Annotated in this window: 54 protein-coding genes, 1 tRNA gene and 6 pseudogenes (1 of these 61 only partly in view); 19 read left to right on the top strand and 42 right to left on the bottom strand. The window is 54.8% G+C overall.

What is annotated here, in order from left to right:
- The 7 genes and pseudogenes from DXA70_RS05220 to DXA70_RS05190 all read left to right on the top strand — a co-directional run.
- A pseudogene (locus DXA70_RS05220) lies at positions 1 to 293 on the top strand (ribonucleoside-diphosphate reductase subunit alpha) (it extends 2223 nt beyond the left edge of the window).
- Between the two features lie 10 nt (positions 294 to 303).
- Positions 304 to 1347, top strand: coding sequence for a ribonucleotide-diphosphate reductase subunit beta (locus tag DXA70_RS05215; protein ID WP_005946381.1), 1044 nt, complete (start codon positions 304 to 306; stop codon positions 1345 to 1347).
- A gap of 34 nt (positions 1348 to 1381) precedes the next feature.
- A complete protein-coding gene (locus tag DXA70_RS05210; protein WP_128117807.1) occupies positions 1382 to 2245 on the top strand; it encodes a nitroreductase family protein in 864 nt (287 codons plus the stop codon).
- Between the two features lie 127 nt (positions 2246 to 2372).
- The gene (locus tag DXA70_RS05205; RefSeq protein WP_128117806.1) at positions 2373 to 3554 is read left to right on the top strand and encodes an MBL fold metallo-hydrolase; all 1182 of its coding nucleotides are present in this window, start codon (positions 2373 to 2375) and stop codon (positions 3552 to 3554) included.
- Between the two features lie 151 nt (positions 3555 to 3705).
- Positions 3706 to 4029 carry a thioredoxin domain-containing protein gene (locus DXA70_RS05200; protein WP_117949769.1) on the top strand — a complete coding sequence of 108 codons (324 nt, stop codon included), beginning with the start codon at positions 3706 to 3708 and terminating at the stop codon, positions 4027 to 4029.
- Positions 4030 to 4043: 14 nt separating this feature from the next.
- Positions 4044 to 4973 carry a thioredoxin-disulfide reductase gene (trxB, locus tag DXA70_RS05195; RefSeq protein ID WP_118658172.1) on the top strand — a complete coding sequence of 310 codons (930 nt, stop codon included), beginning with the start codon at positions 4044 to 4046 and terminating at the stop codon, positions 4971 to 4973.
- 564 nt (positions 4974 to 5537) lie between these two features.
- Positions 5538 to 6050 carry a ferritin gene (locus DXA70_RS05190; RefSeq protein ID WP_097839602.1) on the top strand — a complete coding sequence of 171 codons (513 nt, stop codon included), beginning with the start codon at positions 5538 to 5540 and terminating at the stop codon, positions 6048 to 6050.
- Positions 6051 to 6328: 278 nt separating this feature from the next.
- Here DXA70_RS05190 and DXA70_RS05185 read toward each other — a convergent pair whose 3' ends face one another.
- From DXA70_RS05185 to DXA70_RS14190, 10 genes and pseudogenes are all read right to left on the bottom strand, one after another.
- Positions 6329 to 7666: an FMN-binding protein gene (locus DXA70_RS05185; RefSeq protein WP_128117805.1), complete on the bottom strand. Its 1338-nt coding sequence runs from the start codon at positions 7664 to 7666 to the stop codon at positions 6329 to 6331.
- 234 nt (positions 7667 to 7900) lie between these two features.
- Positions 7901 to 8107 (bottom strand): annotated as a pseudogene (locus DXA70_RS05180) (PfkB family carbohydrate kinase); the annotation flags it as partial.
- 206 nt (positions 8108 to 8313) lie between these two features.
- Entirely contained in the window at positions 8314 to 8841 is a 528-nt protein-coding gene (locus tag DXA70_RS05175; protein ID WP_128117804.1) for a hypothetical protein, read from the bottom strand.
- 117 nt (positions 8842 to 8958) lie between these two features.
- Positions 8959 to 9297, bottom strand: a complete 339-nt coding sequence (locus DXA70_RS05170) for a helix-turn-helix transcriptional regulator (RefSeq protein ID WP_055186009.1) — start codon at positions 9295 to 9297, stop codon at positions 8959 to 8961.
- Positions 9298 to 9453: 156 nt separating this feature from the next.
- A complete protein-coding gene (locus DXA70_RS05165) occupies positions 9454 to 10839 on the bottom strand; it encodes a relaxase/mobilization nuclease domain-containing protein (protein ID WP_128117843.1) in 1386 nt (461 codons plus the stop codon).
- Positions 10840 to 10883: 44 nt separating this feature from the next.
- Complete coding sequence (locus tag DXA70_RS05160) at positions 10884 to 11141, bottom strand: hypothetical protein (RefSeq protein WP_117950575.1); 258 nt, start codon at positions 11139 to 11141, stop codon at positions 10884 to 10886.
- Positions 11134 to 11370, bottom strand: coding sequence for a hypothetical protein (locus tag DXA70_RS05155; protein ID WP_347553492.1), 237 nt, complete (start codon positions 11368 to 11370; stop codon positions 11134 to 11136). Before DXA70_RS05155 ends, DXA70_RS05160 begins: the two co-directional genes overlap by 8 nt.
- Positions 11371 to 11530: 160 nt before the next feature.
- Positions 11531 to 11863, bottom strand: coding sequence for a mobilization protein (locus DXA70_RS05150; RefSeq protein ID WP_117950573.1), 333 nt, complete (start codon positions 11861 to 11863; stop codon positions 11531 to 11533).
- A pseudogene (locus DXA70_RS05145) lies at positions 11860 to 17598 on the bottom strand (DEAD/DEAH box helicase family protein). Before DXA70_RS05145 ends, DXA70_RS05150 begins: the two are co-directional and overlap by 4 nt.
- Positions 17599 to 17972: 374 nt before the next feature.
- A complete protein-coding gene (locus tag DXA70_RS14190; protein ID WP_243001113.1) occupies positions 17973 to 18329 on the bottom strand; it encodes a TnpV protein in 357 nt (118 codons plus the stop codon).
- 160 nt (positions 18330 to 18489) lie between these two features.
- Here DXA70_RS14190 and DXA70_RS14185 point away from each other — a divergent pair, with 160 nt between their 5' ends.
- The gene (locus DXA70_RS14185) at positions 18490 to 18735 is read left to right on the top strand and encodes a hypothetical protein (protein ID WP_182398665.1); all 246 of its coding nucleotides are present in this window, start codon (positions 18490 to 18492) and stop codon (positions 18733 to 18735) included.
- A gap of 445 nt (positions 18736 to 19180) precedes the next feature.
- Here the strand turns inward: DXA70_RS14185 and DXA70_RS05140 are convergent, their stop codons facing one another.
- From DXA70_RS05140 to DXA70_RS05025, 23 genes and pseudogenes are all read right to left on the bottom strand, one after another.
- Entirely contained in the window at positions 19181 to 19573 is a 393-nt protein-coding gene (locus tag DXA70_RS05140; protein ID WP_128117803.1) for a hypothetical protein, read from the bottom strand.
- Between the two features lie 135 nt (positions 19574 to 19708).
- Positions 19709 to 20479: a PIN domain-containing protein gene (locus DXA70_RS05135; RefSeq protein ID WP_128117802.1), complete on the bottom strand. Its 771-nt coding sequence runs from the start codon at positions 20477 to 20479 to the stop codon at positions 19709 to 19711.
- Between the two features lie 121 nt (positions 20480 to 20600).
- Positions 20601 to 20804, bottom strand: coding sequence for a transposon-transfer assisting family protein (locus DXA70_RS05130; RefSeq protein ID WP_128117801.1), 204 nt, complete (start codon positions 20802 to 20804; stop codon positions 20601 to 20603).
- Positions 20794 to 21708: an LPD16 domain-containing protein gene (locus tag DXA70_RS05125; protein ID WP_158565133.1), complete on the bottom strand. Its 915-nt coding sequence runs from the start codon at positions 21706 to 21708 to the stop codon at positions 20794 to 20796. The genes DXA70_RS05130 and DXA70_RS05125 overlap by 11 nt, the downstream gene beginning before the upstream one ends.
- Positions 21708 to 23780, bottom strand: coding sequence for a DNA topoisomerase 3 (locus DXA70_RS05120; protein ID WP_128117842.1), 2073 nt, complete (start codon positions 23778 to 23780; stop codon positions 21708 to 21710). Before DXA70_RS05120 ends, DXA70_RS05125 begins: the two co-directional genes overlap by 1 nt.
- A gap of 60 nt (positions 23781 to 23840) precedes the next feature.
- Positions 23841 to 24578: a DUF4366 domain-containing protein gene (locus DXA70_RS05115; protein WP_128117800.1), complete on the bottom strand. Its 738-nt coding sequence runs from the start codon at positions 24576 to 24578 to the stop codon at positions 23841 to 23843.
- Positions 24565 to 24852: a DUF4315 family protein gene (locus DXA70_RS05110; protein ID WP_128117799.1), complete on the bottom strand. Its 288-nt coding sequence runs from the start codon at positions 24850 to 24852 to the stop codon at positions 24565 to 24567. Before DXA70_RS05110 ends, DXA70_RS05115 begins: the two co-directional genes overlap by 14 nt.
- Positions 24849 to 26582: a C40 family peptidase gene (locus DXA70_RS05105; RefSeq protein ID WP_128117798.1), complete on the bottom strand. Its 1734-nt coding sequence runs from the start codon at positions 26580 to 26582 to the stop codon at positions 24849 to 24851. Before DXA70_RS05105 ends, DXA70_RS05110 begins: the two co-directional genes overlap by 4 nt.
- On the bottom strand, positions 26579 to 28948 hold the full coding sequence (locus DXA70_RS05100) for a VirB4-like conjugal transfer ATPase, CD1110 family (RefSeq protein WP_128117797.1): 2370 nt from the start codon (positions 28946 to 28948) through the stop codon (positions 26579 to 26581). Before DXA70_RS05100 ends, DXA70_RS05105 begins: the two co-directional genes overlap by 4 nt.
- Positions 28923 to 29285, bottom strand: a complete 363-nt coding sequence (locus tag DXA70_RS05095; RefSeq protein ID WP_128117796.1) for a PrgI family protein — start codon at positions 29283 to 29285, stop codon at positions 28923 to 28925. Before DXA70_RS05095 ends, DXA70_RS05100 begins: the two co-directional genes overlap by 26 nt.
- A gap of 12 nt (positions 29286 to 29297) precedes the next feature.
- Positions 29298 to 30164, bottom strand: a complete 867-nt coding sequence (locus DXA70_RS05090; RefSeq protein ID WP_128117795.1) for a VirB6/TrbL-like conjugal transfer protein, CD1112 family — start codon at positions 30162 to 30164, stop codon at positions 29298 to 29300.
- Positions 30165 to 30382: 218 nt separating this feature from the next.
- On the bottom strand, positions 30383 to 30598 hold the full coding sequence (locus DXA70_RS05085) for a Maff2 family mobile element protein (RefSeq protein ID WP_055186938.1): 216 nt from the start codon (positions 30596 to 30598) through the stop codon (positions 30383 to 30385).
- Between the two features lie 140 nt (positions 30599 to 30738).
- A complete protein-coding gene (locus DXA70_RS05080; protein ID WP_128117794.1) occupies positions 30739 to 32505 on the bottom strand; it encodes a VirD4-like conjugal transfer protein, CD1115 family in 1767 nt (588 codons plus the stop codon).
- Positions 32502 to 32960, bottom strand: a complete 459-nt coding sequence (locus DXA70_RS05075; RefSeq protein WP_128117793.1) for a PcfB family protein — start codon at positions 32958 to 32960, stop codon at positions 32502 to 32504. The genes DXA70_RS05080 and DXA70_RS05075 overlap by 4 nt, the downstream gene beginning before the upstream one ends.
- 29 nt (positions 32961 to 32989) lie before the next feature.
- On the bottom strand, positions 32990 to 33607 hold the full coding sequence (locus tag DXA70_RS05070) for a DUF3846 domain-containing protein (protein ID WP_128117792.1): 618 nt from the start codon (positions 33605 to 33607) through the stop codon (positions 32990 to 32992).
- Between the two features lie 7 nt (positions 33608 to 33614).
- The gene (locus DXA70_RS05065) at positions 33615 to 34085 is read right to left on the bottom strand and encodes a hypothetical protein (protein WP_117948966.1); all 471 of its coding nucleotides are present in this window, start codon (positions 34083 to 34085) and stop codon (positions 33615 to 33617) included.
- A gap of 66 nt (positions 34086 to 34151) precedes the next feature.
- Positions 34152 to 35081 (bottom strand): ParB/RepB/Spo0J family partition protein, encoded by a 930-nt coding sequence (locus tag DXA70_RS05060; protein ID WP_128117791.1) that lies wholly within the window; start codon positions 35079 to 35081, stop codon positions 34152 to 34154.
- A pseudogene (locus DXA70_RS05055) lies at positions 35038 to 35864 on the bottom strand (ParA family protein). The gene DXA70_RS05060 and the pseudogene DXA70_RS05055 overlap by 44 nt, the downstream one beginning before the upstream one ends.
- Positions 35865 to 35868: 4 nt before the next feature.
- On the bottom strand, positions 35869 to 36741 hold the full coding sequence (locus tag DXA70_RS05045) for a DUF6017 domain-containing protein (protein WP_128117789.1): 873 nt from the start codon (positions 36739 to 36741) through the stop codon (positions 35869 to 35871).
- Between the two features lie 132 nt (positions 36742 to 36873).
- Complete coding sequence (locus DXA70_RS05040) at positions 36874 to 37098, bottom strand: DUF6462 family protein (RefSeq protein WP_117948960.1); 225 nt, start codon at positions 37096 to 37098, stop codon at positions 36874 to 36876.
- Between the two features lie 293 nt (positions 37099 to 37391).
- Positions 37392 to 38903 carry a lysine--tRNA ligase gene (lysS, locus tag DXA70_RS05035; protein WP_128117788.1) on the bottom strand — a complete coding sequence of 504 codons (1512 nt, stop codon included), beginning with the start codon at positions 38901 to 38903 and terminating at the stop codon, positions 37392 to 37394.
- Between the two features lie 11 nt (positions 38904 to 38914).
- On the bottom strand, positions 38915 to 39400 hold the full coding sequence (gene greA, locus DXA70_RS05030) for a transcription elongation factor GreA (RefSeq protein ID WP_112115790.1): 486 nt from the start codon (positions 39398 to 39400) through the stop codon (positions 38915 to 38917).
- 283 nt (positions 39401 to 39683) lie between these two features.
- Complete coding sequence (locus tag DXA70_RS05025; RefSeq protein WP_128117787.1) at positions 39684 to 41768, bottom strand: elongation factor G; 2085 nt, start codon at positions 41766 to 41768, stop codon at positions 39684 to 39686.
- 660 nt (positions 41769 to 42428) lie between these two features.
- On the opposite strand from DXA70_RS05025, the gene DXA70_RS05020 reads away from it, so the two are divergent.
- The 6 genes from DXA70_RS05020 (at position 42429) to DXA70_RS04995 (ending at position 46654) form a co-directional block, all read left to right on the top strand.
- Entirely contained in the window at positions 42429 to 42908 is a 480-nt protein-coding gene (locus DXA70_RS05020) for a dCMP deaminase family protein (protein WP_128117786.1), read from the top strand.
- A gap of 105 nt (positions 42909 to 43013) precedes the next feature.
- Complete coding sequence (gene argF, locus DXA70_RS05015) at positions 43014 to 44009, top strand: ornithine carbamoyltransferase (protein WP_128117785.1); 996 nt, start codon at positions 43014 to 43016, stop codon at positions 44007 to 44009.
- Positions 44009 to 44584, top strand: coding sequence for a hypothetical protein (locus tag DXA70_RS05010; protein WP_128117784.1), 576 nt, complete (start codon positions 44009 to 44011; stop codon positions 44582 to 44584). The genes argF and DXA70_RS05010 overlap by 1 nt, the downstream gene beginning before the upstream one ends.
- A gap of 262 nt (positions 44585 to 44846) precedes the next feature.
- Positions 44847 to 45338 (top strand): sigma-70 family RNA polymerase sigma factor, encoded by a 492-nt coding sequence (locus DXA70_RS05005; RefSeq protein ID WP_128117783.1) that lies wholly within the window; start codon positions 44847 to 44849, stop codon positions 45336 to 45338.
- A complete protein-coding gene (locus DXA70_RS05000) occupies positions 45325 to 46485 on the top strand; it encodes a DUF4349 domain-containing protein (RefSeq protein ID WP_128117782.1) in 1161 nt (386 codons plus the stop codon). Before DXA70_RS05005 ends, DXA70_RS05000 begins: the two co-directional genes overlap by 14 nt.
- Positions 46486 to 46577: 92 nt before the next feature.
- A tRNA-Met gene (locus tag DXA70_RS04995) sits at positions 46578 to 46654 on the top strand.
- A 111-nt stretch (positions 46655 to 46765) separates the two neighbouring features.
- On the opposite strand, the gene DXA70_RS14180 is transcribed toward DXA70_RS04995, so the two are convergent.
- The 7 genes and pseudogenes from DXA70_RS14180 to DXA70_RS04975 form a co-directional block, all read right to left on the bottom strand.
- The gene (locus tag DXA70_RS14180) at positions 46766 to 47239 is read right to left on the bottom strand and encodes a lysylphosphatidylglycerol synthase domain-containing protein (protein WP_347553499.1); all 474 of its coding nucleotides are present in this window, start codon (positions 47237 to 47239) and stop codon (positions 46766 to 46768) included.
- Complete coding sequence (locus DXA70_RS15320) at positions 47140 to 47799, bottom strand: hypothetical protein (RefSeq protein WP_347553491.1); 660 nt, start codon at positions 47797 to 47799, stop codon at positions 47140 to 47142. The genes DXA70_RS14180 and DXA70_RS15320 overlap by 100 nt, the downstream gene beginning before the upstream one ends.
- A 138-nt stretch (positions 47800 to 47937) precedes the next feature.
- On the bottom strand, positions 47938 to 48615 hold the full coding sequence (locus DXA70_RS14175) for a glycosyltransferase family 4 protein (RefSeq protein WP_243001130.1): 678 nt from the start codon (positions 48613 to 48615) through the stop codon (positions 47938 to 47940).
- Positions 48616 to 48735: 120 nt separating this feature from the next.
- A pseudogene (locus DXA70_RS15315) lies at positions 48736 to 48965 on the bottom strand (glycosyl transferase family 1); the annotation flags it as partial.
- A gap of 626 nt (positions 48966 to 49591) precedes the next feature.
- Positions 49592 to 50413: a hypothetical protein gene (locus DXA70_RS04980; RefSeq protein WP_128117781.1), complete on the bottom strand. Its 822-nt coding sequence runs from the start codon at positions 50411 to 50413 to the stop codon at positions 49592 to 49594.
- Positions 50414 to 50462: 49 nt separating this feature from the next.
- Positions 50463 to 50642 carry a hypothetical protein gene (locus DXA70_RS14165; RefSeq protein ID WP_243001109.1) on the bottom strand — a complete coding sequence of 60 codons (180 nt, stop codon included), beginning with the start codon at positions 50640 to 50642 and terminating at the stop codon, positions 50463 to 50465.
- Positions 50642 to 51586: an acyltransferase gene (locus tag DXA70_RS04975; RefSeq protein WP_243001107.1), complete on the bottom strand. Its 945-nt coding sequence runs from the start codon at positions 51584 to 51586 to the stop codon at positions 50642 to 50644. The genes DXA70_RS14165 and DXA70_RS04975 overlap by 1 nt, the downstream gene beginning before the upstream one ends.
- A gap of 377 nt (positions 51587 to 51963) precedes the next feature.
- On the opposite strand from DXA70_RS04975, the gene DXA70_RS04970 reads away from it, so the two are divergent.
- The 5 genes from DXA70_RS04970 to DXA70_RS04955 all read left to right on the top strand — a co-directional run bounded on the left by DXA70_RS04970 (position 51964) and on the right by DXA70_RS04955 (position 56628).
- Positions 51964 to 53484, top strand: coding sequence for a class I adenylate-forming enzyme family protein (locus DXA70_RS04970; protein WP_128117780.1), 1521 nt, complete (start codon positions 51964 to 51966; stop codon positions 53482 to 53484).
- Positions 53485 to 53600: 116 nt separating this feature from the next.
- Complete coding sequence (locus DXA70_RS15310; RefSeq protein WP_347553490.1) at positions 53601 to 54356, top strand: AMP-binding protein; 756 nt, start codon at positions 53601 to 53603, stop codon at positions 54354 to 54356.
- Positions 54239 to 55075: an AMP-binding protein gene (locus DXA70_RS15305; RefSeq protein ID WP_347553498.1), complete on the top strand. Its 837-nt coding sequence runs from the start codon at positions 54239 to 54241 to the stop codon at positions 55073 to 55075. The genes DXA70_RS15310 and DXA70_RS15305 overlap by 118 nt, the downstream gene beginning before the upstream one ends.
- A 77-nt stretch (positions 55076 to 55152) precedes the next feature.
- Positions 55153 to 55395, top strand: a complete 243-nt coding sequence (locus DXA70_RS04960; protein ID WP_112115801.1) for a phosphopantetheine-binding protein — start codon at positions 55153 to 55155, stop codon at positions 55393 to 55395.
- 6 nt (positions 55396 to 55401) lie between these two features.
- Positions 55402 to 56628, top strand: a complete 1227-nt coding sequence (locus DXA70_RS04955) for a hypothetical protein (protein WP_128117779.1) — start codon at positions 55402 to 55404, stop codon at positions 56626 to 56628.
- Between the two features lie 129 nt (positions 56629 to 56757).
- Here DXA70_RS04955 and DXA70_RS14160 read toward each other — a convergent pair whose 3' ends face one another.
- Positions 56758 to 57120, bottom strand: a complete 363-nt coding sequence (locus DXA70_RS14160; RefSeq protein WP_243001129.1) for a hypothetical protein — start codon at positions 57118 to 57120, stop codon at positions 56758 to 56760.
- Between the two features lie 32 nt (positions 57121 to 57152).
- Positions 57153 to 57302, bottom strand: a pseudogene (locus DXA70_RS14155) (biotin--[acetyl-CoA-carboxylase] ligase); the annotation flags it as partial.
- Positions 57303 to 57348: the final 46 nt, after the last annotated feature.

The raw sequence follows: 57348 nt of genomic DNA, 5'->3' as shown, positions 1-57348 counted from the left end.
AGGAAAAAAAGGGCAGCATGCTGCCCCGCGTTGCTCCGGAGCTTTCTATGGACACATGGTGGTACTATAAGGCAGCGCATCTAATTGACCAAAGCTGGTCGGTACGCGCCGCGGGCCTTCGCCAGAGACATATTGACCAGGCGCAGAGCATGAATCTCTATATCACCAACGACTATTCCATGCGTCAGGTGCTCAGACTGTATTTGGAGGCGTGGAGGGCCGGCGTCAAGACCATTTACTATGTCCGCAGCAAGGCCCTTGAGGTCGAGACCTGCGAAAGCTGCTCGTCATAAGGAGGATAGCATGACGGAACTGAAGAAAAAGCCCCTCTTTAACCCGGAGGGCGACCCCGATGTGCGCCTGCGGCGCATGATCGGCGGCAATACCACAAACCTCAACGACTTCAACAATATGAAGTACGCTTGGGTCAGCGACTGGTACCGGCAGGCCATGAACAACTTTTGGATCCCTGAGGAGATCAATCTCTCACAGGATGTGAAGGACTATCCCCGCCTGCTGTCAGCCGAGCGCAGCGCCTACGATAAAATTCTGAGTTTTCTTGTCTTTTTGGATTCCATTCAGACAGCGAACCTGCCTAATATCGGCGCCTACATTACCGCCAACGAGGTCAATCTCTGCCTGTCCATTCAGGCGTTTCAGGAGTGTGTCCACTCACAGAGCTACAGCTATATGCTCGACACCATCTGTTCCCCCGTGGAGCGCAATGACATCCTCTACCAATGGAAAACGGACGAGCATCTGCTGCGCCGCAACACCTTCATTGGGGACTGCTACAACGAGTTTCAGGAGCGGAAGGACGCTCCCACGCTGCTGCGCGTGATGATGGCAAACTATATTTTGGAGGGCATCTATTTTTACAGCGGCTTTATGTTCTTCTACAATCTCTCCCGAAACGGGAAGATGCCCGGCTCGGCGCAGGAGATTCGCTACATAAACCGCGATGAGAACACGCACTTGTGGCTGTTCCGCAATATCATCACGGAGCTGCAAAAGGAGCAGCCGGAGTTGTTCACCGCCGAGAGCGTACAAGCGCTGCGCGAGATGATGCGTGAGGGCGTGGAGCAGGAGATTGCATGGGGGCATTATGTGATCGGCGACGACATCCCGGGGCTGAACCGGCAGATGATCAGCGATTACATCCGCTATCTCGGCAACCTCCGCTGGACGAGCCTTGGCTATCCCGCATTGTATCCAGGCTTTGAGAGCGAACCGGAGAGCATGGAATGGGTCAGCCAGTACGCCGACGCCAACATGGTCAAGACCGATTTCTTTGAGGCACGCAGTACCGCCTACGCCAAGAGCACCGCACTGATAGACGATTTATAAAAAAACCAAAGACATCAGAATAGGAGATATTACTATGAATTACAGCGCTATGATTCAAAATCGCAGATCCGTTCACGCATTCCGCGAAAAGGAAGTTCCGAGCGAGGCTATCGGCCAGCTCAGATCCTACTATGAAAAGACCTGCCCCCGTCTTGTCCCGGAGATTGCAACGGAGTTGATCGTCTTGGACAAGGATGCACAGCCGGCGCTGGAGAACTCAGCGGGCTATAATCAATTTCTCATCGGAGCACCGCATTACCTGCTCCTTATGTCTGCCCCGCATTCCTATGCGGCCATCAACGCCGGCTACATGATGGAAGATCTCGTCCTCAAGCTGACTGAGTTGGACATCGACACCTGCTGGATGACCTTCACCGACAGCGACAAAATCAAAAAGGCACTGTCTCTCGCCACCCCGTTAGAGGTGGCGGCAATCGTTGCCTTTGGCTACGGGGAAAAGACCGCAAAAAAGCTGCGGCTGAATATCCTAAGTATGTCTCAGATCGATGTGCGGGCCGAGCAGCAGTACTACGCGCCCAAAAAGGGCGTGAACGATTTGGTTCACATGGGGAGCTGGAGCAACAAGTCTGGGCTTGACGAGATGATGGACTTCTACGACGATATGCTCTGGCAGTCCTTCTACGCCGCTTCGCTCTCCCCCAGCTATCTCAACCGTCAGCCCTATGGCTTCCTTGTGCAGGATCACAGCATCTATTTGGTGCAGCAGGAGGATGCCTACACCGATAATTTGGATGCCGCATTGGATCTCGGTATTGTCATGCTCCACTTCTCCGCCGTCGCCTCCAAGTGGGCGGGGCAGGTACGCTGGGAACTTTCACCTGCTGCGCCCGACGGCCTGCCGGAAGGACTTCGCTCCGCTGCGGTGTACCACATGTAACGACTCTGGGGGAAGCAAGGCAACGGTAAAATGCGCGACCGTCGATCCGCGGTTGAGCGTATGTTTCGTTAGAAAGAAGAACCTATCAGTCAGAGTCTGAGTAAGGAAAATAGGAGGTATATTTTATATGTCTATCCAAACGGTAACAGATGCCATCCGCTATGTAGGGGTGGATGATAACACATTGGCACTCTTTGAAAACCAGTACCCCGTCCAGCCTATGGGAGTGAGCTACAACTCCTATGTCATTCTGGATGAGAAGATTGCCGTGATGGATAGCGTGGACGCACGGGCAACGGAAGAATGGCTTTCCAATGTGGCGCGGGTGTTGGAGGGGCGCAGGCCCGACTATCTTGTGGTCACACACATGGAGCCGGATCATTCCGGCAGTCTCATGCGGCTGGCACAAAAGTACCCGGAGATGAAGATCGTGGGAAACGCGAAAACATTTACCCTGATCAAGCAGTTCTTCGGCACAGGTGCATTGTCGGAAGACCGTATGCTGGAGGTTGGCGAAAGAGATACGCTTTCCTTGGGTTTGCACCGGCTGCGCTTTCTGCTGGCGCCGATGGTACACTGGCCGGAGGTGATGACGGCGTATGAGGAAACGGAAAAAATCCTGTTCTCGGCGGATGCCTTCGGACGCTTTGGCTCACTGGAACGGACTGCCCGTGCCCCCTGGGTGCCGCAGGCCCGACGGTATTATTACAATATTATCGGGAAATATGGCGCACAGGTGCAGGCTCTGCTGAAAAAAATCTCCGCGCTGGAGATCAAAACAATCTGCCCGCTCCACGGTCCCGTGCTTACAGAAGGGCTGGAGGAGTGTCTGCGGCTCTATGATCTCTGGTCACAATGGGAACCAGAAGAATCGGAGAGCATACTGATTGCCCACGCATCCATCCATGGAAATACTGCCCATGCGGCGAAGACCCTCAAGGGTAAATTAGAGAAAAAAGGCGTACAGGTCAACATATGTGATCTCACTGTGACAGATCTTTCCTACGCTGTTGCCAGTGCGTTCTACTGCGGGAAGTTGGTTTTAGCCAGCGCCACCTATGACGGAGGACTGTTTCCGCCCATGAGGGAGTTTTTGGAACATTTACGGACAAAGGGATTCCGAAACCGCCGGGTTGGCCTTATTGAAGACGGCTCTTGGGCACCTGCTGCCGCGCGGCTGATGCGCACCAAATTGGAGGAGATGAAGGATATCCACCTTTACGAAACGGTAGTGTCTCTGCGTGGTGCATTGAACCAAACCAGCGAAGCGCAGATGGACGCTCTGGTGGCTGAGCTCTGCGCAGAATAAGCTGCAACAAACCGCAGCTATTTTCGTACAGATGATGGTCTTACTCATCTGCTTTCTGTCCCAAGGGCAGAGTACCGTTGAGGTCACGATGTGGTGTGGGGAGAGACCGGAGTCTTGAGAATACCCAAACAAAGGAAAGGAGCTGACAGATATGGCAGCTATCAATATGAATCAGGAGCAGTTTGAGCAGGCGACCCGGGGCGAAAAGCCCGTTTTGGTGGATTTCTGGGCTCCCTGGTGCAGCTACTGCCGGAGGATCGGCCCCGCGTATGAGAAGATCGGAGAGGAATACGCGGACAGCCTCGCCGTCGGCAAGATCAACATTGACGAGGAGCCGCGGCTGGCGGGGGCCGAGGGGATCGAGGACATCCCAACTCTGGTGCTGTACCGGAACGGAAAGGCCGTGGATTCCATCATCGCGCCCGGCTCAAAGGCAGAAATCGACCGTTTCATTCAGGAAGCCTTGGCGAAATAACGGAGGGTTCAGATATGAACAACAATCATGTTTATGATATGCTCGTGGTGGGCGGCGGCCCGGGCGGCTACACCGCCGCCCTGTACGCGGCACGGGCGGGGCTGGACACCATCGTGCTGGAAAAACTGTCCGCCGGTGGGCAGATGGCCCTGACCGAGCAGATCGACAACTACCCCGGCTTTGAGAACGGGATCGACGGCTTCTCTCTGGCGGAGAATATGCAAAAGCAGGCGGAGCGTTTTGGGGCACGCAGCGAATACGCGGAAGTTCTCCGCATGGATCTGACGGCGGTTCCCAAGCTCGTGGAGACCAGCGAGGGGATCTTCCGGGGGAAAACCGTGGTGCTGGCCACCGGCGCAGAACCCAGAACGCTGGGCGTTGCCGGAGAGACGGAGCTGTTGGGCCGGGGTGTGGCCTACTGCGCCGCCTGCGACGGGATGTTTTACAAGGGCAAAACGGTGGTCGTGGTGGGCGGCGGCAATTCCGCCGCGGCAGATGCCCTCCTTCTCAGCCGCGTGGCGAAAAAAGTGATCCTCGTCCACCGCAGAGACACCCTGCGGGCCACCAAAATCTATCACGAGCCGCTGGCACAGGCCGAAAACGTGGAATTCCGTTGGAACAGTGTCGTTTCCGCGCTGCTTTCCGGGGACAGGCTGACCGGCGTCCGCCTGCGGGACACCGTCACCGGTGAGGAAAGCGTGGTGGACTGCGACGGCGTATTTGTCAGCGTGGGCCGACAGCCCGCCACGGCGCTGGCGGTGGGTCAACTGGAGCTGGACGGCGGCGGCTATATCGTGGCCGGAGAGACCACGGAAACCAGTATTCCCGGCGTTTACGCCGTGGGCGACGTGCGGACGAAGCCCCTCCGTCAGGTGGTCACCGCCGTGGCGGACGGCGCGGTGGCAGTTCACATGGCGGAGAAATATATCGCGGAAAACCGATAAGGGAGGTAGATTCAAAAAGCCATGTTTAAGGTCAGACCGGATACGACCGCAGCGGGAATGCCGACATATCTGCAAGGCAAACTGCCAGAGTGATGGCAGATAAGATAACCCATGTAAGATCGGGAGATATGTTGTCTCTCCATATCCAGTCCACACAACAGTGAGCAACTGAACACAAAGCACAGCCACAGATGTACTCTGCGGCTGTGTTTTTATGCGTAGTATACCGCGTGACAAGCGGTTTTACTGTGACGGCTTCACATAATTTGAGAAAATCGGCTTCGAGGCAGCTTTTGGAGCACAAGCCCTTTGTGGTTGTTGACAGAGAAAAAAATATAGGTATAATAAAAGCAAAATAATAAGATTCACTCTTGCATTTGGAGAGTTGGCGGTATGCCAAAATACGCAGAGGAGATATTGACCGCCGTAACGGAGCTGCAGCAGCATCCCAAGGCAGAGCAGGTGTTCCTGGAGATGAAAAGGGAGCATCCCAGCATCGCTCTGGGTACGGTATATCTGCCCTCATGCCGGGAGCAGGAAAAGACAATCTTATGGAGGAGAAGTATCATGAACGCTAACGTATCTCTTCTGCTCAACGAGCAGATCAATAAGGAGTTCTACTCCGCCTATCTGTATCTGGACTTTGCCAACTACTACGCCGCCGTCGGACTGGACGGCTTTGAGAACTGGTACCGGGTACAGGCGCAGGAGGAACGGGATCACGCCATGCTGTTTTGTCAGTATTTGCAGAATAACGGCGAGGACGTCACCTTTGAGGCTATCGCAAAGCCGGAGTGGGAACGAGGCGACCACACGGCCCCGCTGAAAAGAGCACTGGAACACGAGATGCTGGTCACCGCCAGCATCAATGCCATCTACGCCGCCGCATACGAGGTCAGGGACTTCCGCACCATGCAGATGCTGGACTGGTTCATCAAGGAACAGGGCGAGGAGGAGAAGAACGCCGCTGACCTCATTACCAAGATGGATCTGTTCGGCGGTGACAGCAAGGGACTGTATATGCTAAACAGCGAGCTGAAGGCACGGGTCTACACCGCGCCCTCGCTGGTGCTGTAAGCCCCGCGTGTCTGCGGGCTTTCGCATCAGGCAAAAGGCAGACTACATACAGGTGGCCTGCCTTTTCTTCCACCAGACGGTTAGAAAAGGCTAACTGCGTATAAAACAGAAAGGACTTCAGAACTTGAACAAGGAAAAGGAGATCGAAACCGTTACCCTCATGGTGCGCCGGTATTGTTGTGGCGTGCATACAATAAAACATATAATAAATAAGCAGCGCCCGCCGGGAGATCTCCCGGCGGCGCTGCTGCGTTCAGAGGAACGTTATTTTTCTTGCCTTACTTTGCGGCATCCACCAGCACACCAACGTAGCCGGCAGTATCCACCAGCGTGGCACCGGAAACGGCGTCCACAGCCTTTTCATCTTTGCTCAGAGCCTCGGCGTCGGCAATGCTCATGCCGTTCACGTGGTTCTGGATGGCGTCGTAGTTGGCATCCAGCGAAACGGTGGAACCAGCCTTTTCGGCCATCATCTTGCTGTAGTAATCGGCGTTGACCCGCTTGGACATCAGCACCTTGCCCTCGGCGTAGCCTGCGCCGAAGTCAGAATCGGAGTTGGGCACACCGACGACCCCGGCGTCCGAACCGGCAAACTGGAACTCGTCAATGTAGCTCAGCACGATGGTGTCCCCGGCGGTGGCGACAGCGCCGGAGGTGAAGCACTTGGTGCCGTGTGCGGCCCCATAGACCACATTCAGCTTCAGGTCCTCGGAGCTGCCGTTGAACTCCACGGCCTGCGTGGTCTGGGCGTTTTTGGCGGCATCCACGATGGCAGAGAGATAACCGGCGGTATCCACCAGCGTTGCGCCGGAGACGGCGTCCACAGCCTCGGCACCCTTGGCGGCTACATCCTCCAGCTCGGAGATGGTCTTGCCGACGGCAAAGTTCTGGATGGCGTCGAAGTTTGCATCCAGAGCGACCGTGGAGCCGCCCTTTTCAGCCATCATCTTGCTGTAATAATCGGCGTTGGCCCGCTTGGACATCAGCACCTTGCCCTCGGCGTAGCCTGCGGCAAAGTCGGAGTCGGAGTTGGGCACGGCGGTCACGCCTGCATCGGTGCTGGTGAACTGAAAATCGTCGAGGTAGGCGGCGAGGATGACGTCATCCTTCACCACAGCCACCGCTTCGGTGAAGCACTTGGTGCCGTGGGCGGCAGCATAGGCCTGACCGATCTGGATGCCACCTTCCACCGGGACGATGGCGGCGGGCTCAGCGGGGGCTGCGGCAGCAGAGTCGGCGGGGGCTTCTTCGGCCAGCTCCACACCCAGTGCGGCGGCAACGGCCTTCCGGACGGCCTTGGTGGTCACCGTGGCACCGGCAACGCCGTCGATTGCGGGGCCGTTGGCGGCCACGACCTGCTTGGACAGCTCTTCCAGTGCAGCGCCGCCGATGCTCTCGGTCTCCTGTGCGCCTTCCAGCTTGCAGTCGGTAACGGTGCCGTTGGCATCCACGTTCAGGGTGGCGGTGACAGCACCGCCAAAGCCTTCGGCAGAGCCGGTCTTAGTCACACCAGCGGCGGTGGAGCTGCTGCCGCCGCCGCAGGCGGCCAGAGAGACGCCAACAACGAGGCTCATGGCCACGGCAGCGCTCAGTTTGCGGATGATCTCCTGTTTCATGGGTCTTTCCTCCAGAGAAAAATCGGTTTGTGCTCGGTCCCCAGAAAAGGTCATATCTTTTCAAGGATGTTTACAAAAGATAACATATTTTGTGAGGTGCTGTCAAGAGATTTTATCACATACTTCGTGAAGAATGATAAATTGGTGTCAATTTGTGACGCTGACAGTATAAAAAAAGCCGGAAACCAACGTACAGCGGTCGGTTCCCGGCAGACGGAAGCGCTGAGGCGAAACTCAACGCTTGATGTCGTAGTTCATGTTTATCAGGTTGCGGATGGAGCTTACGTCGTCGGTGATGTTGGCATCGCCGTGGATGGTGTGCTTGATGGCGCTGCTGGCTACGGCAAAGTTGATCATATCCATGGCCTTGTAGTCGTGCAGCATGGCGTAGATGAGGCCGCTGGCGAAGGCATCACCGCCGCCCACGCGGTCGAGGATATTACGAGCGTTCAGCTCAAGCAATGCTTCGTTCTCTCAGCACATCTTCATTGTAGCTTAGGTTTGGGCATCTGTATAGCTCACTGGCAAGCAGTGCATTCGTCTATACAAATGCCTATTTTGCGCTGCAAAATGCTTGTTGGGGACACCCCAAACCCTTTCACTCTGCACCGTTCCGATGCAGGCTGCGCATTCCTGCGGAACGCTTTTTACCCGGTGATGCTCTCCGGGTCATTGAGGACTTGCATCAGATGGGATGCCGCTTCATCTAAATATTCGTATTTATCTTTTTCTGGAATAGCCGATTTCATAAGCGGAACATCCCACTCCTGCATACATTCAGCAAGCTGCTGTTGTGCGTGCTGTGCAGCCGCCTTTCGCACCTCTGGGGTGACATCCGAATCCAGAACGTAAGCAACCGTAAACTTGCCGCTGCAATCTTCAGTAAGCTGCACCATCGAATCGTGTTCTTCCCAGAAATAACAGAACCAGACGCGGCCACCGATACCCTCCATGCCGGAGCGCAGTTCTTCCTCATCGCTCCACTGCGGAACGGCAGCAAGAATGTCCTGCAAGTCGGTGTAGGCTTGCTGCTCTGCCGGGGTCACTTTTTTGCAGCGGTATTCGTGTTCAATGTTCCGCTGCCAGTACAGAGCCAGCTTGCCTTGCTTGGCACGGTCGATTCCATCGTTGATGTCGGAAAGGATACTATATCGCGGTTCTCGCATCTTGTTCACCTCGAAATCAATTCTTTGGGAATGAATACATTCTATAAGAAATATTATAGCCTAAAGAATTGCAAAAGAAAAGCGCACCAGCCAAAATTAAGCTGGTGCGCCAGAGTTGCCGCAGGATTATTCTTCTTTGGTGAGGTAAGGCAGATTGGTAATATAGGTGTCCAGAAGGTCAAGTGCCACTTTCTTCTGCATAGGGGTCAGTCCTTCAAGCCGCTTGCTGATTTCATCATCGGTCACATGAGATGCACTTGGAACCAGATCGCACAAAAGTTCGTCTGCTGAAATATTCAGGGCATTCAAGATTTTGACAATGGTTGCAAGCCCCGGTTCCTTTAGTCCACGCTCCACCATCCCGATATAGTTGGCAGAAAGGTCTGCTTTTTCTGCTACTTGCTCCAACGTCAAATGATGTTTCAAACGCTGTTCCCGTAATCGCTGTCCAAATAATTCTTTCATAGAGCAACCTCATCCTATCGAGTTGTTTACACTCTTTAGAATACCTGTTGCCGTTCCTCGTATACACAATCGAAAGAAACAGTGCATCACCATAGGGATTATAAGACAAAAAGACTGCCGGGAACCGACACGATCGTCAGCTCCGGCAGTCCAGCATTAACGCACCTGTTCTGTTTCGTGCATCTGCTTTTCTTCTGCAAAGAACCGTTCCACATTTTTCTGTGCGCGAACCAGTTCCTGCATTTCTTCTTTGGCTTTGCGATACTCCGGGTACGCTATTTTCTTTTGGGAGAGCAGTTCGGAATATTCTACGTTCAAATCTTTTACCTTGGGCAACTTTTTTAAGTCCGCTTCGTCAAAGGCGGCTTTCGCAGCCTTGTGCAGTTCGATCTCTTCCCGGTGTGCTTCCAGAAACTTTTTGCTGTATCCGGCCTTGCGATAGGCGGCGTACGCATCGCGGGTCTTTGCGTAATTGACTATGTGCGCCCGCAGGACAGCGATTTCCCCCATGCGCTTCTCTGCCGCTTTGATGGAATCGCCCAGCGTGTGATACCGTTCTGTTGCCGCCGCTGCACGTTCCCGCAGTTCGTCCGCACTGTCAATTTTCTTTTCCTGCAAGTAGAGCAGTGTCTTGGACATTTCTTTCAGGTTAAACTTTGTTGCCCATTTTTTATATCCACTGGTTTTGCCCTCGGCCATTTTCGTGGGAATATCCACCAGCAGGCCAAACTTCTTTTCGGGCAAGGGCTGTTTGGGGTGCGGCTGGTGTTCAGCCTTGCCATCCAATACCGTTTTGATTTCTTCCTCGGTGTATCCGGCTCCCAATGTGAGAAATCGGATAAATCGTCGCTGCCCTTTGCCTTTCACCGAGGGATGCTTGCCACGCTTCACCTCATAGCCCTGCTGTTCCAGCGCATCCAGAAATGCAGCAAAATCTTTGAGCTTATCGTGCAACAAAATGTTGTCGATCACAGTGCAGAGCTTGTCACGGTTGCTTTCTTTGGGCGGGTATAGGATGCGTTTCTGCCGCTCCCGATAGGGCTTTTTCTGAATAACGGAAAGCTGGTGTTCCAAGCAAATCAGGTCGCTCAGCCGTTGCACAGCAAGCGCGGAAAAGTAAAAATCCCGAAATTTCCGTGTACCATCTAACGCAGTGGAATTATAAATAATATGATTGTGGATATGCGCACGGTCAGTATGGGTGGCGACGATAAAGGCGTGTTTTCCTTTCAAAAATCGCTCGGCAAATTCATAGCCAATCTTGTTAGCTTCTTCGGGTGTCACTTCTCCCGGCCTGAAAGACTGCCGTACCTGATAGGCAATCACATTGCTTTTTTGCCTGCGCCCGGTGGTCTGTTCATAAAGTCGCTTTGTCAGCATAAATTCTTCGTCTACTGTCAAGGGACTGCACTGATAGCTGCTGACAAGTTCACCCTGCTCGGTTTTGTCTGGGTTTTGGATATAGCTGGTATGGTTATTCAGACAGGCGGAAATGGACTTCCCCTTATTTTTGCGCATGGCAATCAACCGTGTTGCAGCCAGTTCCATCACCTCCTACAAAAAAATGCCGCACAACGGCGGCACTCTTACTTGAAAAGTTTTTCATAATCGGCAGCTCCGGCGAGGTACATGGTTTCTAACCGGAAACTCTCTAATTCATTACCAACAGCATCCAAATCAAGATAGCGTTTCCACGCTTCTTCGCTTATAAGCGAGCGCAAAGCGTCTTGAGAAGCAATCTTCTTCTGAAGCAGTTCATGATATTGTTTATTATCCGCAAGCTGTTCATACACAATGTCTTTCGGATTATTTCGATAATAGTCGGTCATTACGTCTTTATTCATTTGAACCTCCTAGTCCGGCCAGCCAGCCGCTGAACCTCTCGGCAGCATCTACAACAGCGGTTCCGGCAAAGACCAGAACAAAGCATCCGAACTCAGCCACCAGCAGGATCAGAAACTGCATCCACTCGCCCCGGAACAGCGTATAAAGCCCGCAGCCGAAAATATAGAGCATCGGCAGCGCAAGAATAAAAGCCGATAAGCTGAGCGTCCATTTCAGCATCAGAGTCACAAAAGCCGCAAACAGTAGATAGGAAAAAGCATAATTCTAAATACGATCCTCATCAGTAGCACCACCTTTCTATTTCTGGCTTTAATATACAGGAGCATGGGCACCGTGTCAATGATGCGGCCTCATTATGTAGCCCCACAGCCGAAGCCGTGGGAAAAAGTCAGAGATCAGCCAGCCGGGAAAGAATCTGCTTGCCAATGTCGATTAGCTCGTCCAACCGGGTGCGCAAATCCTCTACGTCAGCAGCGTAAACCTGACCGCACTCGTTGGCGCGTTTGGCATATTGGTTCAAGTTCGTACTGCACATTTGCAAGAGGTATGCCATGCGGCGCAATTCCTGCAAATCAAGATGCAGGCAATAGCCATCCAGAGCCATTTTACGGATATATGCGCTTAGACTACGGATGCCCATGCCCAACATCTTTTCATAAATGCGGCTTTTTTCTGATTTTGTGATGCGCAGGATAAGAATTTCATCTCGTTTTTCCCTCATCGTGCATCACCATCCTTGTCCAGAAAACTTTTGAACGGCTTAACGGTTTCTGTCTTGTCCGCCTTTTCTTCCAGTGCTGCCAACACCGAGGGGCGGCGAGGTTCGTCCTCCTGTTCTTCCTCATCCTGTTCCGGCTCGTGACCTTTTTCATCCATATCCAACTGTGCGTTCAGCTCCGCAAGGCGAGCCGACTTTTCAGCCAGTTCTTCTTCCTGTGGGAACGGCTTTTCCACTTCGATTTGCGCCGCTTCTTGCTGTTGTTTCAGGGTAGCCAGTTCGTTTTCGGCAGAAGTGATTCGTTCCGGGAAATTGTTCAGCGAATTATCCAGCCGGATGATGCAGCCAAGAGGGTCTTTGCCCAGTGCTACCGAGTATTTCCGCTGGCCTTTCAAAAGAGCCTGATACTCGCTGTGATAGGTGTCGAAGCGCAGGGACAGTTCAAAGCCGCGATAACTGCCGATCACTTTTTCCTCACTATTGGGAAGTTCGGAGCAAGCGAGGAGAAGTCGTTCGCCAGCAGTCTTTTTCTCATCATAGGTCACGCCCTTGATGGTAATGCCACAGAAGCCCTCTTTCTCCTGCAGATGGGCGGCGGCAAGTTCGGCATCCGCTTTCACTCCAGCAATATAGGCATTCGTTTCCTGAATGTCAGCCGGGAATTTTGTGAGCAGCTTATCTTCCAGACGGAACTTCTGGCTTTGGTGGTCGGCTTTCAGCACTTTCAGTTTCGCCACCTGCACATCCAAATCCATCTTTTCCTTGATGAGCGGATTTCCAGCACACAATGCCTTGATCTCTGCATAAGACAAAGCCTGTTCGTCCACATCATCGCAAGAGCGTACCGGGGATTTTGAAGTCATGATTTGGCTGATGAATCGCTGTTTATTCTCCAAAGTTTGGAACAAGTAGCTGTCAAAAGTTCCCTCTGTGACGTAGTTGAACACCTTGACTTCCTTATTCATATTGCCCTGCCGGATAATGCGTCCGTTGCGCTGGGTCATGTCGCTGGGCTTCCAGCCGACATCCAAGTGATGCACCGCCGCAAGCCGCTGTTGGACGTTCGTTCCGGCTCCCATTTTTGCGGTGCTGCCGAGCAGAATCCGCACATCGCCGGAGCGCACTTTGGAGAACAATGCGGCCTTTTTTGCTTCGGTGTCGGCATTGTGGATGAACTCAACTTCACTTTCCGGCACCCCGGCGGCGACCAATTTCTTGCGAATATCATCGTAGACATTAAAGTTGCCATCGTTCTTTGGTGTCGAGAGGTCGCAGAACAGAAGCTGCGTCAGCTTTTGCTCCTTGCCATCCGCCCAGATTTGCAGCACGTTCCGAACACAGGTGTTCAGCTTGCTGTTGGGGTCGTCCGGCAGGATGGGGTTCATCAGGCGAACATCCAGACCGATCTTTCGGCCATCGTTGGTGACGCACAGCATATTGTCCTCGGACGCATCCACCGTGCCGGAGTGGATTTTCGCAGCGCGTCTGCTCAGCTCCTGCACCATTTCTTTCTGAATCTCGGACGGTTTCACTACCACGGTTTCAAACTTTGCATCCGGCACAGGCAGATGAAGCTGATCGCTGGTTTTAATGTCGGCAACCTCTTTGAACATCGACATCAGTTCCGGGAGGTTGAAAAACTTCGCAAATCGAGTGCGCGCACGATAGCCCGTACCCTCCGGGGCAAGTTCAATGGCGGTGGTGGTTTCACCAAAAGTAGATGCCCAGCAGTCGAAGTGTGTCAGCCCTTTTTGCTGGAGTGTGCCATATTGCAGATAGCGCATGACCGTGTACAGCTCCGACATGGAGTTGCTCACGGGCGTTCCCGTAGCAAACACCACGCCGCGCCCACCTGTGATCTCATCCAAGTAGCGGCACTTTCCGAACATATCGCTCGATTTTTGCGCTTCACTTGTAGACAAACCAGCGACATTGCGCATTTTTGTCGTGAGGAAAAGGTTCTTGTAAAAATGGCTCTCATCCACAAAAAGCTATCCACGCCCAACTGCTCAAAGGTGATAACATCATCCTTTCTCGCATCGGAGCGTAGCTTTTCCAGCTTGATTTCCAGCGTTTTGCGTGTCTTTTCCATCTGCTTGATGCTGAAATTTTCGCCAGCAGTGGCTTTCAGTTCGTTGATGGCGGCAAGCGTTTCATCAATCTGCTCCTGAATAATGCGTTCTTGCCGCTCATAGGACAACGGGATGCGCTCAAACTGTGAATGACCGATGATGACCGCATCGTAGTCCCCAGTCGCAATTCTAGCACAGAATTTTTTGCGGTTGGCGGTTTCAAAGTCCTTTTTTCGAGCTACCAGCAGCTTGGCATTGGGGTATAGGTGCAAAAACTCTGCCGCCCATTGCTCCGTCAGATGATTTGGCACCACAAAAAGACTTTTCTGACACAGCCCCAGCCGTTTGGCTTCCATTGCGGATGCTGCCATCTCAAACGTCTTTCCGGCTCCCACTTCGTGTGCAAGCAGCGTATTACCACCATAAAGCACATGAGCGATGGCGTTACGCTGGTGTTCCCGGAGCGAAATTTCCGGGTTCATACCGACAAAGTGGATGTGGGAACCATCGTATTCGCGCGGTCTGTTGCTGTTGAACAGTTCGTTGTACTGCTTCACCAGTGCAATGCGCCGCTGGGGGTCTTGCCAGATCCAGTTGGCGAAAGCATCTTTGATTACCTGCTGTTTCTGCTGCGCCAGCATGGTGTCCGTTTTGTTCAGGACGCGCTTCGGTCTGCCTTCTTCATCTTCAATGGCATCATAGATGCGCACATCTTTCAAGTTGAGCGTATCTTCCAGAATCTTGTAGGCATTGGCGCGGGATGTGCCATAGGTTTCGGTGGAGGTAATGTCGCCTCTGCCCATAGCCGACTTGCCCTCAATGCGCCATTCTGCGGTATAGGGAGAATATCTCACTTTAACTGCATGACGCAGATAGTAGGGAATCTGGAAAGTTTCTGCCATAAACTTTTGGATGATCTCCGGCGCAAGCATGTTGCACCCAGACGTACATCAATCTCAGATGCTTCAAGGTCTTTCGGCTGCGCCTTTTCCAATGCCGTGACGTTGACTGCAAACTCCGGGTTGGTTTCGGCGGCAAGCTGTGCCATGCGCAGTTTTGCCCGGACATTGCCGGACAAGTATTCATCCGCCATTTGCCAGCCCGCTTCTGGGTCAGTAGGGTCTGTGCCGGGGTCTTTGAAAATTACGCCGGATAGTTCGCTGGTGATTCGCTCATAGTCGCCGGGAGTGCCGAGCAGCTCTGCCATATAGGGCAAATCCACCCGGCCACGCTCTCCGATGGAAATTGCAAGTGCTTCCGTGGGAGTGTCCACGCTGGTGACAGTACGTTCCGGGCGAATGGTGCGTTTGGTGAACATCGCCGCCTTGCTTTTGAGTTGCCCTGATCGTCCAGATTTTCCAGAGAACACAGCAGATAGTAAGAAGAATCCTGCTCAAATAATCTGCCGTTTTTGCGGTCATTCAGCAAGCCGTATTTTGCAGAAAAGGCATCGTAGGCGTCATTCAGCTTTTCCTGCGTAGCCTGAATGTCGGCATCTGGGTAGTCGTTTAGCTGCTGGTCAATCAACTCATTGACGATTTGCCGCAGCTCCACCATCCCGGTCACACGGCCTTTGGCGGTGTCGGAAAGCTCCACCTGTGTCATAACAGAATTTTCGCGGTAATACACTTCACCGTCAACCACGGTGTAGGAGAAGTTCTTCACATCCGGGTCAGCAGGGAGAATGTGTCGCTCATTTTCTGCATCCGCAATATCTGGTGTTTCGACCTCAACTTCCGTGTACAGTCCCTCAATATGCTGGATAGCTTCGGCAAGCTGGTCTGCCAGCACTGCACCCTCAATGGGGCGCACGGTGCATTCCTCACAGCCATACTGGGTGCTTTCAGTGGTCAGTTCGCCCAGCACCATCTCCGGGTGGTCTACAAAATAGCTGTTGATGGTAAAGCCATCTTCCGTTTTGCCGAGCTGTATCCAGTCCGGCTCATGGTCGATGGGGCGGTCACGCTTCTGCAGGAAGATAATGTCGCTGACAACATCCGTACCAGCGTTGGCACGGAAAGAGTTGTTGGGTAAACGAATGGCCCCCAGCAAATCGGCTCGTTCTGCCATGTGCTTGCGGGCAGAAGAATCTTTACTGTCCAGCGTGTAACGACTGGTAACAAACGCCACCACGCCGCCCGGCCGCACCTGGTCGATGGCTTTCGCAAAGAAATAATTGTGGATGCTGAAGTTCAGCTTGTTATACGCTTTGTCGTTGACTTTGTAATTGCCAAACGGTACGTTGCCGACCGCTAAATCGTAGAAATCCCGCCTATCCGTGGTTTCAAATCCGGCCACTTTGATGTTGGCCTCCGGGTACAGCTTTTGGGCAATCCGGCCCGTGATACTGTCCAGTTCCACACCGTACAGGCGGCTGTCTGCCATGCTCTCGGGCAGCATTCCAAAGAAGTTGCCTACGCCCATACTAGGTTCCAGAATGTTACCGCTGCGGAAACCCATGCGCTCCACAGTAACGTAAATACTACGGATTACGGTGGGGCTGGTGTAGTGGGCATTCAGCACGGAGCTGCGGGCTGCGGCATACTCGTCCTCGGAGAGCAGCCCTTTCAGTTCCGTGTACTCTTTTGACCAGTTGCTCTTATCCGGGTCAAAGGCATCCGGCAGACCACCCCAGCCCACATACTGCGAAAGCACTTCCTGTTCCTCGGCGGTGGCTCCACGGTGTTCCTGTTCCAACTGAAACAGGGTGCGGATAGCTGCAATATTCCGGGCATACTTCTGCTTTGCGCCGCCCTCGCCCAGATGGTCGTCCGTGATGTGGAAGTTCCCGGCAGGCTCCGGCGCAGGTTCGGCATTCAGGGCTTCATCCAAGGCAGCGGCATCCGGGAAGGTCTGCCATTCGCCGTTGACCTCCCCAGAGATAGGCAGCTTGTCCAGTGATTCATCAGACGTAGGCTCATCCCGTCGCAGACTGTCCTCGAACTGCTGTTTGTTCAGCACCTCGTTGCTCCACGAATAGCCCTGCGCACTGGTGTCGATGCGCACATCGGTTTCGCCCACATAGCCGATTTTGCCCTCGATGGTTCGTGTGAGAAGGTCTACCACAACATCGTCCCCGACCTTATAGTCAACGGCCTTTTCGGGAGCAGCGTCAAGGGCCTCGTCCTGCTGTTCGTACAATTCCCGGACAACAGATAGCGGTTCTTCCCGAAAAATTGGCATCCGCAGGTCGGCCAGTGCCATATCCTGCAAGGAAACCTTGCCCTTATCAAAATCCACTCCGCCAATCCGAAATTTCCGGCCATCCATATTGATGATGGAGCCGATGGGCAGATAGTCCTCTTTGTGCAGATGTTTAGTCTGGTAATGAGTCCCATCTTCGTTCAATCCGGCAAGGTAAACATCATTGCCCGCAGACCACAATTCTTTTGACTTTCTTGCCCATAAGCTAGGTGGAAAGCCTGTGACCTGAACTTCGCCCAGTGCTGTTTCTCTCGTAAACAAAGCACTGTTGAGAACTTTTGCGACCTTGGCAGCATCTTCCCCATAGAACATAAAATTGCCGCCAGCTTCAAATCCAACCAGAGTATCCGGGTGCTGCGCCTTTAATGCAGTGTATTCGGCTGCACTGGCGGCGTTCAGTTCAAGGGGAAAGTCGATGACTCTTCTTTCTTTGTCCGACAGGTAGCGGTCAGACTGAATCATCAGGTGAATATATTTTTCGACCTGATTCCAGCGGAGAAGCACTTTCTGATGGTCGGGATAATGCTCAAACGTCAGCCCCTTGCTGTCATGGTCAAGCCAACCACTGCTTCCGTCCAGATAAGTGTGTGAAGAACCGCCGGGGCCATACGGTGCATATTCGTTGGCAAGAGCCTTTGCCCGGAGTTTTCGGTCAGGCTGCAACTGATAAATTTTCCATATCCGAAGTTTGCTGCCTTCAACATTGGAACCTCTCCGCAGCGCGTTTTCGATCTCAGCCTGTGACAAAGAGAAAGCGGAGGGCGATATTTCGCTCTCCGCTTGGTCGATGGATTCAATTTGTTCAGCTTCGGTGGGAATGTGTGCATCGAAGAAACTTAGCTGTAAATCAGCTCGTTCATCACCAGTTCCTCGGCCTGTGCTTTCAGGCTGTTCATGTGCTGCACCCACTCCATCTGATACTGCTCCTTGTTCGGAGCCGGGTTCTGTTTCAGCAACTCCTGCATGGTCTGCCGCATCCGGCTCTCTGCGGTTTGCTCCACCTCCAGCAGGTGCGGATGCAGAGTTCCCGACAGAAGCATCGTGTTGTACAGCACCGGGCGATGGTTCATCAGGTACGTCCGGCGCAGCCTGCCGTACTTGCCCAGTGTTTTCTCCTGCCGGGGCAGGGTCAGGTTCGGGAGCTGATAATCCCCGATGGTCGAGTAGGTCACGTTCCTGCTGTTCATATTCATACTGGCTCCTTTCTACATTGCGGCGGCGGATTGTCGTCTTTACGGTTCTTTCGATGTTGCGCAGCACATCCCGGCTGCACTCGCTGACTGCGGTGCCCAACGCATACACGGCGGCAGGAGTGGAAAAGGAGAAGATGGCCTGAAAATCGTCCCGGTCAAAATGTCCTTCCGGCTCAAAACCGCATCGTTCAAGGACAGCATAGGTGATGCTGATTGCAGCGGCACTTTTGAACTGGAACTCCTGTCCGGCTTCATCATAATCCATCAGGAACGAGCCGTCAACGATGTCGAGAATGTCACCGCTGTTGTTATCCCAATAGGAATCCACCAGCTTGCCGCAAATGTCCGCGATCTGCTGGGTGATTCGTTCATGCCGGACACCGTATTCTCTGGCAAGCATTTCTGACACAGGCTGAACCAGATCAGGGCCGAGCTGCCACACCTCAGGGTCACGAGAATTGCGGCGCACCCCGGTATCGCTCACATCAAAGACATAGTGCAGACGTGGGACACTGCTGGACTGGTCTAACAGGGCGATGCCCTTGGAGCCATGCCTGACGTAGCGGTTCATGCGGTTGTTCCAGAGGTCGAAACTGGCACAGGCGGTAGCATCAGGACGCTGGGCGTAGATCATGAGCTGGTCTGCATAGCTGTATTTATACAACCGGGATGCAGTGGTCAGATAGTCCGTCCAGTTTTCCCAATACCGGGTCAGTTCCTTTGCCGTTTGCTGGGCGAGATTAAGATATTCTTGCGTTTTATTTGGCATTGCGTTCCTCCCTTCATGTTTCGTGGAAAACAAAAAAGCGAGCGGCCTTTTCAGGTCACTCGCTTATGGAATCTATGGTATTTTATTCGTATTTTGCGGCGAATTTCTCTGCCATCTCCAGCAGACGGTTGAATGTCTGCTTCTCTTCCGGCTGCTCGATCAGTTTTGCAAGCAGGGCGCGGAATACATCGGTGCTGTCCTGCCCTAGTGCGGCAGCAACCTTGTCGATGCAGTCATGTAACTTCTTGACAGCATCATCGGAGGGTTTGGATTTTGCAAGCAGATCAGACAGGTATCTGATAATAGGATAGGTGGAATCATCGTTGAGAATTTCGTTGGTTTCTTCCTCGATCTTCTTGTTTTCTTCGGGGGAAATCTCACCTTTTTCATTCAGAATCTCACGAGAAGATGTGCGGCCTTTCAGAAAGGTGGCAAAGAGCAGGCGGTCAAGGGGAGAACGCTTGATGGTGTCCATTGGCTGTCCTCGCTTTCAGTTTTAAGTCTTAATCGATAAAGTATTATTAGTATAACATAAATCCGCAAGTGCTATCAAGACCGCATCTTTGAGGGTTAATATTTTTTCGTATAGACTGTCACTAGCAGTAAACTATTATGATCGTATAAGACGCCATTTGTTATTTACAAACCCCTTATTGTCCTGTCCGTTATTCTTTATAGCCGAAGATTCAATATGTGTCGTTTCATTTGCAGCATCAATTCCAGAATCATAGTTGCAATACCGTGTTACAAGTTTCTGAAGCTCTTTGTCTTTAGTGTAGAGGTATCTCTTATATGTGACCGCTGTGGCAAGAATCAGCAAATCCATAAAGGAATTTCTGTAGTTGACTTTCACATTGTACTCGCCTTTGATTTCTTCATAGATACGGTACATCACATCTATAATTTCTTGAGTTATCGGAACCACAGATAAATCATAATCTATTAAGAACTGCACTTTATTACGAAATGCTATATAATCTTTCCTGCTATACGTATTTCTTGCAAAAAACAGCAATCCATCAAGATCTTTTCGATTTATTAGTTGACTGATGGCCTCGTTTGAATAAATCACAATGCTATCGAATTCGCTGTTAAAATCGAGGACAATCTTATCGGTTCTATATTTTCCTATTTCACATCCTTTTCTTCTGAAGCGATAGTGAGTAGGTAAAGGCGGATGGTTGATTGCCAATTTGACAGGGTAAATTTTTGCGCGATTACAGTCTTTTTCCATAACGCCCAGAAACTCTAACGCAACAACAGATGAAATTTGACCGCCCGTTATATCACATTTCTGAATAACGTCCTCGATGTCTTTATCAAGTGAGTTCTTATTGTCGTTAAATTTGTAAAAAAGGATTTGCGTATCAAAGAAATCCATATATCATACTCCTTGATTGTCTGGCACAAAAAAGAAAAAGGACCCCTGAAAGTAATTTGATTATAGCACACAATTCGCAACCACAAAAGAGGATATGTACGCCGCCAACAGGCGGCAAAAATCAGTTGAGCGGAAATTCAACTTCATCGAAATCGGCATCCGATATGAGTTTCAGCTTTTCGATAACGCCCTCGGACAATTCCCGCAATGCCGTTTCATCCGGCAGAAGATAGCACTGCATAAGCCGCAGTTCCTGCATCAACCCCAGCCGAGTGCCGGAATTGTAGAGCATCATCAGCATCAATTCTTCGCCATTAAAGTTCATGAGCATCCCTCGCTTTCCGGCACCCAACGGGGCTGCACTCCGGGACATCGCATTTTTCTTTTGCGCCAGCCAGCGAAGCCAGTTTTTCCAGCGTGGAATGGCGGTTGTTTGCACCAAGTTCTTCAGCTTCTGCGGCTCTGTCCATGACGAAGTCATAGTCCTGCAACAGCCGTCGCCCCTTTTCCATGTGATGTGCTTCCAGAATCTGCTCCCTGACTTCCTGAATTGTCAGCTCCGGCGCGTCAACCTGCCCGCCATCCATCACGGAAAAGTCGCTGTGATAAAGTGTATAATCCCAGCCATCATCACAGGACTGGATAGCAATATAGCCCTTGCCGCCCAGCTCCCATGCACCCTGATTATCCTGCGTCTGAATTTCTGGGTAGAAATCTGCGTGGTTCCTGCCCATAACATCGGCAAACTGGCAGATGTGGAACACATTGCCCAGACCGCCCATATCAAAGTGGTAATCATCCAAATGTTCCAGCTTTGCCGTAAAACTGCGGCCATCCGGGTAGTCCACTTGAATCACACCACCATCAGGAATTCGGTAGAGATCGTCATAGTGACTGTTGATGAGCCGAATATCTTTTGGCATCGTTTCAGGCTCCCAAATACGCCGTTTGTGGATGCCGGATGCGGGAACGCTTTCGAGAATTTTTATGCTTTCAAGTTGGATGACCTTGCGCTCATCTTCCGAAAGTACAAACAGATACCAGTTCCGAGCAGCAGCCATCATGTTCCTGCCATCCGGCGGCAGATTCTTTTCGGAAATCTGCCCGCTTTCCAGCGGTTCGCCCGTTACCTTATTATAAGTGGCAAAGCCAACACCTGCGCTATTTTCTCGGAGGTGCAGATAGCGTTCATCGTTGATGAGGTAGACCGCTTCATTTAGCTTTTCCATCAGCAACTGCCCTCAAATTCCAGCGAGAATTTGCTGCGACCATCGGCTTCAGTGGTCAGCAAAACCGTTGCATTGTAGGTCTTGCCCTTGGCACTACGGCAGTCTTTCAGGCGGACACGGCCGTCCCGCAGCAACTTGTCGGCTACATGAGCATCCATCCGTTTGCCCAGACGCTTGAAGAAGGCGTTGTCTTTCCACAGTACAAAGCGGCATTCCCGGTTCTCGCAGAACCAGCCCTTTTCACGCTCCACAACAGATTTGCCACAGTTCGGGCAGATACCAATCACTTTATTTTTCATAAGCGCACTCGCTCCTTTCACGGCCTCGGTGGTGTTTACCAGCGAGGAGATCATATCGTTGATTTCAGTCATAAATGTCTTTGGCTCCATCTCGCCGCGCTCCACGCGCAGCAGTTTTGTTTCCCAGTCGGCAGTCATGTCAGCGGACTGGACTTCTTCGGGCATCACTGTAATCAGAGCTTTGCCCTTGTCGGTAGGCAGCAGCACTTTGGTTTTCTTGTCGCCTTTGCGCTCCAGAAAGCCCTTTGCCACTAATTTTTCGATAATAGCCGCTCGCGTAGCCGGAGTTCCAATGCCCTGACGTTCTGCATCCTCCGGCATACTGTCCGCGCTGGCCGTTTCCATAGAGTGCAGGAGCGTATCTTCTGTGAAATGCTTCGGCGGTGAGGTCTGGCCTTCTTTCAGTTCAGCACCAGCAATGCCGCACTCGCTCTGCTCCTGCACATCCGGCAGAGCAGCAGGCTCTTTCTTTTTGTCCAGCAGATCGTCCAGCATTTTGCGCTCGATGCCTTTCCAGCCCTCGTCCAAAACTACCTTGCCTTTTGCCGAAAATTCTTTCCCGGCGCAAATGGTGGTCAGGGTGGTTTCCGCATAGCGGTGAGGTTCGCCAACAGCGCAGAGCAGACGCACCGTAATCAGCCGCAGGATGCTTAATTCTCCGGCGGGCAAAGCCGAAAAGTCTGCCTGTGCCACACTTGCCGTGGGCAGCAGTGCATGGTGGTCACTGACTTTGCTGTTGTTGATTGCTTGCTCTGCATGGACAGGCACGGCTTCATGCACATCAAAGGCTCCCGCAGCAGCCGACATCAGCCCCGGCAGCGATGCCGCCATATCCTCAGTCAGAAAACGGCTGTCCGTGCGCGGGTAAGTGATGAGCTTTTTCTCGTACAAGCTCTGTGCATAGTTCAAGGTCTGCTGTGCTGTAAAGCCCAGCAAGCGGTTGGCATCCCGCTGGAGCGTAGTGAGGTCATAGAGCGGCGGTGGATTTTCGGCCTTTTCCTTGCGCGTGATTTTCTGGATCGTGGACACCATCTCCTTTCTGCACTCCGCAAGCAGCTTTTCCGCGTCCGCTTTTTCAGAAATGCGGCGGCTTAATGCCACAAAACCGCTTGTCAGCTCCAGAGCCACCGTGTAGAACTTTTCCGGGACAAAAGCAGCAATGGCGGCTTCTCGTTCCACCGTCATGGCAAGTGTCGGGGTCATTACTCTGCCGACTGCCAAAGGCCGACCATACAGGCAGGAAAAAAGCCGGGAACAGTTGATGCCGACCATCCAATCGGCACGTTCCCGGCAGAGTGCAGCCTGATACAGTGCATCATATTCTGTTGACGGTTTCAGATTTGCAAAGCCTTCCCGGATGGCATTGTCCTCCATGCTGGACAGCCACAGCCGGGAAACAGGCTTTTTACACCCAGCCTGTTCGTAAACCAGCCGGAAAATCAGTTCGCCTTCACGCCCTGCGTCCGTTGCGCAGATAATGCTCTCCACATCGGCGCGGTGCATGAGCTTTTTCAGGATTCCGAACTGCTTTTTTGTGCTGGCAGACACAAGGTACTGCCACCTTTGCGGCAGGATAGGCAGATCGGCTACATTCCATTTGACGTACTTTTCATCGTAGGTGCTGGGCGGAGCCAGTTCTACCAGATGGCCGATACACCAACTCACGATATAGCCGCTGCCCTCAAGGTAGCCATCCTGCCGCCCCTGCACCCCCAAAACCTTGGCGTAAGACATGGCAACGGACGGCTTTTCGGTCACGATCAAAATTGCGATAAGCGTTCCCTCCAATCTATTTCGGATTATGGTATGTAGGCGGCAACCGCCGCCCTAAAATCAGATAGGAGTTACATCCTGTTCCTCGGAAGTATCCTCATCGTCCGAATCATCCTCCGGGGGAATCTCAAAGTCACCCGTATCCTCGGTGTAGTCCACGTCCGGGTCAATAGCTTCTTTTTCTGCCTGTTTCTTGTTCTTCTGCTGGATGAAGAAATAGAAACCGCCGCCAGCCGCCAGCGCGATTAGTGCCACGACACCGAGAAAAGCCGCAGCATATTTTGTCATTTTGTTTTCTTTCGGAACGTCTGCCGCTTTTTCCGCTTCCTCTGCGGCTTTCTTGGCTTCTTCCTCGGCTTTCAGCTTGTCCAGTTCAGCCTGCTTCGCCGCTTCTTTTTCAGCATTGTAGGCTTCTGCATCCTCTTCCTCCATCAGGGTCAAAAGGTCGGCTTCATCAACCAAATTCATGAAGTGAACGGTCTGCTGTCCTTTGGCATTGCGGTCGATTACCAGATAGAAGGTGGCACCCGACTTGCTCACCATCGTAATGAACTGCTGGCCGGAGCCGTCCGAATAATTGGTGTAGTAATCGTCCACCAGTGTCAGATTGCCTTCCGGGGTCAATGCGCCCGTTTCCTCATCCGTAATGGTGACAGCATCTTTTTCCTCCACGATTTCCGGCAGAACAGGTTCTTCTACCGGGGTGGTATCGCCCTCATAGGCGAAAGCAGGAGCGGCCATGCCGATGCACAGCACTGCCGATACCAGCAGTGCGCCGAATTTCTTAATCTTCATCATTGGTATCTTCCTCCTTTGCAAATACAGCACCGACCACGGCCAGCGCAGCCGGGTTCGGGGTGGCGTTGGCCGACTGCCGCAGCAGAGCAGCAAGCTGTTCCGGGCTGACCTTTGCACTACGCACCATTTCGTTTACCTCGGCGGCTTCGGCTCCTGAATCCGCCGTTCCAGAATTTCGATGCGGTTGTTCAGCTTGATGCGCCGCTCTTTCTCTTTTTCGAGCATCGCTCGCAGTTTTTCCAGTTTTTCGCTCATAATAGAACCCTCCAATCATTTTGAAAGCCGTCCGAATCCGGCAAGATACTGTTGCCAGTAGGACGAGTGGATGTCAGCATATTTGATGGGGTCGCCAGCACTGACCATTTTTCCGTTACCGAGATATATTCCAACGTGGCTCATCCCCGGCGTATCATACGTTCCTTTGAAGAAAACTAAGTCACCGGGCTTTGCTTCGGCTTCGGAAATATGCTGGCTCTTCTGCCATAATCCGTTAGCGGTGGTGCGCCCAACATCATAACCAGCTTGATTGTAGACCCAGCAGACATAGCCGGAGCAGTCGAAGCCTGTTTCCGGGGTGGAGCCACCCCAAACATAGGGAGTGCCAACATATTTTTTGGCTTCCTCATAGATATCGGCAAACTCCGTGTCAGTTAGAGCTTCCGCAGGAACCGTGTAGTCGATGCCGGGTGCGCCGGAGCCATCCGAGCCACCGGGCGGCAGACCACCGTTGAACAGGTAAGGCCGACCGCCCAGTGTGTCCTGAAAAATCTCGTACCGTTTCCACTGATCTTCGGTCAGCTCTTCCCGGATAACAACTTCCAGACCACGGTTTTCCAGTTTGGTGTGGAAAATCTTGTACTCATACGGCACCTGCGTAGGAACTGGGATGCCCGCAGGACTAATGATCCATACGGTCTTGTACCGAATCTGCACCTCGACCCACGTTGTCAGCTTGTACTGCTTTTTGAAAATCTCCTGCAACTTACCCTGCACTTCCGACCGGGTGTAATCGTCATACAGGGTAGTCAAGAAGGAAGTGAGCTGCCACGGGTCATGTTCGATGGGGTCAAGATGGTACTGATACTCGTTGTAGCCCGGATGGTCTTGCGGAGTGCGCTTGATTTTTTTGTCCAGTTCCTTTTCTAGCTTCTTGTAATCCTGTTCTGCACCGCGAATGTCCCTGTCCTCGGCAGAATAAATCGTCTGCCCGGATACTTGGGTACTGCCCGAAAAGAGGATGCCGCAGGAGGAAAAACCAGACATCACCATCAGGATGAGCAAAACAAAAACGCCCACGATCACAAGAACGTGCGCGTTACTCTTTGCGGCATTCGCCAGCCCTTTCACGGCAGTGCTGACGGCAGTTTTGCCCTTTTCTACCGCCTGTTCCATGCTGGACCGGGCGGCAGATGCACCGTTGGATGCCGCTTTGCCGCTTGCGGTCTGCGCCGCCGTGCCCGAACGGGCGGCGGCATAGTAGCTTTTGTGGATTTCTTGCCGCTGTTTCCAGCGTGAAAGCCAGTTGGAGCCTCCCTCTCCGGTGCCGGATGCGCCTGCATCTTGTGCCGCAGTCGGCTCCGATGCAGAAGATTTAGCGGCTTTGGAGCCTTTCTTGCCCTGCATCTTGGCTTTCTTCTTGAGCTTCCGGGCATAGCGGCTCTTGGAAATATCGCGGACATTTCCAGCGGCCTTTTCACCCTCGCTCAACGCCTGCACACCGACGTTTTCATCCTCATACTGGTCGATTTCCCGATGCACCGCAGTCCGGGCGGCATTGGCAGCGTACATCTCGCGCTTTTGCGCTTTGCTCAAACGGCTCAGTTCGTCCGGGGTCAGTTCTGCCTTGCCAAATCGCAAATGCTGGTTTTTTTCTGCGGCCTTGTCCGCATCGAGTTTCAGCTTCTTCTTTTTGGGCGTGGACTGCTCGACCCTCGCTTTCTTCGGGGGAGAGCGTGTCTTTTGGGCTGACGTTTCCTCTTTGAAGTTCAGCTTCGGATTGCTCATTCCTTTTTGCCCTCCGAAACCTCACCCAGCTTCGTGGTCATGATGCGATACAGTTCCAAATCGGTGGGGAATCTGTCCACGAACGGGAGAATAACATTGCCGAAGAAAAGCAGACCTTCGCCCTCGCCGGAGTGGGTCACATACGAGAGCTGATGGGGCGAAATATTGAGCTGTTTTGCGAGGATTTGTCTATCGCCCGCAGCCTGATTTAGCATGATAATCATATCCGAGTTCTCGAAAATATTCTCGACCTCACGCGAAGAAAGCAGGTCTTTGACGTTCTGCGTTAATCCAGTCGGGATGCCGCCCCATTTACGAAAGCGTTTCCAAATTTCCACGGAATAGGCCGCTGTCTGCTCCTCTTTTAAGAGAAGGTGCATCTCATCCATATAATACCGGGTGGACTTTCCGCTGCTGCGGTTGGCGGTAACACGCCCCCAGACCTGATCCTGTACGATGAGCATACCGAGCTTCTTCATCTGCTTGCCCAGCTCTTTAATGTCATAGCACACGATTCTGTTGTTGACGTTTACGTTGGTTCTGTGGTTGAACAGATTCAGACTGCCCTTGACGTAGATTTCCAGAGCAGTGGCGACATGATGGGCTTCTTTTTCGTCCTGCTGGAGCAGGGCGTTGTACAAGTCCTCCAGAATCGGCATATTTTCCGGGCAGGGGTCAGCAAAGTATTTCCGATAAATCAGATGCACACAGCGGTCAATGACCGTTTTTTCCACCGGGAGCAGACCTTCCTTGCCGCCGACCACCAGTTCGCACAGGGAAAGAATAAAGTCCGCTTTCAGGGACAGTGGATTATCCTCTTCCGAATAGTTGGCGTTAATGTCCATCGGGTTGATGAACTGGGTACTGTTGGGCGAGATTTTGATAACCTGACCTTTCAGCCGATTTACCAGCGGCGCATACTCTCCTTCTGGGTCGTTCACGATAATATCATCGTCCGTCACGAGAAAGGCATTGGTGATTTCACGTTTTGCCGAGAAACTTTTGCCGGAGCCGGGAGTGCCAAGGATAAGGCCGTTCGGATTTTTCAGTTTCTTTCTATCCACCATAATCAAATTGTTGGAGAGGGCATTCAGGCCGTAGTACAGAGATTCCTTGCCCGCCTGATACAATTCTTGTGTGGTGAATGGAATGAAAATGGCTGTGCTGCTGGTGGTCAGGCCGCGCTGAATCTCAATCTGATTATCGGCCAGCGGCAGAGAGGACATAAGCCCCTGTTCCTGCTGGTAGTCCAGTCTGCACAGATTGCAGTTATGCTTCTGTGCGATGGAACTGGCCTGAAAGACGTTGTTTTCCAGTTCCTGCTCAGTGCGGCCGGTGTTCAGCACCAGAAAAGTGACAAGGAACATCCGCTCGTTCTGACTCTGCAATTCTTTCAGCAGAGCCTTTGCATCCCGGCCATAGGTTGCCAAATCGGACGGAATGATGTCGATGTCGTACCCGGCACGGATTGCTTTCTTCTGTTCCTCGATCTTGCTGCGATCGAGTTCCGTAATGGTCCGCTTGACCGTTTTGATGGCGCGGTTCTGGTCTACCGACTGGATGTGCATGGTGACGATCTGGCTGGAATCCATATCCAAAAAATCTTTCAGAAGCTGGTCGCTGATGTCGGAGGCCGTGATGCTCAGAAAACTGGCGGCGCAGTAGATGCCGCCCATCTGGAAAGTGCGGCTGTTTTTGAAGGCGAAAGCAGTCGGTGCAATGGCATCTTTCACCGAAAGGCCGCTTTTCACGAGATCTTTCCAGTCAAAATGGAACTTGGATGCACCGTCCATGTTGAACATATCGTGCATGAGTTTCAGCCGCTCGCCACCGTTCAGCGGCTTGGCCTGCACACCCAGCCGATGAAAATTGTTGAGCAAATCATTCTGAACATGGTCGAGCCGGGTCTTGACGGTTTTCATGCTTTCACCCTCCACGCCGAAGGTGATGAACTTGGTCTTGGTTAAACCGTTATTGCCCTTGGCAAGCTGCTGGCGCAGCATCTGCGAATACTCGGCACGAACATCATCGAAACCATCTTTCTGGAACGGAATACGGATGCTCTTTTCAAACTCGCTGCTATCCGTTGCCATGTTCACAAAGGACAATTCAAACTTGATGCTGGAATCGAAGAAGTTCAGAAAACTGCACCATTCCTCGAAAATCGCAGTCTTGTCCTCCTGCTGGGCAAGCTGGTAATTGATGTCTTGGTAGGCGATCGTCCGGGTGTAGTAGTTCGGCTTCACCCGGCAAGTGCCATCCTCAAACATCCGCTGCATGGGGATGGACTGCTGCGCTGTCCGGGGAACAGTGGGCTTCGGCGGCTTTTTCTTGCCGCCCTTACTGGTCTTTTTCCAAAACGGCATGGGCTGACCCTCCTTTCATAAGCAGTACATAGTAGTTGTTGGTCTTGTAAGGTCGAATCTTCGGGCGCAGGAACCGCGCCTGAATATAGTGCGACAGCAGCTTTTCCAGCGGCTGACCGTTTTTCTCGTACATACCGAGAAAAAACGCAGGCAGCATGACTGCCATCATGCCAAGGGTGGCAGCAGAGTTGCCGCCGGAATCCCGGAGCAAAAAGAAAAGCGGCACTCCAATCAGTGCCGCCGTACCGAAGCAGATGAGCTGCCGCTTTGTCAGGTTGAAAGCCACTTTGGACTTCACCTTAGTTAAGTCGCGGGGAACAGAAATATACGCAGCCATAGAACACCTCCTTTAATGCGCACCCAGTACGCTTTTTGTGACTGAGCTGGTCTTGAACAGGCTGAAACAGAGCAGGACGGTGTAGCCGACAATGCCCCAGATGGAATTGATGGCATCACCAGAAATCGCTACCGACTGTATCAGCACGGCGTAAATTGCCACGCAGATGAGGATGAGAAAGCCTTGAAATCCCAGCGCAAACAGGCATTTCAGGTAGTTTTGCCCCATGTGGCTTTGTTCATGGTTACCCCATGTTGCCATGGGAATCGGTGCAAGGCTCACCATGCAGTAAATCTCGATCATGCGTCCGTACACAATGACGAAAATCACGATTGACAGTATTCTCATGGTGATTCCGATGAAGAAGGACTGCAAAAACAGCCCGAACAGGGGGCCAACGTCCATCAGCATCAGGCTGGATTGCAGCATGGAAAGCCCAATGTCGTTGACACGGGTATTTCCGGCAATGATGCCGCTGGAATCGGACACAACTTTCTGCGTCAGGTCGAAAACGGCCATGACAATATCGAAGGTATTGCTGATAAGCCAGACAGACACTGCTGTTTTGAAGATCCATCGCATGATGAGAGCTGGCTCGAACTGCGTCATGTTGTTGTGCTGGGTTATCATCTCGATCAGCTCATAGCAGGCAATAAATGTGAGGATGATGCCCGCGATAGGCAGCACAACATTCCGGGAAAGGGCTTCGATCATCGCAAAAACGCGTGGTTCAAAGGCCGATGGCCGTGTGCCGACCTGTTGCGCAATGTCACCGACCTGCTCATTTACGGCATCGAACAGCCCGGACAGGTTTGACATGATGCCAGCCGTCAGGATACCCTTTATCCAATCGGCTATGGCTTTGAGAACGGTTTCCATTCAGCAGTCACCGTCCTTTAGGTGAAGTGGTTGATAAGGGTCTTGAGAAGGTTCAGAACAAAAATAATGTGGGTCAGAAGCTGCATAATAGCACCGCCTTTCGTTGATGGGTGGATGGTCTTGCAGCAATTCACTTCCTATTATAATAGGGGCTGTTATCCACAGCGAGGATTGAAGCGATTGCGTATGTACAGGCGGAATAAATCCGCCCGCGGTTCTTAACCGAACAGGCCGCTCAGCAGAGGAATCAGGGTAATGCCGACCAGCGCGACACCGCCGCCAGCCATGAGCTGCTTCATACCCTGACTCTTGCTGCCGGGGTTATCGTTGCCATAACCTTCCAGCAGGTTGATGGCACCCCAAACGCCGAGGCCAGCACCCAGAGCGACAACCAGAGTCTGAAGAACTTCGATAGCAGAGTTAAAGAATTCCATAGTCGTTTCTCCTTTATAATTGAAAACTTGTAGACCGTCCGTACACACCTGAAGCCATAATAGTTGAGCCGCAAGCTGCGGTGGGAGTTGACTTGCTGGTGTACCTCTCTGGCCGGGTAAAAATAAAGCCGCCTACCGAATCAGGCAGACGGGAGCGAATCAGCGTCCACCACGATGAACTCATCACCGGGGTGGATTTCTGTTTTTCGGTTCAGATATTTTTCAATATCGAATCGGTTCTTTTCGTCAAAATCAGAAGTGAGCTTGTAGTTCGGGTGCTGAGTTAAATCGTACTTGTCCGAGAGAAAAGGCCGCACACCGCGCAACTGCAAAATGCACTTGCCGCCATCCAGCACAGCCAGCTCATCTCGACTTAATAATTCGTGACCCAATTTGGAGTAATTTGTGCCGTAAGATGGGGAGTTCCCACGCGTATCCGAAGTGTTGTACGCATCAATCGTTTCCTTGCCCAACATTTCAGACAGGTCTTTCAGTGTGCCGGGTTCTGAACCGCCGAGAAAAATCCGACTGTCCATATTGCCGATGATGGTGTCTGCATTATCCTTGTAGATAGCCTTTAACTGGCTTTTCGCCTGCAAAACAAGGCAAGCCGAAATCTCACGGCTGCGGATGGTTGCCACCAGCTTTTCCAGATTAGGAATCTGCCCGATATTAGCGCATTCATCAATCAGACAGCGTACATGAATGGGCAGCTTGCCGCCGTACACATCATCTGCTTTGTCGCACAAGAGGTTAAAAAGCTGGGTGTAGACCATCGAAATCAGGAAATTAAAGGTGCTGTCCGTATCCGACATGATGAGGAACAGTGCTGTTTTCTTATCGCCCAGCGTATCCAGTTGCAGCTCATCATACATCGTTAAATCGCGCAATTCTTGAATATCGAATGGGGCAAGCCTAGCACCGCAAGAAATGAGGATGGATTTTGCGGTCTTTCCGGCAGCTAATTTATAGAGCTTGTACTGCCGTCCTGCAAAGCTGTTCGGCTTCTTTTTGGCTAAATCCTCAAAGAGCAAATCAACTGGATTTTGGTATTCTTCATCGTCCTCCAGCACCTGCATGGTATTGAGCATTTCCAGCAGCGTAGCGAAATTCTGTTCCTCGACAGGGGCTTCATAATGCAGATAGGCAATAAGCGCAGTCAGCAAAAGACGTTCGCTTTTTTCCCAGAATGGATCGCCGCCGCTGCCTTCGCCCTTCGTGTTGGTCATCAGGGTAGTGACCAGTTTCAGAATGTCCTTTTCACTGTGAACATAACTGAACGGATTATAGTGCATCGACTTTTTGAAGTTGATAGTGTTCAGGATTTTTACCTTGTAGCCATTCTTCAACATGGCCTGCCCACATTCGAGAACTATCGTTCCTTTCGGGTCAGTGACCACATAGGAGCTGTGGCATTGCAGGAGATTCGGTTTCAGCCAAAAGCGCGTCTTACCGCTGCCAGAGCCACCGACTACCAACACATTTTTGTTTCGGGCGTTCTTGGGGTCAGGTGGGCGATTGCTCATCATCAGACGTTCCGTTTTTGTCAGGATGATGTTATCGGCAAACTTGGGAGCCTGAAAAGGCTCAATATCCTTGGCGGTGCCCCATCGTGCAGAGCCGTACTCCATTCCATGACGGTACTTCTTTGCATTTTTGCTCCGCAAATATACGGCGAGCCGTAACCCTGCGCCGCAGGAAAAGCCAATAAGCAAATCCAGCGGATGCAGACTGAGCAGAGGGTTTGCAAAGGCCAGCGGAATAGTTCCCATCATCGCCATAATTTTATCGCCCAGTTCTTTGCCCTCGGCTAGCCGCCATGCTTCACCGAAGTTTGTTGCCACCAGTCCAAGCAGGATATAGGGAAGATACAGCGCAAGCAGCTTCGTCAGCTTTTTTGTTGTCACAGCCCACGCTCCTGTTCCTTACGGCGCACCTTGCCGGGAAGTTCTGCTGCGGCCTGCACCAGCTCATGCAGCTTTTCCAGTACAGAGGGTCGCTTGGTTTTACTCAGAAGGGATGCGGAATATTCTTTGAAAGCCGCATTAAATGCCTCCACATCTGGGGCTTTGAAAAAGACCAGATACCGGGGCGGCATTTCAGAGTTGTCCTTGCGAATAGCATAGTCAATGCCATATTTTTTTGCATACCGTTCAAACCCACGGATATTTGTTTTGTCGATTTCCACACTGGAAACACCCCGATTCTGCCGCAGGAGCATTCGGACGCTCTGTTTGCCGCCAGCCATCTTCGCTTGCTGCTGTTGAATGGCAGCTTTTCCGGCATTAAGAATTGTCCGGGCGGTCAACTTTGTAGTAGACACCACGATGTTGAATGTTTTCTGCTCGACTTCTTCCTGCATTTTACCACCTCCCGTGCAGAAGTTTAGATTTAACGGTCATGTTCCGCTGGGGGCTTGATCACGACTTTATTCTCGGCAGACTTCACAGCATCGTCCGGGACAGGAATCACCAACAGGCGATTCCCCAATTTCAAAAAAGTTTCCGGCTGGTGAAATTGCTTCTCATACTTCTGTGCCAACTCCGGGGAAAGTGATGCAAAATCCTCCTCTCCCAACCCCACCACCAGAAAGGTTCCAGCAACAGCGTCGTACATCCGCCCATCCTCATCTCGCAAGGCACGGTTCAGGGGCAGTCCCGTCAGCTTTCCTTCATCGTTGTAAACGATGGCAACCGGATCATCGAAAGGGTAGCTTGCCGCAATGGTGCCACCGACAGCATCCTGAAAATCTTTCAGTTCCGTGCCGATGGTGGCTTTCTGCGGATACATACCGGGTTGAACCAGAAGAACCTCCATTTTTCTGCTTTCAGAAAGTTCCTGCTCACCCACAGTTTTGAAATCGACACCGACAAAATCTGCGGAGTCGAGAACATAGTCCTCATTATTCCACGCTTTCGTGACGATTTTCTCTGCTTCTTCCTGTGAAGCGGCTTCGACAGAAACCGTGCGCTGGAGCGTTTCTGTGATTTCTACATCAAACTTCTTCATGCACACCTCAGTCGATGCAGATGCAGGTCAGCTTGTCGCGGTCGATCATCAGAGTGACACTGCTGCTTTCCAGATATTTCTGGATGGCGTACATATCGCTCATCGTCAGGGATGCAAAATTCCCGTCATCATCGAAGCGATGGAAAATCACCGGGCCGACCAGATACCGCTTGCCCATCAGCTTAATGACCTGCTTGGGGTTGTAGCGGAAGCCCAGCGGTTCATCTTCGGAAATGCTGATGCCCTCATCTGCTTCATCGAAGCAGGGCAGGATATGCGGCGCATCGTCAGGCCGGATCACGGTCAAATCCAGAACGGGAGAAGTTGCTGCAAAGTATGGCTCTGCATTGCCAAGTTCGTTCTGCATGACCATGTGCATGAAAGAGAAGAAGCTGGACACTGTATCGTCGATATGGTCGATTTTCTTGCTCATGGTGCCGATGGTCTTTGCGGTATTGAAATCAATCGTATTGTTCATGGGCGTTACCTCCTAAATTTTTTGCAAAATAAAAGACCCAATCGGGTCTTATCGGTTCATGCGCTGTCAACGCTCATTGTCACGCTGACGCTTTTTCTGCCACGCATCCAGAAGCTGTATGATTTTTTCTTCCATTTGCCGGGGCGTATAACTGCGAGGAAAGTATTTGCGCAGAGTTTCGTTTTTGATGGTTACAGTGTCCAGTTCGCCTTTCTTTTCTTCTCCCATAATGGCAACAACGGCATCAGAGGTGAATTGACCTTTCTGTGCCAGTTCTTTGATGCGCTTTGCCTGTGAAACGGAAGGTGCGTTTTGCGTATCGTCCATCGCCTTTATCATTTCCTGCTGTTGCTCAGGCGAGAGATAAGACAGCTCTACGGCAGGATTGAATGAAATCATTTTTTCGTCCACCATATTGAGCAGTTCAGGAATAAGGTTCGTAAGTCGGACATACCGCTGTACTTGTCTGCCGCTTTCATCGGTGGCTTTTCCTATCACGTCAGCAGCCTCCAACTTCCCGACAACTTGTCGGGAAGTTAAATCCGACCTAGCACCTTGATTTTTTAGAGCATCCAGCTTCATTTTGTACGCAAAAGCCCTTTCACTGGGCGAGATGTGTTCTCGCTGCAAGTTGGAATCGACCATTAAAATCGTGGCGGCATCATCGTCCATGTCACGCACAATGACGGGCAGCGTTTCCAGTCCAGCCATCTTTGCAGCGAACTGGCGGCGGTGGCCAGAGATAATCTCATATCCGTCACCATCCGGACGCGGTCTTGCGATAAGCGGTGCCAGCACACCAAACTGGGCAATGCTTTCCACCGTCCGGGTCATGGCTTCATCGTCCACGACTTTGAAAGGATGGTTGGTGAACGGATGCAGCTCATCAATGGGAATCTGTTGCACCTGTTCGCGCTGCTCTTCCTGTCGCTTTTCCTCCGTAGAGAAAAGTTCATCTAGCCCTTTCAGAGCTAAGTTTCCGCTGTCTATCGGCATCGGCCAGCACCTCCTTCGTCAGAGATTTGTAGGCTTCTGCCACTTTTCCTTTTGGGTCATAGGCAAAAATGCTTTTTCCTGCCGCACTGATTTCAGCGGCACGGACAGACCGGGGAATCGTCTGCTCGAATACATTGATTTTCCGGCCATAGCCTTGCCGGATTAGATTGTCGATCTGCTTTCCATAGGTGGTGCGGCTGTCCGTCATGGTGAGCAAAATACCCTCGATTTTTAATTTTGGGTTTATCTGCCGCCGCACTTTTCCAATCGTCTGCAAGAGCTGTTCCAGTCCTTTGGCAGAGAGGTACTGCGCTTGCATCGGAATCAACGTGGTATCTGCCGCAGCCAGCGCATTGACAGTGAGCATTCCCAGCGAAGGAGTGCAGTCCAGTAGAATATAATCGTACTCGCGTTTGGCACTGTCCAACACCTGCTTTAGCATCTTTTCCCGGTTCATACTGTTGACAAGGGCAACTTCCATTCCCGCCAGCTCAATGTTGGCCGGGATAAGGTCAACACCCTCCGCATGGTGCAGGATGCCCTCACCGGGCTGGATGGGCTGGTCATTCATAGCTTTCTGCATGAGAGTGGAAAGCGTAGTGGGCAGTTCATCCGGCTGCTGCCAGCCCATACTGATGGTGAGTGAGCCTGCGGGTCAACATCCACCAGCAGAACTTTCTTCCCTCCCATAGCCAGACCGATGCCCAAATTTTCACAGGTGGTGGTTTTGGCCGTGCCGCCTTTTTGGTTGACGATGGCGATTGTGGTTGCTTTCTTTGCGATAATATCACCTCCCCGGAGAGCCACGCACAAAGTCGTGGTTCGTTTTGTTCTGATAGTAGAGATTCATGGTCGTAGGCGCATTGAATAATGCCGCCAGCAGATATTGCTTCATGTTCCGCACAGGGGAAGTGTTCTCTGCCAGACAGCCCAGCACGAAGCGGATATGGTCTGCGTTCAGCTTTTTCAACCGACTGCGCACTACTTCGACAGGCTTATCATCCCCGGCAATCCTCAACATCTTGCGTTTGGTGGAGCAAGTGTCCACAAGCAAGTCCACGATTTGATAGATGGCGTCCTCATCATCCGGGCAGATCCGGAGCAGCAGTTCGACCTCCAATGCCTGATAAAAATAATCTTCAAGCTGTTCTCGCTGGGTCAGCCTGTCCGTTTCATCCGGGAGGAAAGGATGGTTCCTCTCTGTTTTATTCTTATCAGTCTTATTAGATTGCGATTTTGGCCGCACCTGAACTGCACTTTCGGCAGCACAAGAATTGCTGTTTGCACAATTCTGTATTTGCGTTTTTGGCAGTCCAGATGAAAAGTTCTTGACGTAGATCAAGCTGGATCTGCCCAGCCCACGCCGTTTGCGTTCGATGAGGTCTGCCTGTTCTAGCTCCCGGAACAACTTGACCGCCTTGTGCTCGGCGCAGCAGAGAGATTCCTGCACCTCCCGGACGGTGTAGATGATATACACACGCCCATGTTCATCCACCCAGCTATTCTTTGCAGACAGGCTCATACGATCGAGCAGGATGCCGTACAGTGTCCGGGCATCCGTAGAGAGTTGCCGGAAACGGCTGTCCTGAAAGAGTGCTTTCGGTATGCGGAAGTAGGCGAACAGTTCACCTGACTGCCCATAGAAGTAGTCGAGCATCATTTGGTGTGGCCTCGGATTTTCAACTGTGAGTGTGTGATCATGTGCAAAACCTCCTTGTCTGATTTTTGCAAAAGAAAAAACGCACCTTCAATTTTGTGGAAACTGAAAGTGCGCTATGTAAAGCTAATTCAATTATTCACGAAAGGATTCCAGATATTCGTCCAGCACTTCTACGTTCACCAGTGCAATGCGTTTCAACCGGACGACAGCGTGAGCATCCTGTGCGACTTGTCGGAAAGAGTTTTTGCCCATCGAGTAGAGGACTGCCCCTTCCTCGTAGCGAACGTATTTCTTTTTCTTTCCAGCCAGCAGTTTTTCCAGTTCAGGAACTTCAACCGAGTTTCGCTTATGTGCCATGGTATTCTTCTCCTTTGTCAAGGTTATGTGGTATACTTGCATTATCAGGATATAGAAAAAGGACACTCCACTTTCGGCTTTTGCCGATGGTGAAATGTCCTCTTGACTGTTTTCTCGTTTACAGTTTTCTGCTGGATGTGGAACTGGCGAAAATCCGTCACGCTCCGTTTGGGATTTTTGCCTTCTCCGACAAGCCCCTAAGAAATCCGTCTGAACATTCAGGTTTTTGGTACATTCAGGGTCGGATTTTCAGTTCGTGCGGACTGTCGGAGACACAAGGATTACCACGTAGCTTAGTTAGATTCCGGGCGCATCGTGGGGAACAACAGCACGTCACGGATAGAAGCGCTGTCGGTCAGCAGCATGACGAGGCGGTCCACGCCGAAGCCAAGGCCGCCCGTGGGGGGCAGGCCGTACTCCAGAGCGTTGACGTAGTCGTAATCGACCTGGGCCTTGCAGTCGGGCTCAATGGCCTTGCGCTCGGCGACCTGGCGCTCAAAGCGGCCTTTCTGGTCGATGGGGTCGTTCAGCTCGCTGAACGCGTTGCCGTATTCGGTGCAGTCGATGAAATACTCGAAGCGCTCGGTGAAAGCGGGATCGTCCGGCTTGCGCTTGGCCAGCGGGCTGATCTCGACAGGGTAATCGTAGATAAAGGTGGGCTGGATGAGTTTGTCCTCGACAAAGGCGTCGAAGAACTCGGCCAGGATGGCACCCTTGGTGGGCACTTCCGGCAGCTCCACATGGTTGACCTTGGCGGCGGCGATGGCGTCCTCATCGGTCTTCCAGTCGTTGAAATCCACGCCAGAATATTTCTTGACAGCCTCGATCATGGTCAGGCGCTCCCAGTGGCCCATGTCGATCTGCTTGCCCTGATAGGGGATGACCATGCTGCCGCAGATCTTGAGGGCGAGGCGCTTGTACAGCTCCTCCACCAGATCCATCATGCCATGAAAATCGGTGAAAGCCTGATACAGCTCAATGGTGGTGAACTCCGGGTTGTGCTTGGGGTCCATGCCCTCGTTGCGGAAGATACGGCCGACCTCGTACACGCGGTCCATGCCGCCCACGATCAGACGCTTGAGGTAGAGCTCGGTCTCAATGCGCAGCACCATGTCCATGTTCAGGGTGTTGTGGTGGGTGTAGAACGGACGGGCGGAGGCACCGATCTCAAACGGGGTCAGGATGGGGGTATCGACCTCCAGGAAGCCTTTCTCGTCCAGATAAGCGCGGATCTCTTTCAGGATCTGGCTGCGCTTGACAAACGTTTCCTTGACCTCGGGGTTGGCAATGAGGTCCACATAGCGCTGGCGGTAACGGGTCTCGGTATCGGTCAGGCCGTGGAACTTCTCGGGCAGGGGACGCAGGCTCTTGGCCAGCAGGGTCAGCTCAGTGGCGCGGACGCTCAGCTCGCCGGTCTTGGTGCGGAACACTTCGCCCTTGACGCCAATGATATCGCCCACATCCAGCTTCTTGAATGCGGCATAGGGCTCCTCGCCCAGCTCGTCGCGGCGGACATAGAGCTGGATATCGCCCTTGTCGTCGCGCAGGTGGGCAAAGCTGGCCTTGCCCATGACACGCTTGGACATCATACGGCCTGCCAGAGCCACGGTCTTGCCGCTGTCGGTCTCATTGGGCAGATCCTTGAATTCCTCTTTCAGGTCGGCCGAGTAGGCGTCCTGAGGGAACTTGGTCAGGGTGAACGGATCGTGACCAGCGGCCTGCAGGTCGGCCAGCTTCTGGCGGCGCACCTGTACCTGCTCGCTCTCAGTCAGACCCTGCGCGGGGTTCTTCTTTTGCTCTTCCATGGTTTCTCCTATCAGTTGGCAGCGTGGGTAATGGTCAGCACTTCGTACTCAACGGTCTGGCCGGTGGGCAGCAGGACTTCTGCTTTCTCACCCACGGCCTTGCCCAGCAGGCCGTGGCCCACGGGGCTCTCATCGCTGATCTTGCCGTTCAGGGGGTCTGCCTCGGTGCGGCCCACGATGTCATACTCTTCCACTTCATCGTCGCCGGTCATTTTGATGGAAACGTGGGTACCAACGGCCACACTATCCACGCTCAGCTCGCTCTCGTCGATGACGACAGCGTTCTTGACCATCTGCTCCAGCTCGGTGATGCGGTTCTCCACCAGGCCCTGGGTGTTCTTGGCCTCGTCGTACTCGCTGTTCTCGGACAGGTCGCCGTGGCTGCGGGCTTCCTTGATCTCTTCTGCCAGCTCTTTGCGGCGGACGGTCTTGAGGTATTCCAGTTCATCCTGCATCGCCTTGAGGCCAGCAGCGGACATCTTGATTTCTTGTGCCATTTGGGAATCTCTCCTTGTCTATTTGTTGGGTGCAGCCGGGCGCGCAGGGCGCAAAACCACACACGAATGCCATTTTGACTTTCTTATTATAATAGCAACCCCGGGCATTGTCAACCAAAAACCCCGCCCAGCCTGCGCAAAAACGCAAGAAAAAGCCCTGCCGACAGAGGGAAGTGCCGACAGGGCCTTGGAGATGTCTTAGGGTTCCTCTCATTGGCTCCCCTGCCAGGGGAGCTGGACACGCCAACGCGCGGCCTGAGAGGTTTTATTGCAAATCGAAAAATCAGTCGTCCGCTGCCTCATCCAGATTGCCCAGCTTCTTAGCCTGCTCGATCACGGCGGGCACCAGATTCTCGGGCAGGATCTCATAGCGGGCAAACTCGGTGGTGAACCAGCCGCGGCCCTGGGTGGTCTGCCGGATGAACGTGGTGAAGTTGCTCAGTTCTGCCAGCGGCACCTCGGCAATGATGGTCTGCAAGCCGTCTTCGTCGGGTTCCATGCCCAGCACACGGCCGCGGCGCTTGGTCACGTCGCCCATGATGTCGCCGGTGTTGTCGTTGGGGACATGCGCTTTCAGGGTGTGGATGGGCTCCAGAATGACCGGGCCTGCCTCGGGCATGGCAGCCTTATAGGCCAGCTTGGCGGCCATGATAAAGGCCATTTCGGAGCTGTCCACGGGGTGGTAGCTGCCGTCCAGCAGGGTGGCTTTCAGGCCCACGACGGGATAACCGGCCAGCACGCCCTTTTCGGCGGCAAGGCGGACACCCTTTTCGACAGCCGGGAAGAAGTTCTTGGGGACGCTGCCGCCGAAGACCTTTTCCTCAAAGACGACCTGCTCGCTGTCGCAGGGCTCAAAGTTGATCACGACATCGCCGAACTGGCCGTGGCCGCCGGTCTGCTTCTTATGGCGGCCCTGCTTCTGGCAGGCCTTGCGGATGGACTCACGGTAAGCGATGCGGGGTGCTTCCAGGCCGATCTCCACGCCGAACTTGTTCTTCAGCTTGGCCTTGACGACATCCAGGTGCTGCTCGCCCAGACCACCAATGATCTGCTGGTGGGTCTCGGCATTGTTAAGATAGCTCAGGGTGGGGTCTTCTTCCATCAGGCGGGCCAGCGCGCTGCTGATCTTGCCCTCGTCGCCTTTCTTGGCCACGGTGACGGCCATGAACAGGCTGGGCAGCGGGAAGACAGGAGCGGGCATTTTGACCACACGGGAGGCGTCGCAGAGGGTGTCGCCGGTCTTGGCGGAGACCAGCTTTGCGACCGCGCCGATATCACCGGCGCCGATGCCGTCCGCGTCCACCTGCTTCTTGCCGATGACGGTGAGCGGCTTGCTGATCTTCTCGACTTCGCCGGTGCGGGCGTTAGTCAGGGGCTCACCAGCCGTCACTTTGCCGCTGATGACACGCAGGTAGCTCAGTTTGCCCACGAACGGGTCGGCCACGGTCTTGAAGACATAAGCGGCGGTGGGCTCCTCCTCGGTGCAGTGCAGCTCCACGGGCTCGCCGTTGGCGTTCTCAGCCAGAGTGAAAGCGTCATGTGCCGGGCTGGGCAGCAGCTTGTGCATGTTGTACAGCAGCATATCCAGTGCCTGCAGATTGACGGCGCTGCCGCAGAAGACGGGGGTGATGAGGCCGTCCTTGACGCCCTTGCGCATCCCCTCAACGATCTCCTCGGTGGTGAACGGTTCGCCGCCGAAGAACTTCTCCATCAGCTCATCATCGGTCTCAGCGATCGCCTCGCTCATGGCTTCGATCAGGCCCTGGAAGCGGTGGCCGATGTCGGGCAGGTCCACCTGGATCTGCTTGCCGCCCTCATACTTAAAGGCTTTCTGGCTGAACAGGTTGATGTAAACGGGGGTGCCGTCGTCCAGCTTGGCCGGGACGACGCAGGGGCAGACGGTGGAGCCGAACTTGATCTTCATGTCCTCGAGGATCTTGAAGTAGTTGGCGTTTTCCAGATCGCACTTGGAGACGAAGACCATGGTGGCCTTGCCGTTCTTGCGGGCCAGCTGGAACGCCTTTTCCGCGCCAACGGTCACGCCGCTGCGGCCGGACACGCAGACCAGCACGCTCTCTGCCGCGCGGATGCCCTCATACTCGCCCGCCTCAAAATCGAACAGGCCCGGCGCGTCGATGAGGTTGTACTTGATGCCCTCGTATTCCACTGGAACGACCGATGCCGACAGGCTGGCTTTGCGCTTTGCTTCTTCAGGGTCAAAGTCCGAAACCGTGGTGCCGTCCTCGACACGGCCCATACGCTCTGCTGCGCCCGAAAAATAGACCAATGCCTCAGTCAGCGTTGTTTTGCCGCTGCCGGCATGGCCTGCAATCAAGATATTGCGGATGTTGTTGCTTGCGTATTTCATATCGGTTTTTTCCCTCTTTCCGCCGCACGGAGCATTCTCTCCGCTTTTGTGGCATATTTTACAAAGATAATACCACACTCAAAGCAATTTTCAAATAGATTGCTTGAAAAAATCTTTCTTCTCCCTGCCAAACTTCCAGAGATGGTTTTGTGCATATTGACCGGACGTGGCGAAAATTGATTGTAAAACGCCAAAAGAAAAAAGCACCCGTGCGCCGGTGGACGCATGGATGCTTTTTGCGTTGAATTTTGAATCTTTTTATGTTATTCTGTAATTGCCGCTGAACAGCGGCGAAAGGCGCTGTCTGCAGATGCAGGTGGTCACGCTCCTTTTCTGGCAATGCGCCAGAGGAGGGCGAAACCTTTTTGCTTCCCCTGACGCAAACGCGAAAGGGGGGATGCTCTATGACGCTGAGTGAAGTTCTACAACTGCTTGCCATAATCGGCGGAGCAGTTTTTGTGACATTTCAGATTACATGGACGATTTCCAACGGCAAAAAGAAATGACCGCCCAAAGCCTTCCAAGCAAGCGGTCATTCTTTTTGACTAAGCCGAGGAGGAGCTGACCATTGCGGACAGCGCCTTTTCTATTTGTAGTATAGTCGATTTCTCGTATGCTGTCAAGCCTGGACGGGGCATTTAGAACCAAAGGAGACATGTTATGAAACGCACCGATTACATCAACTGGGATGAATATTTTATGGGCATCGCTCTGCTTACCGCCATGCGCTCCAAGGACCCAAGCAGCCAGGTGGGGGCCTGCATCGTCAGCCCGGAGAACAAGATCCTCTCGCTGGGCTATAACGGGATGCCCATCGGCTGTGATGATGACGCTATGCCCTGGGAGCGGGAGGGCGACCCGCTGGACACCAAGTATATGTACGTCTGCCACGCGGAGCTCAACGCCATCCTCAACAGTGCCCACAACAACCTGAAAGGTGCCCGGGTGTATGTGACCCTCTTTCCCTGCAACGAGTGCACCAAGGCCATCATCCAGTCTGGCATCTCGGAAGTGGTGTACTACAGCGATAAGTACCACGATACGGATTCCAGCGTGGCAGCGCGGTTCATGTTCAAAAAAGCGGGCGTCCGTCTGACGCCCTATCAGGCCAGCGGCCGCCATGCAGAGCTGGAGCTGTAAAAATGCACAGGCCACCCCTTGACCTTGCTGGTGGAGCGTATTATAATAGGACATGACATCTCGTATAAATATTCATAAATTTGTGTATAGAGAGGGAAATATACAATGAGCCTCAAGAATCGCAGCTTTCTCAAGCTTCTGGATTACACCCCGGCGGAGATCGAGCAGCTGCTTGATCTGGCCGCGGACCTCAAGGCCAAGAAAAAGGCCGGCATCCCGCATGATAAACTCCACGGCAAGAACATTGCCCTGATCTTTGAGAAGACCTCCACCCGCACCCGCTGCAGCTTTGAGGTCGCTGCCCATGACCTGGGAATGCAGGTCACTTATCTGGACCCGTCGGGCAGCCAGATCGGCAAAAAGGAGTCCATTGCGGATACCGCCCGGGTGCTGGGCCGGATGTTTGACGGCATCGAGTACCGCGGCTATGGGCAGGAGATCGTGGAAGACCTGGCCAAATATTCCGGTGTCCCGGTCTGGAACGGCCTGACCAACGAGTTCCATCCCACCCAGATCCTCGCGGACTTCCTCACCATCCGGGAGCACTTCGGCAAGCTGAAAGGCATCCACTTTGTCTACTTCGGGGACGCCCGCTATAACATGGGCAACAGCCTGATGGTGGGCTGCGCCAAGATGGGCCTCCACTTTACGGCCTGCGCCCCCAAGAAGTACCAGCCGGACCCGGCTCTCGTGGCCCAGTGTGAGGCCATTGCGGCAGAGACGGGTGCGACCCTCCGCTTTGAGGAGGACCCCGCCGTGGCCGCCAAGGGTGCCGACGTGCTGTATACCGACGTCTGGGTCTCCATGGGCGAGCCGGTGGAAGTCTGGGCCGAGCGGATCAACGACCTGGCCGCTTACCAGATCAACCAGGAGCTCATGAAGATTGCAGGCTCCAAGGCCGTGTTCATGCACTGCCTGCCCGCTTACCACGACCACAAGACCGCCGTGGGCAAGGAGATGGGCGAGCGTTTTGGCCGCGACGCCATGGAAGTGACGGACGAGGTCTTTGAGGGTCCCCAGAGCATCGTCTTTGACGAGGCGGAGAACCGGATGCACACCATCAAGGCCGTTATGGCGGCGACGCTGGGCTACGAGGCCTGATGGGCGGCGGACATGTCTCCCGGCCGGATTTCGGGATGCCGCAGCCGGACCCGAACCACCCGCTGACCGAGTTTTACCTTGCGTTGCAGCACGCGCTGGACAAAGAGGGCAGCTTTGCGCTGCCTGCCCTGTACGCGGGCTTTCAGGCCCCGGCCCGGCGCGTTTATGCGGATGAGGCGGCGGAGTACCTGACCCTTTCTTCCACGGCAGGGGAGGGCATGACCCGGCTGCTGGCCCCGGGGCATTTGCAGCTGCTCTACAGCAGCCTGCATGTGATGCCGGACGGGGCCCCGGTGGCCCTGCTGCTGACGGAGGAGTGCACCCGCACTGTGTTTGCGGTACAGCTGCTGCCGCCCTTTGTGTGGGAAGACCCGCTCCCGCCGTTGCCGGACACCCCGGCGGCACTGACGCTCACCCTGACCATGCAGGACGTGGAGGCCATCGACACGGACCCCGCCGCGCTGGGGCGGCGGCTGGTGGAACGGACGGAGGGCAAGCGCTGGCTGCACCACCCGAGAGTGGAAACATTCCTGGCGGAGCGGGTGGCCTTGTTCCAGCGGGTCTACCGCCGCTGAGGAGAGCGTACCCTAAAATCTACCAGAGCCATTTGTTCGGAATTCGGACAAATGGCTCTTTTGTTTTGCGCGTGTTCATGTTATACTTTGCGTACCGGGCCTGCCGAAGAATACGGGCGGGCCGGGGCGCACTGGAAAAATTTTGTGCGTTTCCTGCAATAATCGGGGCCGCTCAACCGTGTAATGAGCGAAATGTCCCCCAAGTACCGAATCAGGATCCATCGAGCCCCGGGTGCCGGGGTGTCAAAGGAGTATGCGAATTATGGGACAGCTATCCAAAGATGAAGTTTTTGCGCTGGCCGTGCAGCGATACAGCGACACGGTGTTCCGTGCCGCCATGCACAATTGCAGCTGCACCGCCGATGCGGAGGATGTGGTGCAGGATGTATTTGAAAAGCTGCTGAATTACAGCGGCCGCTTTGAGAGTGAGGAGCATCTCAAGGCCTGGCTGCTGCGGGTGGCCATCAACCGCTGCCACGACCTGACCCGCGCTGCCCACCAGAAAGATACCGAGCTGGACGAGAACCTGCCTGCCCCGGGTACCTTTGAGGATGGCAGCGTGCTGGACGCCGTGCGCTCTCTGCCCGAAAATTACCGCAACGCCATTTACCTCCATTATTATGAGGGCTACACGGCGGCGGAGGTGGGGCGGATGCTGGGCGCCCCCACCAACACGGTGCTGAGCTGGCTGCGGCGGGCGCGGGCACAGTTACATACGATGCTGAGGGAGGAGATCGAAGATGAGGTGGTTTGAATATAAGATGGAGGTCGATGACCTCCATGCCTCGGATGATTTAAAGGCAAAGCTGCTGGCCATGCAGAGCCAGCAGGCCGTCTTGGCTCCTGCTGCAAAAACCGTCACGCGGAAACAGCCGGAAGTGCCTGCCCACAAAAAGGCGCTCCACTTCCCCAGCAGTCGTGTGTGGAAAGGGCTGGCTGCCTGCGCGGCGTTCTGCGTGGTGGCAGGTGGTGCGGCTTCCGTGCTCCATCTGGGAGTCATCGGGGTGGGAGGGGCCAAATCGTCCGGCCCGGCCACATTTTCTTCCCGGGAGGCCACCGGCTTCAGCATGGAAAACTCTGTTTCTTCTTATGCCATGGCCAGCGCCCCGGCCGTGGCCGACGATACCATGAACGAAAGCAGCGCCGCCGCAGGCGGCGCGGATACCGGCACGGCGGTGCTGACCAGCGGGGAGCTGGAGAGCGCCGGGGAGAGTGCTCACGCCGCGGAGAACAGCAAGATCATCTACACGGCCAACCTGACGCTGGAAAGCAAGGATTACGACGCAGCCCGCGCCGCGCTGGATGCCGCGCTGGCGGAAGCCGGCGGCTATATGGAGTCCAGCGATGAGTACGCCAACAGCGGCAGCCGCCGGAGCCTCAGCCTGACCCTCCGGGTCCCGCAGGAAAATTATGAGAGCTTCCTCGCTGCCGTGGCCGCAACGGGCAATGTCACCTACAAGAGCCAGCAGGCCGAGGATGTCACCACCCAGTATATGGACATCGAGGCCCGGCTGGACAGCCTGAAAGAACAGCGCGCCCGTCTGCAGGAGCTGAAAGCCAATGCGGATAACCTCTCCGACCTGCTTCAGATCGAGTCCTCCCTGAGCGATGTGCAGTACCAGCTGGAAAGCTATCAGAGCCAGCTGGACTGGTACAGCCGCCAGGTGGAGTGCTGCACCGTCTACCTCTCGCTGGAAGAGGTGCAGACCTATACCCCCGTGGAGGAGGGCTTTGGCTCCCGCATCCAGAACGCCCTGCGGGAGGGCTGGTCCGGCTTTGTGGAGACGGTGCAGAGCGTGGCAGTCTTCCTGGTGGGCCACTGGCCGTTCATCGTAGTGGGCGCTGTCTGCGGCGTGATCTTCTATAAAGCGCGCCACCCGAAGCACAAAAAGCAAAAGTAAGATTTTTCTTTTCAAAAATGCTTGACATCCACCCGGTGTTGTGGTATTATACTTGAGCAGTCAGCGAGCGGCTGACGCGGACAAGTAAATATCGCGGGGTGGAGCAGTCTGGTAGCTCGTCGGGCTCATAACCCGAAGGTCGTTGGTTCAAATCCGGCCCCCGCAACCACCAAGCGTCTCGGAATGATCCGGGACGCTTTTCTTTTGTCCTTTCGTCCCCCAAAACCAAAGCCAGCCTCCGGCCGGAACGTTCCGGCCAGAGGCTGGCTTTTTGTGCGTCTTATCCCAATTTCTTGGCATTCTTTTGGGCAAAGAAGAAGCCCACGGCGCTCACGGCCACCACGACATAATAGGACGCGATCCGGAAGAGCATCAGGACGCTCATTGTCTCGCCCCGGGTGAGGAACGCGCCGAATACCAGCAGGAATGCCGTCTCAATGGAGCCCATGCCGGCCACATTGGGCAGAGCGTTGGAGAGGAAGAGCATCAGCGCGGTGAGCAGCTGCACCTGCCCGAAACTCAGAGCGCTGGAAAGCCCCATGAACCGCAGGCAGAAGGAAGGAATGGTGTACATCAAAAAAAGCTTGCAGAGATGGACCGCGAAAATTTTCAGGCAGCGGGATTTTTCTGTCAGCAGGTGGCGGCTCTCTTCGCTCAGGGTGTCCAGCTGGGTCTGCCAGCTCTCCCGGCAGGCCTGCCATTTCTCCGTCTTGGGCAGCAGGCCCAGAGCCCTGCGGGCAAGGCTCTGCACCAGCGGGGCGGTGCAGAGGAGCACCAGCCCCAGGATGACCCCGGCCACCACCGTGTAGGCGGCGGCAGGTAGCTCAAAACGCCAGTGGCGTGGGCCGTGAACCACTGCCGGTTCCAAAGCAGCAGTACCGTGGCATACACCAGAACGGCAGCCTTATGGAAGACGTATTGCAGGGTCATCAGCCCCACGCCGGGGCCAAGCCCCAGCCCGCAGCGGTGGAGGTAGTAGGTCTGCATGGGCACCGCTCCGGCCCCCAGACAGATGACGTTGCCAAACGTGCCCATCCATGCGTTGTCGATGCCGTGCCGCAGGGTAAAGCCGGGCAGGCGGCTGCGCACGATGAGCCAGCTGGCCACACCCTCCAAAAGCGGGTAGGTGATGCCCAGCGCCAGCACCAGTGCTACCTGTCCGAGTGAAAGCTGGGCCAGCGCGGCGGAGATCTCGGCCCAGTGATCTTTGAACAGCAGGATGAGCACGCCCGTCAGGGCCAGCAGGATGGCTACGGAGAGCAGGGCTTTTTTGCGGGAGGGGGCAGGGCTCTGGTTTTGGCTTTGCCGGGGCATGGGACACGCTCCTTTCTCAACGGGATTTGAGGACAGTATAGCATATCCCTGCGGTTTTTTTGTGAACATGAGACAAATTTTTCTTGGCAAATACAGCAATATGATAAAAGGGACAGGCGTCTGCCTGTCCCTCGAGGGTTATTTGTTGTTCAACTGTTCCACTTTTTCGGTCAGCTCTTTTACCGCCGTGGTCAGCGTCCGGGCGAACGCTTCTTTGGAATAATAGCGCTCGTAGAGGGCGCGGCAGTCGTCGTGCATGGCGGCCAGTTCGGCGGGGTGCTCAATGGCCCAGCAGAGCAGCTTTTCCAGCTGGGCGGGGTCATCGTCCCGGTAGACGAAGCCGTCCACACCCTCGGTGACAAGGCCCGCCGTGCCCGTGTGCTCCGACACGATGGAGGGCTTGCCGAAGATCAGGCCCTCGGTGACGAAAGTTGGCATGGGGTCATCGCGGGAGGCGCAGACCAGGCAGGTGCACTGCTGCATCAGGGATTTGATCTCGTCCCGGCTCAGCCGCTTGCAGTAGAAGACGTTGGCGGGGCAATCGGCCGTCAGGTTCCGCACGGCGTCCATCATCTCCCGGTCGGCTGCCTTGCCCACAAAGAGGAACGAGGCTTTCTGCCGGACCTCGGGGGGCAGCAGCCGGATGGCCTTGCAGAAGATATCCTGACCTTTGCGCCGCTCGAACGAACCCACGGTGACGAAGAGCGGGCGGCCATTGGCGTAGCCCAGGTCGTAGACCGGGAAGTCTTCTTTCGAGTAGTCGGGCAGGCCGTAGATGAGCTGTTTGATCTCGAACTCGGGCCGGACGGCGTGCATGGCCGCCGCCGCGTGCTTGCCCACGGAATAGACCTCCACATTCGGGGCAATGGTCTTGGGGATCTGGTGGGCAATGTGCGGGTAGCCCGCAAAGGCATCGTGGAGCCACCAGAGCACAGGCACGCCGGTATCGCTCAGGGCCCGGAGCACCCGCCCGCTGACCACGGTGTTGACAATGACGAAATCGGCGCAGAGGGCCAGCCCCCACAGAGCCGGGGAGGAAACACATCCTGCCCGGGTGATAACGGCGGCACCGGCGTCCCGGAACAGCTGCAAAGAACCGTTGTCACTGGGGCCCAGCACCGTCACTCATAGCCCATGCTGCGGAGCACGGGCACGGCGCTCACCATCACGATGGGGGCACCCGTCATATCCAGCACATGGCTGATGAGGAATGCCCGCTTGCCGTGGAGAGAATAAGCGTCCTCGGCGCAGATGTCTCGCTCAAAATGGAGCAGAGCCTGCGGGATGCGGGTGCACCGCTCGCTCAGGCGGGCGGCAGCGTCCAGCAGTTCGCTGACGCTCTCCGGGTCCTTTGCGGCGGCGCGGCAGCGGTCCAGCAAAGCGCGGGACACCAGCGCGCAGCCGGTGCAGGAGATGTGGGCGTCGCTCTGGTAGAGGGCGGTGGCACCGTTGTAGCCGAACACGGCGTCGCTGAGGACGAGATCCGCCCCGTCTTTCAGGGCGGCGGCAAAGTAGTTGAGGGCGGTGGACATCAGCTCTACATCCTCCCGCACCAGCAGCACACCGGCCACGGCGGGGGTGAGAGCGTCAGCCAGCGAATCCACCAGCCGGAATTTCTGGTGGAGCTGGTCGCGCAGGGTGTTTTCCAGCGCCACCCGGCGGCCCGGGGCATAAACAAGAAGATAGAGGCTCTGCGTATCGGTATAAACCTGCCCGGACAGCTGGGTCCGCTGCAGGGGACTGTAACTGCTGTACATGAATGTTGTCGCTCCTCTGTCAGTGATGGGTGCGCTCAGCGGCTGCGGTGGAACCAGCCCAGCAGACGGCGGAACGGTGAGGTGATGCGCCAGCTGCTGCTGGACAGCACCCCCTCCAGCGATTTTTCATAGGCCTGGCAGCGGGCGGTCAGCTCCGCGTTGGCCTGGTGCAGCTCGGCAATGTTCTTGTGCAGGGCGTCCACAGCCTGCTGCTGCTCCGCGTTGGTCTGCTCCAGCTGCTGGATGTGCCGGGCCTCACTGTTCCAGGTCTTCTGGAAGTGCTGCACCCCCTCCAGCACCGCGTTAAAAAGGGGTTCGTCCGTCAACGTCTCCAGCGGGAAATAGCAGTAAGAGACCACCAGCTTCATCCCGGCGGGGTAATGGGTCAGCCCCTCCAGCCGGAAATTGGGGTCATCGCCCAAAAACAGGATGCTGTCGCCTGGCAGTGTCAGGCCGTTGGCGGGCACGCAGAGCAGCCGGTCGTCCGAAAAGCTCAGGTTGGTGATGCAGCAGGGCAGCTCACCCGGGTCAAACCGCAAAGCCTGCGCGGCGGTAGGCAGCTCAAAGGTCGCTGTCACGGTACCGGTCAGCTCGTCGCAGACATAGTCGGGGGCGGTCAGGGTGTCCCGCTCGGAGAAGCCGAAGCCTGCATCAAAGTAGAGCAGCGGCTGCAAAAGGGTGGGGGAATCAGTGTGCATCTCGCGCTGGGGGTGGGCCGCCAGATAAGACTGTACCTCTTTTTCCAGGTCCAGGCAGCGTGCCGCCAGCCGGGAACACCCCTCGTCCGAGAGTTTGAGCTGCTGTTCCAGGTCCGCAATGCGGCTGCGCAGAGCCGCTTCAGGAGTTTCGTTGTTCATAGCCGGATTCTCCTCAGTTTTTATTATTCAGCGGCAGAGCCGCAAAAATTCAATGTTTCGCCACATACCGCTGGTGTTCCGCAAAGTGTCTGCGGCGAGCAGGGAAGAACTTGAGCATCACGTCCCGGCGGCGCAGCAGGATCTCACACAGGAGGAAAATGCTGCCCAGCGAGACGGCATACTGCAGCCAGAGGCCTTTGGTGGGGGCGGCAGCGTATTTCTGTACCATCAGGTACCAGGCACTGCCGTGAGCTCCACGGTGTGGATGCAGAAGATATACAGCGAGCGGCGGCCCACCGCCTCAATGAGGTGGGTGACTGGGTTGTCCAGCAGCCGTTGTACTTTCATAAACAGGACGATGAAACCGAGGCCCACAATGCCGTCCAGCAGGATGCTGACCGGGCCCATGGTCCACTCGCCCAGGGAGACGCAGTCCGTTTTGCCAGTCAGCAGCACACCCAGGGCGACGCCCAGCGCCGCTGCCAGCAGGCCCAGGATGGCCAGAGGCCGGAACTTTTTCTCAAACAGGCGCTTTTTCTTGGCCAGGAACCCGATGTACAGGTACGGCACCGTGACCATGCCCTGCGCGATGCAGAACGGGGCCTCCCACACAAGAGAGATGCCCCAGCCCAGCAGCATGGTGCCCAGTACGGCCCATTTTATGTAGCTCTCGGGGAAAATATTCAGGATGATGTCCAGCAGGATCCATCCGATCATCAGCGCCAGCAGATACCACATGGGGCCGCAGGAGAAAAATTCCTGCCCGAAATAGGTGGCGGTGTGGGGCAGGCCAAGCACAAAACCGCCCAGCACTTTATACGTCTCGTAAACGGCGTTGTTCCAATTGCCGAATGTCTTATAATGAATGACGAAATGCGCTATGGTAGTGGCAAGCCCGGTGTAGGCGTAAGGCTTGAACAGGGTCTTGAACTGCTGGCTGATGCATTTGCCAATGCTCCGCTTGCGGAAACCGTAGCCGCTGGCGATGTAGAACGCCGCCATCAGCGATTCGCGGTAGGCAAACAGAAAAAACGTGACGGGCGTGATGGTGGAAATATCCCCCACCGGATAAAGCTCCGAGGTGTGGGCAAAGACGATCAGCAGCATGCCGACGCCTTTCAGCAGGTCGAACATGCCCAGCGAGCTTGCAGTACGAGGTTTGGTACCTTCCATGAAAGGGCTCCTCCTTTGCGCCGCAGGATCGCCCCGGGATGGCAGAAAGCCGCCTACTTGGCGCAAAATGATAAAAGTTGGATTGTTTTGTGAGACTAGTGTTGTTAAATAGTATAATGCTTTTTCCTGTGGCTGTCAATTTGAATGCGGCAGGGCGATGAACAAAGTGTACCACAGGGTTTCGCCCCCTCGCAACAAAAGGAAGGATTTACATGCAATTGCACAAACCGGAATGTAACTTTTACTTGCATATTTGTGCAATGAAATATTGCACTTGCGGCCTCTTTGCGGTATACTGATGCCGGGGGGAGTTTTTTCCCAGCGTTTTCCGTGATATCCCAAAATCAGACATTCTGACACAAAGGAGAAGAATACGAATGGCAGAGAAGATCAAAGTTCCCGCTGGTGTGTATGATATGGTCACCCGCTGCATGGAGCAGGAGTTCCCGGACAACGTGGCCATCCGTTATGTGGCCGAAGACGGCAAGACCGTGGTGGAAAAGCACTACCGCGAGTATGCGCGGGACATCCGCAAGATGGTCTCCTACCTGAAAAACGAAGTGCCGGACCTCAAGGGCCGCAGTGTGGTGCTGCTGAGCCGCAACTGCTATGAGTTCTGCGTGGCGTCCTACGGCATCATTCTGGCCGGCGGCGTGCTGGTCACGCTGAACCAGAAGAAGACCTGGGACGAGCTGGAATATGAGCTGGGCCAGGTGGAGCCTGCCCTGATTTTGAACGACGGCGTTGATTACGGCTGCCGTGCCCAGCTGGAGGCCGCTTACGGCCCGCTGCTCCGCCCCATGGACTGCTACAAGGATTCCACTCCCGGGGAGCTGACCAACTGTGTGGACCACGACGGCCTCATGATGCTGATGTTCACCTCCGGCACCACCGGCCGCAGCAAGGGCGTCATGCTCTCGGAGCGGAACATGTGCTCCACGCTGGTTACTTACTCCGAGGTGGCCGAAAACTGGATCACCAACCGCCTGCCCGCGGGCCAGAAGCTGCCTCTGAGCCACATGACCCTGCTGCCGCTCTTCCACATGGCCTGCTTTGTCTGCGTCATGTCCTACCCGCCGGCAGGCTGGGCCCTGAACCTCTGCGGCGATATCCGCGATTTCTACCGCGACCTTGGCCTGATGCACAGCGACGTCATGGCTTCGGCCCCCATGCTGGTGGAGACCATTTACAACGATTACAAACGAGGCCGCGTGGAGCGTCTCAACGGTCTGTGGGACCTGTGCTGCTCCTCTGCCGCCCTCGACCCCAAGATGCTGGAAGAGCTGGCCGCCAACGGCTTTGTGGTCAACCAGTGCTATGGCATGACCGAGACATTCGGCGACGGCATCCTCAACTTTACCCAGACGGCTGACCACATGAGCGCCGTTGGCAAGCCGGATGATCACTGTGAGTACAAGGTGGATGAGACCGGCGTGATCTGCATCCGGGGCAACAGCGTCATGCTGGGCTATTATAAAGACCCTGAGGCCACCGCTGAAGTCATCGACAAGGACGGCTGGTTCCATACCGGCGATCTGGGCCGCATCGACGAGGATGGCTACTATTACATCACGGGCCGCAAAAAGAACCTCATGATCCTGGCCAACGGCGAGAATGTCAGCCCCGAGGAGCTGGAGCACAAGCTGGCCGCCTGCCCGGCGGTGCAGGAGTGCATCGTGAAAGAAAAGAGCCAGAAGATCTGCGCTGTGGTCTACTGCGCGGAGGAGCGGCAGGCCGAGGTGAAAGACTTTATCACCGAGTGCAACCGCACCCTGCCGCTGTACAAGCGGATCAGTGCCGTGGAGTTCACGGCGGAGCCGCTGCCCCGCAACGCTCTGGGCAAGCTGCTGCGCAAGGAAGGCCGGAACCTGGATGCAGCAAAAATAAAACAATTGTAAAAGACCGCGCCGCGCGGTTGCAATTCCCTGCCAAAACAGGTATTATTAAGGTATTGGCAGTGCTTGCAGCTGCCGGCGTGTTGTTGCAAAAAAGAAAAAGGCAAGGAGCAAAAAGAATGATCGATAACGCGTTTGAACTTGTAACGCAGACTATGGAGCGGCAGTACCCGGATCATGTGGCGTTTCGCTATGTGGCCGCCGACGGCGAGACCGTGGTGGAAAAGACCTATGCCCAGTATGTGCAGGACATCCGCCGTGTGGTGACTTATCTGCGCGGTGCCATCCCTGATATCAAAGGCAAGCGGGTGGCCCTGCTGAGCAAAAACTGCTATGAATACGGCGTCAACGCCTTTGGCATCATCCTGGCGGGCGGCGTGGTCGTGACCCTGAACCAGAAAAAGACCTGGCCGGAGCTGGAATATGAGATCGGCCTGGTGGAGCCCAGCCTCATCCTGAACGACGGCATCGACTATGGCTGCCGGGATCAGCTGGTGGCCGCTTACGGCCCCATCCTCCGCCCCATGGACAGCTTCAAGGACAGCGAGCCCGCCATGGACATCACCAACACCCGCGGCCACGATGACCTGATGGTGCTGATGTTCACCTCCGGCACCACTGGCCGCAGCAAGGCCGTCATGCTCTCGGAGCGCAACTTCTTTACCACCACCGGGGCGCAGGTGGTTTTCGGCGGTGCCATGCTGGATTACAAACATACCCACATGCCCGAGAACAAGAACGATGTGTTGAGCAACTTCTGCATCCTGCCCCTGTTCCATCTGGCACGTTCATCTGCCTGTTTGTCTGGCCCTGTAAGGGCTGGGCCCTCAACCTCTCCAGCGACCTGCGGGATTTCTACCGCGATGTCCGGCTGATGCACAGCGACGCCATGGCCGTGGCTCCCATGCTGATGGAGTCCATCTACAAAGATGTCAAGCGGGGCCGCCGGGAGCGTCTCAACGGCCTGTGGAACCCCTGCGGTTCTTCCGCCATGTTTGATGGCAAGATGCTGGCTGAGCTGGCCCGGGAGGGCATGATGATCACCCAGGTGTATGGCATGACCGAGACCTGCGGCGACGGCATCATCAATTATGCCCAGGACGAAAAGCACATCCGCTCGGCCGGCAAGCCCGACGACCACTGCGAGTATAAGATCGCCGAGGACGGCGAGCTCTGCATCCGGGGCGGCTGCGTCATGCTGGGCTACTATAAGGACCCCGCGGCCACCGCGGAGGTGGTGGATGCCGACGGCTGGCTCCACACCGGCGACCTGGCCCGTGCCGACGAGGATGGTTATTACTACATCACCGGCCGCAAGAAGAACCTCATCATCCTGGACAGCGGCGAGAATGTCAGCCCGGAAGAGCTGGAAAGCCTGCTGGCCAAGTGCCCGGCGGTGAAAGAGTGCGTCGTCAAGGAAAAGGGCAAAAAGATCTGTGCCGTCATCTACTGCGAGGAAGCAAAGCAGGAGGAAGTGCGGGAGTACATCACCGCTACCAACCGCACCCTGCCGCTGTATAAGCGGATGAGCGCCGTGGAGTTCAGCACCGAGCCGCTGCCCCGTACCGGCACCGGCAAGCTGCTGCGCAAATAAACAACAGGATAAACCAGCCCGCCGCGGGGCACACTGTCCCCGCACGGATTTGTAAACGGGAAAGGAAGCTAATCACTATGGAAAGATCCGAAATCGTATCCCAGATCCTCGCCATCCTGGAGGATGTTGCTGAAATTTCGCCCGAAGATGTCACCGAAGACAGCGTCCTGATGGACGACCTGGACCTGTCCTCCATGGAGATCCTCACCGTGGTGGCAGACCTGGAGGAGACGTTTGGCCTGCGCATCCCGGAAAAGGAGCTGCGCAACTTTGTCACCATCAGCGACCTGGCCGATTACCTGGCCGCCCACGTGGGGTAAACGCCCATGAATGCGGAACAGCGCTCTGTTTTTCAGGGCATCGTGTATTATTACCGGGAGCATACGGTCCTCTGCCGTTATGAGCTGACGATGAAAGACCCGGTGGATGCGGAACTGCTCCAGCAGGCTTGTGACGAGGCCCGGCCCCTGGCGGGGTATTTCTTCCAGAAAGTGGTCTGGGAGAAGCGGGAGGCCCACCTGGCCCCCAACGACGCGCCGTTCCGGGTCCGCATCGGGCATGTACAGCCCCACATCCCGGAGGATACCGACGACTATCAGCTGGCCTGCAGCTGTGAGGGAAACCAGATCTTTTTCGACTGGTTCCACTTCCTGGCCGATGGCCGGGGCGGTTCCCAGCTCGTGACGCTGGTGCTCAAGCTCTACTGCAACCTGCGGTATGGCACGGCCTTTGCCTGTGAGCCCCTTGTGTCGGACCCGCCCTATGACATTGAAGACATTCTGGCCCGGTACCCGGAGAGCCAGGTGGAGAACGACATGCAGAAAGAGGTCACCCAGATCAGCGAGGCAAAGCCTCAGCTCGTCCGGGTCCGGCTGGACAAGCAGAGCCTGCTGGACGCCGCTCTGCCGCTGGGGGTCAAACCGTTCAGTGCGCTGATCACCCTCTTCTGCAAGGCGGGCCGGGAGTACTTTGGCCGGGATGACCTGATGTACAACTATTCCACCGATGCCCGGGATGCCATGGGCACGCCCAAGGCCCTCTTCAACTGCGTGGCCTCGTTCCAGCGGCCGATCACGGTGACGGAGGCCGATACGCTGGCCACGCTGGTGCCTGGCGTGGAGGCCGACATCCGCCACAACCTGACCAAAGAGCCCAAGCTCTTCCGGGTGGCGGAGCAGATGGGCTGGGTGTACCAGGTGTACCGCCAGCGCGCTTCCCTCAAGATCAAGAAGCGCGTCTTCCAGATGGGCGAGTACATCAGCGGCTTCCCCTCGGATTTCTGGGTCAGCTATCAGGGCGACCCGTTCGTCCCTGCCGACCCGGACTTGGAGAAGTATCTTACCGATTTCCAGACCTGGGTGCCCGCCGATGGTGCTTCCATCGGCGTGGAGTGCACGACGCTCCACGGCGTTATCACCATCTGCATCCAGAACAAGGCCCAGAAGCCCGGCTATGCCGCCGCCCTCCGCCACGCGTTTGAGTCCGCAGGCGTCAAGGTGCTGGAAGCCGCCGAGCTCGGCCCCTCGCCCTATACGTCCCCCTACATACCGTAAACAATATGAAAGCTCTCCCTTTGGGAGAGCTGGCGCGTCAGCGCCTGAGAGGGCGAGCCCGTTAAAATTCAACATACAAACACAGCGATACGATGCTTCTGACAAACAGAACTCGTATCGCTGTGTTTTTTACTCGGTTTTCGTTGGTCTTATGCTCACCTCGCCGTGCTGCAGGGCGGCCCGGCGGCCACCCTCCCGCTCCACGAGGAGGGCACCATTGTCATCAATGGCGATGGCCCGGGCCGCGTAGGTCTCGGCGGCGGTGCAGACGGTGACCCAGTGCCCCGGCACAAAGCAGCGGGAGCGGTACTCGTCCAGGCAGTCGAAAGCCGGGCAGAGGGCCAGCAGCTCCCGGGCAATGGCCCCGGCCAGCGCCGCCCGGCCGACAGGGGCTGGCCCGCCCGGGAAGAGGCTGCCCGCTGTACGGGCCAGCTCTTCCGGCCAGTCGGCGGGGTGGTGGTCAGGTTGAGCCCGATGCCCACCACCAGCCATTCCAGCAGGCCGCTCTCCACGCTGGTGCCGGCTTCCGTCAGGATGCCGCAGACCTTTTTGCCCTGATAGTAGAGGTCGTTGACCCACTTGATGCCCAGCTCGATGCCGCAGAGCTTCTGCACAGCCCGGGCCACGGCCACGGCGGCCCCGACGGTGACGCCCAGCGCCTCGGAGGCGGGCATGACGCCCAGCGCCTCGGAGGCGGGCACGGCGCCCGCAGCACCAGAG

It is taken from the genome of Faecalibacterium sp. OF04-11AC (assembly GCF_003460645.1).
Lineage (GTDB): Bacteria > Bacillota > Clostridia > Oscillospirales > Ruminococcaceae > Faecalibacterium > Faecalibacterium prausnitzii_I.
The sequence above is the reverse complement of the archived record's forward strand: the minus strand, read 5'-3'. Positions and strand labels throughout refer to the sequence as shown.

Bases quoted from the DNA above. Each gene is read 5' to 3' on its own strand.
- DXA70_RS05070 (WP_128117792.1), bottom strand. From the start codon at position 33,607: ATGAAGAAGTTTGATGTAGAAATCACAGAAACGCTCCAGCGCACGGTT.
- DXA70_RS14175 (WP_243001130.1), bottom strand. From the start codon at position 48,615: ATGCACGCCGTCCGGCCCGAGTTCGAGATCAAACAGCTCATCTACGGC.
- DXA70_RS05125 (WP_158565133.1), bottom strand. From the start codon at position 21,708: ATGGAAAAGCTAAATGAAGCGGTCTACCTCATCAACGATGAACGCTAT.
- argF (WP_128117785.1), top strand. From the start codon at position 43,014: ATGAGCCTCAAGAATCGCAGCTTTCTCAAGCTTCTGGATTACACCCCG.
- DXA70_RS05130 (WP_128117801.1), bottom strand. From the start codon at position 20,804: ATGAACTTTAATGGCGAAGAATTGATGCTGATGATGCTCTACAATTCC.
- DXA70_RS05200 (WP_117949769.1), top strand. From the start codon at position 3,706: ATGGCAGCTATCAATATGAATCAGGAGCAGTTTGAGCAGGCGACCCGG.
- DXA70_RS05060 (WP_128117791.1), bottom strand. From the start codon at position 35,081: ATGCCGATAGACAGCGGAAACTTAGCTCTGAAAGGGCTAGATGAACTT.
- DXA70_RS05205 (WP_128117806.1), top strand. From the start codon at position 2,373: ATGTCTATCCAAACGGTAACAGATGCCATCCGCTATGTAGGGGTGGAT.
- DXA70_RS04975 (WP_243001107.1), bottom strand. From the start codon at position 51,586: ATGGAAGGTACCAAACCTCGTACTGCAAGCTCGCTGGGCATGTTCGAC.
- DXA70_RS14190 (WP_243001113.1), bottom strand. From the start codon at position 18,329: ATGAATATGAACAGCAGGAACGTGACCTACTCGACCATCGGGGATTAT.
- lysS (WP_128117788.1), bottom strand. From the start codon at position 38,903: ATGGAAGAGCAAAAGAAGAACCCCGCGCAGGGTCTGACTGAGAGCGAG.
- DXA70_RS05215 (WP_005946381.1), top strand. From the start codon at position 304: ATGACGGAACTGAAGAAAAAGCCCCTCTTTAACCCGGAGGGCGACCCC.
- greA (WP_112115790.1), bottom strand. From the start codon at position 39,400: ATGGCACAAGAAATCAAGATGTCCGCTGCTGGCCTCAAGGCGATGCAG.
- DXA70_RS05105 (WP_128117798.1), bottom strand. From the start codon at position 26,582: ATGAGCAATCCGAAGCTGAACTTCAAAGAGGAAACGTCAGCCCAAAAG.
- DXA70_RS15310 (WP_347553490.1), top strand. From the start codon at position 53,601: ATGATCGATAACGCGTTTGAACTTGTAACGCAGACTATGGAGCGGCAG.
- DXA70_RS05185 (WP_128117805.1), bottom strand. From the start codon at position 7,666: ATGAAACAGGAGATCATCCGCAAACTGAGCGCTGCCGTGGCCATGAGC.
- DXA70_RS04980 (WP_128117781.1), bottom strand. From the start codon at position 50,413: ATGAACAACGAAACTCCTGAAGCGGCTCTGCGCAGCCGCATTGCGGAC.
- DXA70_RS14185 (WP_182398665.1), top strand. From the start codon at position 18,490: ATGTCCTTCCGGCTCAAAACCGCATCGTTCAAGGACAGCATAGGTGAT.
- DXA70_RS14160 (WP_243001129.1), bottom strand. From the start codon at position 57,120: ATGGCTGGTGGTGGGCATCGGGCTCAACCTGACCACCACCCCGCCGAC.
- DXA70_RS05025 (WP_128117787.1), bottom strand. From the start codon at position 41,768: ATGAAATACGCAAGCAACAACATCCGCAATATCTTGATTGCAGGCCAT.
- DXA70_RS05160 (WP_117950575.1), bottom strand. From the start codon at position 11,141: ATGAATAAAGACGTAATGACCGACTATTATCGAAATAATCCGAAAGAC.
- DXA70_RS05170 (WP_055186009.1), bottom strand. From the start codon at position 9,297: ATGAAAGAATTATTTGGACAGCGATTACGGGAACAGCGTTTGAAACAT.
- DXA70_RS05110 (WP_128117799.1), bottom strand. From the start codon at position 24,852: ATGATTGGAGGGTTCTATTATGAGCGAAAAACTGGAAAAACTGCGAGC.
- DXA70_RS15320 (WP_347553491.1), bottom strand. From the start codon at position 47,799: ATGCCCCGGCAAAGCCAAAACCAGAGCCCTGCCCCCTCCCGCAAAAAA.
- DXA70_RS05045 (WP_128117789.1), bottom strand. From the start codon at position 36,741: ATGATGCTCGACTACTTCTATGGGCAGTCAGGTGAACTGTTCGCCTAC.
- DXA70_RS05150 (WP_117950573.1), bottom strand. From the start codon at position 11,863: ATGAGGGAAAAACGAGATGAAATTCTTATCCTGCGCATCACAAAATCA.
- DXA70_RS05115 (WP_128117800.1), bottom strand. From the start codon at position 24,578: ATGATGAAGATTAAGAAATTCGGCGCACTGCTGGTATCGGCAGTGCTG.
- DXA70_RS05065 (WP_117948966.1), bottom strand. From the start codon at position 34,085: ATGAACAATACGATTGATTTCAATACCGCAAAGACCATCGGCACCATG.
- DXA70_RS05100 (WP_128117797.1), bottom strand. From the start codon at position 28,948: ATGCCGTTTTGGAAAAAGACCAGTAAGGGCGGCAAGAAAAAGCCGCCG.
- DXA70_RS05005 (WP_128117783.1), top strand. From the start codon at position 44,847: ATGGGACAGCTATCCAAAGATGAAGTTTTTGCGCTGGCCGTGCAGCGA.
- DXA70_RS05000 (WP_128117782.1), top strand. From the start codon at position 45,325: ATGAGGTGGTTTGAATATAAGATGGAGGTCGATGACCTCCATGCCTCG.
- DXA70_RS05075 (WP_128117793.1), bottom strand. From the start codon at position 32,960: ATGCAGGAAGAAGTCGAGCAGAAAACATTCAACATCGTGGTGTCTACT.
- DXA70_RS14165 (WP_243001109.1), bottom strand. From the start codon at position 50,642: ATGGTACAGAAATACGCTGCCGCCCCCACCAAAGGCCTCTGGCTGCAG.
- DXA70_RS05020 (WP_128117786.1), top strand. From the start codon at position 42,429: ATGAAACGCACCGATTACATCAACTGGGATGAATATTTTATGGGCATC.
- DXA70_RS05085 (WP_055186938.1), bottom strand. From the start codon at position 30,598: ATGGAATTCTTTAACTCTGCTATCGAAGTTCTTCAGACTCTGGTTGTC.
- DXA70_RS05095 (WP_128117796.1), bottom strand. From the start codon at position 29,285: ATGGCTGCGTATATTTCTGTTCCCCGCGACTTAACTAAGGTGAAGTCC.
- DXA70_RS05010 (WP_128117784.1), top strand. From the start codon at position 44,009: ATGGGCGGCGGACATGTCTCCCGGCCGGATTTCGGGATGCCGCAGCCG.
- DXA70_RS05090 (WP_128117795.1), bottom strand. From the start codon at position 30,164: ATGGAAACCGTTCTCAAAGCCATAGCCGATTGGATAAAGGGTATCCTG.
- trxB (WP_118658172.1), top strand. From the start codon at position 4,044: ATGAACAACAATCATGTTTATGATATGCTCGTGGTGGGCGGCGGCCCG.
- DXA70_RS05210 (WP_128117807.1), top strand. From the start codon at position 1,382: ATGAATTACAGCGCTATGATTCAAAATCGCAGATCCGTTCACGCATTC.
- DXA70_RS05040 (WP_117948960.1), bottom strand. From the start codon at position 37,098: ATGGCACATAAGCGAAACTCGGTTGAAGTTCCTGAACTGGAAAAACTG.
- DXA70_RS04960 (WP_112115801.1), top strand. From the start codon at position 55,153: ATGGAAAGATCCGAAATCGTATCCCAGATCCTCGCCATCCTGGAGGAT.
- DXA70_RS04970 (WP_128117780.1), top strand. From the start codon at position 51,964: ATGGCAGAGAAGATCAAAGTTCCCGCTGGTGTGTATGATATGGTCACC.
- DXA70_RS05140 (WP_128117803.1), bottom strand. From the start codon at position 19,573: ATGGACACCATCAAGCGTTCTCCCCTTGACCGCCTGCTCTTTGCCACC.
- DXA70_RS05135 (WP_128117802.1), bottom strand. From the start codon at position 20,479: ATGGATTTCTTTGATACGCAAATCCTTTTTTACAAATTTAACGACAAT.
- DXA70_RS04955 (WP_128117779.1), top strand. From the start codon at position 55,402: ATGAATGCGGAACAGCGCTCTGTTTTTCAGGGCATCGTGTATTATTAC.